44 protein-coding genes are annotated in these 49418 nt (G+C 57.3%); 9 read left to right on the top strand and 35 right to left on the bottom strand.

Going from position 1 to position 49418, the window contains the following annotated elements:
• From ISF27_RS11360 to ISF27_RS13360, 10 genes are all read right to left on the bottom strand, one after another.
• Positions 1-1829 (bottom strand): collagen-binding domain-containing protein (locus ISF27_RS11360; RefSeq protein ID WP_207727441.1); only part of this gene is annotated, 1829 nt, incomplete at its 3' end.
• A gap of 328 nt (positions 1830-2157) precedes the next feature.
• Positions 2158-2475, bottom strand: a complete 318-nt coding sequence (locus ISF27_RS11355) for a hypothetical protein (RefSeq protein ID WP_194611607.1) — start codon at positions 2473-2475, stop codon at positions 2158-2160.
• Between the two features lie 395 nt (positions 2476-2870).
• Positions 2871-3476: a bifunctional phosphoserine phosphatase/homoserine phosphotransferase ThrH gene (gene thrH / locus ISF27_RS11350; RefSeq protein WP_194611606.1), complete on the bottom strand. Its 606-nt coding sequence runs from the start codon at positions 3474-3476 to the stop codon at positions 2871-2873.
• Between the two features lie 215 nt (positions 3477-3691).
• Positions 3692-5314 carry a hypothetical protein gene (locus ISF27_RS11345; protein ID WP_207727440.1) on the bottom strand — a complete coding sequence of 541 codons (1623 nt, stop codon included), beginning with the start codon at positions 5312-5314 and terminating at the stop codon, positions 3692-3694.
• A complete protein-coding gene (locus ISF27_RS11340; RefSeq protein WP_194611604.1) occupies positions 5311-5964 on the bottom strand; it encodes a D-sedoheptulose-7-phosphate isomerase in 654 nt (217 codons plus the stop codon). The genes ISF27_RS11345 and ISF27_RS11340 overlap by 4 nt, the downstream gene beginning before the upstream one ends.
• 48 nt (positions 5965-6012) lie before the next feature.
• Positions 6013-8793: a potassium transporter KefB gene (locus tag ISF27_RS11335; protein WP_194611603.1), complete on the bottom strand. Its 2781-nt coding sequence runs from the start codon at positions 8791-8793 to the stop codon at positions 6013-6015.
• A gap of 114 nt (positions 8794-8907) precedes the next feature.
• Complete coding sequence (locus ISF27_RS11330; RefSeq protein ID WP_194611602.1) at positions 8908-10617, bottom strand: DUF6056 family protein; 1710 nt, start codon at positions 10615-10617, stop codon at positions 8908-8910.
• Positions 10618-10683: 66 nt separating this feature from the next.
• Positions 10684-11880, bottom strand: a complete 1197-nt coding sequence (locus tag ISF27_RS11325; RefSeq protein ID WP_235986364.1) for a cytidylate kinase-like family protein — start codon at positions 11878-11880, stop codon at positions 10684-10686.
• A 13-nt stretch (positions 11881-11893) separates the two neighbouring features.
• Positions 11894-13240, bottom strand: a complete 1347-nt coding sequence (locus ISF27_RS11320) for a sodium:proton antiporter (protein ID WP_194611601.1) — start codon at positions 13238-13240, stop codon at positions 11894-11896.
• 214 nt (positions 13241-13454) lie between these two features.
• Positions 13455-13655 carry a hypothetical protein gene (locus ISF27_RS13360; RefSeq protein WP_235986378.1) on the bottom strand — a complete coding sequence of 67 codons (201 nt, stop codon included), beginning with the start codon at positions 13653-13655 and terminating at the stop codon, positions 13455-13457.
• Between ISF27_RS13360 and ISF27_RS11315 the strand changes: the two genes are divergently transcribed.
• Positions 13615-14385 carry an MgtC/SapB family protein gene (locus ISF27_RS11315; protein ID WP_235986375.1) on the top strand — a complete coding sequence of 257 codons (771 nt, stop codon included), beginning with the start codon at positions 13615-13617 and terminating at the stop codon, positions 14383-14385. The genes ISF27_RS13360 and ISF27_RS11315 overlap by 41 nt on opposite strands.
• Here the strand turns inward: ISF27_RS11315 and ISF27_RS11310 are convergent.
• The 14 genes from ISF27_RS11310 to ISF27_RS11245 all read right to left on the bottom strand — a co-directional run bounded on the left by ISF27_RS11310 (position 14366) and on the right by ISF27_RS11245 (position 29294).
• Positions 14366-14866: a gamma carbonic anhydrase family protein gene (locus tag ISF27_RS11310; RefSeq protein WP_207727439.1), complete on the bottom strand. Its 501-nt coding sequence runs from the start codon at positions 14864-14866 to the stop codon at positions 14366-14368. The genes ISF27_RS11315 and ISF27_RS11310 overlap by 20 nt on opposite strands.
• A 105-nt stretch (positions 14867-14971) precedes the next feature.
• Positions 14972-16201: an ATP-binding protein gene (locus ISF27_RS11305; RefSeq protein ID WP_194611598.1), complete on the bottom strand. Its 1230-nt coding sequence runs from the start codon at positions 16199-16201 to the stop codon at positions 14972-14974.
• A 401-nt stretch (positions 16202-16602) separates the two neighbouring features.
• On the bottom strand, positions 16603-17964 hold the full coding sequence (locus ISF27_RS11300; RefSeq protein WP_194611597.1) for an NCS2 family permease: 1362 nt from the start codon (positions 17962-17964) through the stop codon (positions 16603-16605).
• Positions 17965-18091: 127 nt separating this feature from the next.
• Positions 18092-19372, bottom strand: a complete 1281-nt coding sequence (locus ISF27_RS11295; RefSeq protein WP_194611596.1) for a DUF1576 domain-containing protein — start codon at positions 19370-19372, stop codon at positions 18092-18094.
• Between the two features lie 18 nt (positions 19373-19390).
• On the bottom strand, positions 19391-19852 hold the full coding sequence (locus ISF27_RS11290) for a shikimate kinase (RefSeq protein ID WP_456236842.1): 462 nt from the start codon (positions 19850-19852) through the stop codon (positions 19391-19393).
• Positions 19755-20648 carry a flavin reductase family protein gene (locus ISF27_RS13660; protein WP_456236841.1) on the bottom strand — a complete coding sequence of 298 codons (894 nt, stop codon included), beginning with the start codon at positions 20646-20648 and terminating at the stop codon, positions 19755-19757. The genes ISF27_RS11290 and ISF27_RS13660 overlap by 98 nt, the downstream gene beginning before the upstream one ends.
• Before the next feature lie 14 nt (positions 20649-20662).
• On the bottom strand, positions 20663-20944 hold the full coding sequence (locus tag ISF27_RS11280) for a type II toxin-antitoxin system HicB family antitoxin (protein ID WP_194611594.1): 282 nt from the start codon (positions 20942-20944) through the stop codon (positions 20663-20665).
• Between the two features lie 75 nt (positions 20945-21019).
• Entirely contained in the window at positions 21020-22669 is a 1650-nt protein-coding gene (locus tag ISF27_RS11275; RefSeq protein WP_194611593.1) for a putative manganese-dependent inorganic diphosphatase, read from the bottom strand.
• A gap of 23 nt (positions 22670-22692) precedes the next feature.
• Positions 22693-23658 (bottom strand): ROK family glucokinase, encoded by a 966-nt coding sequence (locus ISF27_RS11270; RefSeq protein ID WP_194611592.1) that lies wholly within the window; start codon positions 23656-23658, stop codon positions 22693-22695.
• A 161-nt stretch (positions 23659-23819) separates the two neighbouring features.
• Positions 23820-25802, bottom strand: a complete 1983-nt coding sequence (gene tkt, locus ISF27_RS11265; RefSeq protein ID WP_194611591.1) for a transketolase — start codon at positions 25800-25802, stop codon at positions 23820-23822.
• Positions 25803-25840: 38 nt separating this feature from the next.
• Positions 25841-27133 carry a DUF5711 family protein gene (locus tag ISF27_RS11260; RefSeq protein ID WP_194611590.1) on the bottom strand — a complete coding sequence of 431 codons (1293 nt, stop codon included), beginning with the start codon at positions 27131-27133 and terminating at the stop codon, positions 25841-25843.
• 45 nt (positions 27134-27178) lie between these two features.
• Positions 27179-28276 (bottom strand): hypothetical protein, encoded by a 1098-nt coding sequence (locus tag ISF27_RS11255; RefSeq protein WP_194611589.1) that lies wholly within the window; start codon positions 28274-28276, stop codon positions 27179-27181.
• A gap of 32 nt (positions 28277-28308) precedes the next feature.
• Positions 28309-28587, bottom strand: a complete 279-nt coding sequence (locus ISF27_RS11250) for a hypothetical protein (protein WP_194611588.1) — start codon at positions 28585-28587, stop codon at positions 28309-28311.
• 2 nt (positions 28588-28589) lie between these two features.
• Positions 28590-29294, bottom strand: a complete 705-nt coding sequence (locus ISF27_RS11245) for a 5'-methylthioadenosine/adenosylhomocysteine nucleosidase (RefSeq protein ID WP_194611587.1) — start codon at positions 29292-29294, stop codon at positions 28590-28592.
• 219 nt (positions 29295-29513) lie between these two features.
• On the opposite strand from ISF27_RS11245, the gene ISF27_RS11240 reads away from it, so the two are divergent.
• Complete coding sequence (locus ISF27_RS11240; protein ID WP_194611586.1) at positions 29514-30584, top strand: undecaprenyldiphospho-muramoylpentapeptide beta-N-acetylglucosaminyltransferase; 1071 nt, start codon at positions 29514-29516, stop codon at positions 30582-30584.
• Positions 30585-30740: 156 nt separating this feature from the next.
• Here the strand turns inward: ISF27_RS11240 and ISF27_RS11235 are convergent, their stop codons facing one another.
• From ISF27_RS11235 to ISF27_RS11205, 7 genes are all read right to left on the bottom strand, one after another.
• Entirely contained in the window at positions 30741-31157 is a 417-nt protein-coding gene (locus ISF27_RS11235) for an HIT family protein (RefSeq protein ID WP_194611585.1), read from the bottom strand.
• A 305-nt stretch (positions 31158-31462) separates the two neighbouring features.
• Positions 31463-32980, bottom strand: coding sequence for a Spy0128 family protein (locus ISF27_RS11230; RefSeq protein WP_194611584.1), 1518 nt, complete (start codon positions 32978-32980; stop codon positions 31463-31465).
• A 162-nt stretch (positions 32981-33142) separates the two neighbouring features.
• Positions 33143-34189, bottom strand: a complete 1047-nt coding sequence (gene srtB, locus ISF27_RS11225) for a class B sortase (RefSeq protein ID WP_194611583.1) — start codon at positions 34187-34189, stop codon at positions 33143-33145.
• Positions 34190-34461: 272 nt separating this feature from the next.
• Positions 34462-35661, bottom strand: a complete 1200-nt coding sequence (locus ISF27_RS11220; protein WP_194611582.1) for a DUF7601 domain-containing protein — start codon at positions 35659-35661, stop codon at positions 34462-34464.
• Between the two features lie 82 nt (positions 35662-35743).
• Positions 35744-36376, bottom strand: a complete 633-nt coding sequence (lepB, locus tag ISF27_RS11215; RefSeq protein ID WP_194611581.1) for a signal peptidase I — start codon at positions 36374-36376, stop codon at positions 35744-35746.
• Positions 36376-36822: a signal peptidase I gene (lepB, locus tag ISF27_RS11210; RefSeq protein WP_268904267.1), complete on the bottom strand. Its 447-nt coding sequence runs from the start codon at positions 36820-36822 to the stop codon at positions 36376-36378. Before lepB (ISF27_RS11210) ends, lepB (ISF27_RS11215) begins: the two co-directional genes overlap by 1 nt.
• Positions 36823-37274: 452 nt before the next feature.
• Complete coding sequence (locus ISF27_RS11205; RefSeq protein WP_194611580.1) at positions 37275-42530, bottom strand: DUF7601 domain-containing protein; 5256 nt, start codon at positions 42528-42530, stop codon at positions 37275-37277.
• 678 nt (positions 42531-43208) lie between these two features.
• On the opposite strand from ISF27_RS11205, the gene ISF27_RS11200 reads away from it, so the two are divergent.
• Together ISF27_RS11200 and ISF27_RS11195 are read left to right on the top strand one after the other, a co-directional pair.
• A complete protein-coding gene (locus tag ISF27_RS11200) occupies positions 43209-43931 on the top strand; it encodes a LytR/AlgR family response regulator transcription factor (protein WP_194611579.1) in 723 nt (240 codons plus the stop codon).
• 3 nt (positions 43932-43934) lie between these two features.
• Positions 43935-45791 (top strand): sensor histidine kinase, encoded by a 1857-nt coding sequence (locus tag ISF27_RS11195; protein ID WP_194611578.1) that lies wholly within the window; start codon positions 43935-43937, stop codon positions 45789-45791.
• 97 nt (positions 45792-45888) lie between these two features.
• Here ISF27_RS11195 and ISF27_RS11190 read toward each other — a convergent pair whose 3' ends face one another.
• Both ISF27_RS11190 and ISF27_RS11185 read right to left on the bottom strand, forming a co-directional pair.
• Positions 45889-46356 (bottom strand): low molecular weight protein-tyrosine-phosphatase, encoded by a 468-nt coding sequence (locus tag ISF27_RS11190; RefSeq protein ID WP_194611577.1) that lies wholly within the window; start codon positions 46354-46356, stop codon positions 45889-45891.
• A 42-nt stretch (positions 46357-46398) separates the two neighbouring features.
• The gene (locus ISF27_RS11185) at positions 46399-46560 is read right to left on the bottom strand and encodes a hypothetical protein (RefSeq protein ID WP_194611576.1); all 162 of its coding nucleotides are present in this window, start codon (positions 46558-46560) and stop codon (positions 46399-46401) included.
• A gap of 391 nt (positions 46561-46951) precedes the next feature.
• Here ISF27_RS11185 and ISF27_RS11180 point away from each other — a divergent pair, with 391 nt between their 5' ends.
• Together ISF27_RS11180 and ISF27_RS11175 are read left to right on the top strand one after the other, a co-directional pair.
• Positions 46952-47194, top strand: coding sequence for a type II toxin-antitoxin system Phd/YefM family antitoxin (locus tag ISF27_RS11180; RefSeq protein ID WP_194611575.1), 243 nt, complete (start codon positions 46952-46954; stop codon positions 47192-47194).
• A complete protein-coding gene (locus ISF27_RS11175; RefSeq protein ID WP_194611574.1) occupies positions 47191-47568 on the top strand; it encodes a type II toxin-antitoxin system death-on-curing family toxin in 378 nt (125 codons plus the stop codon). Before ISF27_RS11180 ends, ISF27_RS11175 begins: the two co-directional genes overlap by 4 nt.
• A 13-nt stretch (positions 47569-47581) precedes the next feature.
• Here ISF27_RS11175 and ISF27_RS13555 read toward each other — a convergent pair whose 3' ends face one another.
• Positions 47582-47824 (bottom strand): HNH endonuclease signature motif containing protein, encoded by a 243-nt coding sequence (locus ISF27_RS13555; protein ID WP_328701608.1) that lies wholly within the window; start codon positions 47822-47824, stop codon positions 47582-47584.
• A gap of 280 nt (positions 47825-48104) precedes the next feature.
• Here ISF27_RS13555 and ISF27_RS11165 point away from each other — a divergent pair, with 280 nt between their 5' ends.
• From ISF27_RS11165 to ISF27_RS11155, 3 genes are all read left to right on the top strand, one after another.
• Positions 48105-48401 (top strand): type II toxin-antitoxin system RelB/DinJ family antitoxin, encoded by a 297-nt coding sequence (locus ISF27_RS11165; protein WP_194611573.1) that lies wholly within the window; start codon positions 48105-48107, stop codon positions 48399-48401.
• On the top strand, positions 48394-48666 hold the full coding sequence (locus tag ISF27_RS11160; protein ID WP_194611572.1) for a type II toxin-antitoxin system YafQ family toxin: 273 nt from the start codon (positions 48394-48396) through the stop codon (positions 48664-48666). The genes ISF27_RS11165 and ISF27_RS11160 overlap by 8 nt, the downstream gene beginning before the upstream one ends.
• A 114-nt stretch (positions 48667-48780) precedes the next feature.
• Entirely contained in the window at positions 48781-49086 is a 306-nt protein-coding gene (locus ISF27_RS11155; protein WP_194611571.1) for a helix-turn-helix domain-containing protein, read from the top strand.
• A gap of 6 nt (positions 49087-49092) precedes the next feature.
• Here ISF27_RS11155 and ISF27_RS11150 read toward each other — a convergent pair whose 3' ends face one another.
• Entirely contained in the window at positions 49093-49356 is a 264-nt protein-coding gene (locus ISF27_RS11150; RefSeq protein ID WP_207727442.1) for an HNH endonuclease, read from the bottom strand.
• Between the last annotated feature and the right edge of the window lie 62 nt (positions 49357-49418).

Raw genomic sequence — 49418 nt, 5'->3', positions numbered from 1 at the left:
TCTGTCGGCGCTCCCGGCGTTGCATCTGTCGGCGCTCCCGGCGTTGCATCTGTCGGCGCTCCCGGCGTTGCATCTGTCGGCGCTCCCGGCGTTGCATCTGTCGGCGCTCCCGGCGTTGGCTTTTCTTCAGGAGCGTTAGGCTTCTCCTGGTCAATGTTATGCCATTCGCCATCCATAATATTCACAATGTTGGCGACCAAATGGCCAGCACTAGTGCGATTAACGTTTACCGTTGCTTTCGGTGCAAGAACAGTTCCGACAATGCCTCCATCAATATTGACGGTTGTCGAATTCGGAAGACAGAAGAAGATTCCTTTAGCTACTGAATATCCATCTTTGTCAGTTAGGCTATCCGATCCCTTATCCATCACCTTGAACTTATGAAGTGTCACTGTTTCTGAAGAATCTACCAGTACCACCGCCTGATCATCATTTTTCGAGATAATCAGCTTCTCGTCTTCCCCCATTGGTTGAACTTGATAAGGTGCCGGGTTTTCGATAATAAGATTGACATAATATGTGCCGGCTGGCTTACTCCTCAAATCCAAGTGATATTTTTGATCATAAGGCCCGTATTCGAGTTTCTCATACTGCACATTATCGGTAGAAATTTGTTCTGACGCAGACGTAATCATCTGGTCAATCATACCATTGATTGTATTTTGGTCTTCATACTGAAAAGTGAACTCTACACTTTCCTTTGCCTGAAAATTATCCTTTTGATCTTTCGGACATTTTATTATAGTATTTTTCTTTCCTTTGATTAAAAATGTATTTTCCACGCAGCCAATCATAAACGTCTGTGCTTGGCCGTTTGTTTTCTCGGTATTTCCCGTCTGAGTTCCACATGTTCCTACTTTCGCAGCAACATTCGTTTCCGCATCTCTCCCCCCAAGAAGGTAAAATTTATTGGCGACAATCCCATAATTCATCGCTGTTCCGAGGACGCTCTGCGGTGTTAACATTTTGCTGCTTGAACCAGATGTTGCCTGCGATGCATTATTTTCTGCGGGCATCACACGAAGAGCATACACTGAAAACTCATCTGCTTTAAATTGTACGCTCGTCTCGGTCTGCGAGATGATTTTATCTTCCATCGGCTGAACAAGAATATCCTGAGCCGTGATCTCCGCGCCAGCGGTCATCCCGCCGTTCTTACTTTTGACCTCAGATTTCAGCGGAAGGTGAGTAACACTCAGTGCTTCTGCAGCCTGCGCAGAACTATTGCCAGGATGGATATCATCTTCCAGTTCTACGCCTTCCTGTTTCTCTGCCTTCTTTGCGAGGGTGACCGTTACCGTTACCGTTCCCTCCGCCGGTTCAACTTCGATTTCCTTTCCGGTCGGCTTACCGTCCGCACCAATCTCTTTTGTGAGGAACCGCATATCATAGAAAAACGCTTTGTCTTCATCCGTATTCGCCGCGTCATCTATATCTGTACCATCTCCGAAGCTCTCCTGGTAAGCGGTAAGATACGCATCGTAATTAAAATCCTTAGAGTTTTTGGTCACCGGAGTCACAACAAACTTCGCGTCATCCGGAAGGGCATTTTTCTCCGCAGTAACCCAAATCGATACTTCGTTATCTTCGTACCGGTATTCCGAAGACTTGGCCTGCCAGCTCTGCCCCTCGCGATTCTCCAATTCTGAGAGCGAAGCCGGAGTCGCAATTTCACCATTTTCATAAGCGTCCCCAAAAGATCTGATGGCCAGGCCATCCGGCAGAGAACATCCCAGTATCCACGATATCCCATCAGACGATACCAGCAATGTGGCTAATAGCAGTGCCACAAAACCCTTTTTCATTCTCCGCGCAAAATGTTTGTTCATGACATTTCCCCCTCTGCAAATCGTTCAAAAACGTTGGCTTCCACGATCCAAAGCCCCAATTAACGACCTCTCATGGCATAAAAACAGCCTTTTTCTTCCCCACTTTTCAGTCATAATTTGAACAGTAATCGCTATTATTCCCGAAAGTTTACAAAATAACTCATTCTGTTCGAAATATTATTATCTCGGTGTTGTGAATCAAAATTATGGATATTTTCACTTACATAATATTACATTCCTAATATCCCACTGTAAATAAACAAATTGCACAAATCATCACATAATTTTTCACGGATTTCATATAGCTTTTTGTTGAATTTTACATTTCTTACCATTTTGGAATTCTTCCAGAAACACCACCTCCTGACTTCAGAAGTTTATTGATTAGATTATATCCCGCAAACCCGCATGGTTTGCGGGAACCTGTAAAAGAACAATGGAGTTCAGCATCGGCCAGCTCTTCCGTCTTTTTCGGAAGATCATCATGAAGCACCCCAGCGAATGCAGCGTATTTCTGGGATATGTGTACACGCATTGTTTTCTCCGGATCGCTGTGCAAAACGATAAGCTCTTTAGAAAACGCCATGTGGGTCGGCATAGACTTTCCGTCCTTTTTAAGTTTTTCGATGAATGCCTGATGATTCATGCGTGCTTCCTTACTGAAGTTTATAGCAGTATAGCGTTATAATGGCAAGATGCTTTCCACTTTTCCAAAAGCAGCAAATTCGCATAGCTCGCGCCCCGCTTCGCGGATAGCCACTCCACTAAACTCGGACTGCGCTTTCGCTTGTCCTCGTTAAGTGGCTGGTTATTGTTAAGTGCTCTGCATAAGCAAATTTGCTAAGTTCGAACTGCGCTCACGCTTGTTCTCACTAAGCAAATTCGCATAGCTCGCACTAAACTCGCGCTTCGCCCGCTGGGCTCGCGCTTGTTAAGTGCTCTGCATAAAAAAGCGAGGCAGAAAACCCGGAACCTCCTCCGCGCTCTCTGCCTCGCCCATGGTGTTTCGTCACTGTCGGTATCTCCCCACTCCACCCCGGCTCAGTGTTCCGTGGCGTTCCGGATCGCCTCCAGGAATTCCGGAAAATCCTCGAATGCCGGGATATCCGGATTGTCCTTCTTGATCTGCTCCGTGCTCTTGAACAGGAAGCCATATCTGCTCGCGCGGATCATTTCCAGATCGTTGTAGCTGTCACCGGCGGCGATCGTGTCGAAGCCGATCGACTGGAGCGCCTTCACGGTGGAGAGCTTGGAGTGGTCCACACGCATCTTGAAATCCTTGATCATGCCGTCATCGCCCACAACCAGGGAATTGCAGAACAGCGTCGGCCAGCCCAGCTTCTTCATCAGCGGCTTCGCGAATTCCGTGAACGTGTCCGAGATGATGATGACCTGCGTGAATGTCCGGAGCTCGTCAAGGAATTCCCGCGCCCCCGGCATCGGATCGATGGTGGCGATGGTATCCTGGATTTCCTTAAGGCCGAGGCCGTGTTCCCGGAGAATGTCCAGCCGCCAGTGCATCAGCTTATTGTAATCCGGCTCATCCCGTGTGGTTCTCCGGAGCTCCGGGATCCCGCTGGCTTTGGAGAATGCAATCCAGATCTCCGGAACCAGCACGCCTTCCATATCAAGACAGGTCACATACATGGGTCAGTTCCTCCCGCATTAGTTCTGCACAAATGGTGATGTTATCCGTTGAAACATTTCCTGCCGATTTTATCACAGCGCCCGGGGCACTGTCCACCGCACCGCGCAATTTCTTCCGCCGCAAGGTGGGCTGCGCCTGCCGCATGGCCGCTCTCATCATGTTCCCCGGCGCCCGCGGGGATCCCGCCCCTGCCGGAATTTCCCTGATGCCGCGTTCAGCGCCCGCGGAACACATTCAGATGATTTTCCTCCAGAATCTCCATCGCCTGCCGCGAGTGCGCGGCGTCCTTCTGCAGGTATTCCTTGATCTCCGCATCCGGCGCAGACCGGTAATTCAGCGCCACTTCCCGGGATTTTTCCAGGAATTCCTTCCGGTAATGCCCGAACTGGTACTCCTGCACCGTCGTGTAAAGGCTTCCCGCCAGGATCAGGAGGCAGGCCGCCGCGCAGAACAGCCGGAGCAGGGTCATCCTCGCCGGGCGCGGCTCGGGCTTCCTCTTCCGGGATTTTCCCCGCTCCGTCCGTCTGCCCGCGAGCAGGAAGGCAAAGGTCAGGAGGATGCCGATGATGCCCATTTCGTACTGGATCGCATAGCGTGAGGACATGCCGTAATGGTCATCCAGGAAACGTGTCCGGGAGACCAGGATCAGCAGGTGGCTCAGCCCGCTGTAGAGGATCAGGGCGAGCGGCAGAACACTCTGCCGCCACAGGGCATGAGAAAGATTCATCCAAAGTGCCCAGAGATAAAGGAAGATCACCAGAACGCCCAGCGCCATCACCGCCTGCCCGCCATGAACCGCATGGCGGGAGACGAAGGCCTCCAGCCGCTCCCGGTCGACCACATCGGAGGCAAATGCCTTCACCAGGAACCGCACAAAGAACAGTGGATCCCGGACGAAAAGGCTGGTCACGCTCCCCTCATAGGCATCGGAATATTCCCAGACGGCAAAGTGGTTGCAGAGGACGAAGAGCCCCAGGGAAATGACCGCGATCACCGACCCGTTCCGCCAGGTGCGGATCCGGGCCCTGCTTGCGGGAAGAAGCTCCCGGGAATCCCCGGACATTCCCCGCCGGGATGCGGCCGAGCGCCGGGACGCGGCCGCCCCGCGCCCCTTCCGGAGCTCCTCCGCGATCAGGATCAGACAGATCAGCACGTAGACCGCGATGTAAGCCGCACAGTAGACACCGGTGACCGTGCAGGTGAGGATCAGCGGGAACCACGCCGCGAGGCGGCGGAGCCGCCTGCCGGGCGCCCCCGGAGGCTTCTGCGTTTCCACCACTCCTGCGAGCGCCTGCCGGGCGGTCCGGCCGGGCGTCCCGGGAGTCTTCTGCGTCTCCCCGGAAAGCGTGCGGCCGGCCTCCCCCGCGGGCGCCCGGCCAGTCATATCGAGCAGGGCATAGCTGAAGAGAAATCCGGACAGGGACAGGATGCAGACCCAGCCTGTCCCATTGTCCAGCATTTCCCACTTGTTCAGGCCAAACCAGACGAGCAGGACCGCCAGGTACCAGTGCGCCGGCAGGTCTCTTCGCCACGCCCACCAGGCAAACGCCAGGCCGCCGAGCGCGAGGCTCGCAACACAGAGGAAGACATCGAACTGTGTGTTGTAGCCGAACCATTTTACATTGACCAGCCGGAAAATGTAGGTCAGCGGCGCCCTGGTCAGGATGTCCGGCACGAAAAATTTCGCCGGGTTATCCACATCCGGAAGGTAGGCGATGATCAGCCGGATATAGTCTGACGTCGCCACGTTGAGCGTGGCGAGACTGACATATCGCAGGCAGAACAGGAAGCCCAGAAGGACCGGCAGAAACCAGAGCTTCTTTCTCCCCGTCATCATCGCGGATTCCCGAAGAAGTGGTCTTCCAGTTCAAGGCAGAGCGCATGGTACACCGGCAGGTGCAGCTCCTGGATCTTGAAGGTCTCCGTCTCCGGCACCACCACAGCGGCATCGCAGAGCGGGAGCATGGCACCGCCGTCCCGGCCGAGGAGCCCGATGACGCGGATGCCCATCGCCTTCGCCGTGACCGCCGCGGCAAGCACATTTTGGGAATTGCCCGAGGTCGTGATGCCGAGGAAGCAGTCCCCCCGCTTCCCGAACCCCAGCAGCTGCTGGGCGTAGACAAATTCCGGGTTGCAGTCGTTGGCGTAGGCGGTCGTCAGCCCGTTATGCCCCGTCAGGGCGATCGCCGGGAGGCCCTGCTGGAGCGCATTTCCCAGCGCCTCACCGAGCTTTGGGCTGATACGGCACAGCTTATCCCGAAGCTCCGGGGCGATCTTCCTCGGAAGGATAAAGCTCTTCATCAGCTCGCCGACGATGTGCTCCGAATCCGCGCAGCTCCCGCCGTTGCCGGCGATCATCAGCTTCCCGCCCTTCGCGTAGGTCTCCTCCAGCACCGTGTACACCTTCTCCACATCCGGGAGGACCGGCGCGAGCTTCAGATACCGCTCGCCCAGCATTTGAATGTAGTGATGTCCTTTTTCTGTCATTTGACACTCCTTTCTGCAAGCACACGGGGAAATGCCATTCCACTCCTGTCAGCGGAACTCCCCCTCATAATTCTCCATAACCGCGACCCAGGTCTTCTCGAGCCAGTCCGTCGTGTCCGTGCGGGCATAAACCTCGTCGAATTTCCGGAGATTTTCCCCCGCCTCCGCCGCCGGAACCGGCTCCCCCTCGGGGGTGAGGGAAAATAGCGCGTTGCCATTTTCCAGGAATTCCAGCTTGAGCGTGCCGTTCCGGATGAGATCGCGGAACAGGCCATAGCCCCAGGGATACTGGGTATTGCCCATAAAGGTCGCCTCCGCCCAGACATAGCGGATCTTCGCGTAACGCATGTATCTCGTCAGGGATTCCGGCGTCTCCGTGATGGCGTCGTCGCCCCAGGGATAGTAGAGCTCCTTGTAGGACTGGATGATGCACGGAATCTCCAGGCAGTGCGGGTGATAGGCGAAGGCGAGCACCCGGTTGTTCCGGTCCGACGCCAGCGTGTTGTAGACCGCCTCGCAGCCATAGTGGGTAAACCGTTCCCTGACCAGCGCGCGGTCATTGATCCTGCCCTTGTTGGCCGGGTGGATCCGGGAAAATCCGTCGCTGCCCGACCAGCTGGTGACGGTGACGAAAAGCACGTTCAGCAGGATGAGCGGGATCATGGTGAGCCTTGCCTGCCGGAAAATGCTCCCGCCCAGCCGGTCCAGCGCCCCGCAGAAGACGAGGATCACCGCCGTGATGAACAGAAGAAAATAGTTGCCGTCCACCTGGTACAGCAGCGCGAGGCTCACCAGGTTCACCAGGGCGAAGGGAAGCAGGATCGCCGCCGCGGCGGAGAATTTTGCGTCCCGCCGAACGGCCTGCCGCCGGGAGGTGCCAGCGCTTTGGCCGGCAGTTCCGGCCTGCCGCCGGGAGGTGCCAGCGCTTTGGCCGGCAGTTCCGGCCTGCCGCCGGGCATTCCCGGCGCTTCCCCGCAGCGCGGACCGCGCGGGAAAATACACCGCGAGAAAGACGATCGCGAGAAACATGAGCGAGGTTCCCCAGGCGATGCGCACATGAGCCATGTCCTTCCCGAGCGGCGCAAGAAGGATGCCGAAAAGCCGCCTGAGCAGCATCAGCACCGGATTTTCCTCCCGGTAATTCGTCGGCACCGCGGTGGAGATAAACGGATATTTTGTCTGGAATCCGAGCTTTTCAAATATTGTGGTAAATACCGACATTACCGGCATGCCCGTGAGCTTCCAGGTTCTCCCCCAGATGCCGGCCAGGGCGAGCAGGGGGAGCGCCAGCATATCCAGGCGGCTGAGCAGCGCGCGGAGCGGAAGACGCCTGGTGAAGATCAGCCAGAGCCCCATCATGCCGAAAACCGCCGTGGAGAAGACGAGCGCTGTCGGCTTGAGCGTCAGGGAGAAGAGGTAGGCGCCGATGGCCATGAGATAGAAGAAGCGCTGCCGGTGCCCGCAGGCCCTGCGGGCGTCGGGATTCGCGGGACGCCTTAAAGCCACGGGCGCGGCCGGCCGGTGCCCGCAGGCTTCCGCCTCGGACGCTTCAAGCCCCGCAAAGAAGAAGTCCGCCATCATCAGCTCCACCAGCCAGGTGATGGTGTCCGCCTTCGCCGTGATGCCCATGTTGACGATCGCCGGCACGGAGGCGCAGAGAATCCCCGCGAAGCAGGCGGCTGTCCTGCCCATGAAGCGGGCAGCAAGCCGGACCGCCATCAGAATCCCGAAAACCGTCAGCCACAGATTGAAGAAAAAGAGATACGCATAGGAAGACAGCCCCGCGAGCGGCAGGGTCAGCACCTCGAATCCCTTGGAATAGACATAGACCATCCCGATCATGCCGGGGTCGTCATAGATTCCGCCGCCGACCGTCAGGATGTAGGCAGAGCGCAGGCCGTACCAGAGGGAATCGTAATCCTGCCCCCGGTTCATCCGCGCCGCCTGGATGAGGAAGATCACCAGGCAAAACGCGATCCCGGCGAGGGCGCGGCGGCTGCTGCCGTCTGCGCGCCCGCGGCGCGGCGCGCCAGCAGAAACCTCCTGCGCCGGCGAGACAGAGGCAGCTCTGCGCCGGCCTGTCCGTACCGGCACCTCCAGCGCTTCCCGGATTCTCCGCCAGGTTCTCCGGAGCGTTCCTCCGGCCGCGGCCACCCACAGCCACCATACGCCGGAAATCCCCATCAGCACCGCGGCCGCCGCCTGCACCTTGCGGATCGTCCCGAGATGAAGCAGGGACATCACACAGACCACGATCACAAAAAGGCAGGAGCCGAGGAGAAAATCCGCCGCGGCCAGCTCCGGGGCATCCGTCCCTGACGCGGCCAGCTCCGGGGCATCCGTCCCTGACGAGACCGGTTCTGGGGCATCCGTCCCTGACGAGACCGGTTCCGGGGCGTCCGTATCCGACGGAGCATGTTCTCGGACAGCTGTGCCCGCCTCGGCCGTGCAGCGGAAGATTTTACGAACCATGCGCCCGATCAGCAGGATTCCCGCGAGATAAAGCGCGGAAACCGCCGCCGGGAGAAAGACGACGTGCAGCCAGAGCACGGCAAGCGCAAAAAACAGAAAAGCCAGAAGCTGGCGGCCGGGGCATTTTCCCAGGAAGATGATCCCGGCAAGGAGGATGACCCAGACGCCGATCTCGGCGAACATCGCGGGATTCCGCCCGTAGGCGAAGCGATCAGCGAGCGGCCCGGAACCGGTGAACAGCACGAGACAGGGAAGAATCACCGAAAAAAGGACGAGGACAGCCAGGAGGGCGGAAAATCCCCGTCCCCCGGCTGCCCTCGATCTTCGATTCTGCCGATTATCCCTATCTCTCATCATCGAATCAACATCCCCGCTCCGCACCGCCCGATCCTTCCTGCCGCGTGCCGGCGCACGCACCGAAACTCCGGCACCCGGCTGACGGCGCACGCCCCGAAATCTTCCGGCATCCGGTCACTCCAGCGTGTCCCGGTAATCCAGCAGGAAATCATCCGGAAGTTCATAGTACCAGCGGATATAATCCTGAATATACTTGTGTCCGTCCTCATAGGGCTGCGCCGTCGCGAATGCCCTGTCCGGAAGCCGGAGCAGGACCGCGCCGCCCACATTTTCGCCGGCCTTCACCCGGGCGGAAACCTCCCGGAGCACCGTGTCATTATAGGCATTGGCCACGCGGTTCCGATAATAGCCCGCCGTGATCCAGCCGAAGTTCCAGAGGCTCATGGCAGCGAAGGCGGCAAGCGCCGGCACGTAAAATCTCCTTCTCTGATCATACACATCCCGGAAGCAGGCCGCAATCAGGAAAAATACCGAAAAATCCCACGGGGTCAGGGACCTGTCGGGAAATACGGGCGAAACCACCATGCAGGCCTCGGACAGGATACCGCCCGCGAAGATACAGAAGCCGGCAAAGTCATTTTCCAGGAGAAGCGCCCAGAGCGCCTCGAAAATCATCCATGCGGCGCCAAGGACCGACAGCGCCAGCACCGGAACCGCGAGGGCCGTACCCTGCGCCTTCTGATAGAAATAGCCGCCCCCGGCATTTCCCACCGATGCGGTGAGCATGAGGACGAAAAGCGCCAGCGCGAGAGCCGCCCCGTGGAAGATTTTCCCGGAAAGGCGGCCGGAACGCCCGAGATTCCGCGCGGTCAGGAAGATGACCGAGAGGAAAAAGAGAAACGGGATCATGTCCCCGTCCCCGGGCACGAACATGCCGAGGAAAATCCGAGGCACATTCTGCGCAAGCTTCTCCCCGAGGCTCAGCGAATAGAAATCGGCGTTCATCGCCATCCGGGCGCTCTGGCCCGGCGCAAGCACCAGCACCAGGAAGCCAACAAATGCCGAGATGACCATCAGCACGTCGGTCAGGGCAAGCCGCCGGTTCCGCACCGCACGGATCAGGGCGTAGAGCCCGACCGCCGCCACGGTCATGACGCTGAGCTGCTCCTGGGACCACGCCGCAAGAAAAGCGAGGAGGCCGCAGGCAAGAAGGCCCGGCGCGGTGCGCCTTTCCTCCCCGGCGTAGAGCACAAAAAAGAGAAAAAGCGGCAGAAGCGGCCAGAGGTAGAGCACCGAAGCGGTGATCCAGAAGACCGAATCCCGCGTGACCCTGAGACCGATCATGCCATAAGAGAGGCAGATGAGCGCCGCGAGCCAGGGATTATCGCCCTCTGTGCGGGACTGCCACGCCGCGCCGGGAAGGTCACGCCTGCCCGCGGAAGCCCTGGCGGACCCGCCGGGAAGGTCACGCCTGCCCGCGGAAGCCCTGGCGGACCCGCCGGGGGCATCCCCGCGCGGGGATTTTCCCAAAGCCGGCACCCGAAGCGCAAGCTCGTACATGGACCAGAAGATCAGCAGGATCACCACGCACTGGGCAATCCGGTACGCCCTGATCCCCGCCCGGAGAAGCACAATCTCAAAGAAGAAATACAGGACCCGGCCGCCCCATTTGCAGTAATGCGCTGTCAGGAACTGGAGAACGTTCCGGAAGCTGGTATTGCTCATCCCCCAGGGGCCGCCGTAGCCGATATAGCTCAGCGAGGCGTAGCCGTAATCGTCGTGGCCGAGGTAGAGCGCCCGGTGTTCAAAAAGAAGGGCGGCGAAAAAGGCCAGGAAGATCAGAACCGTGATCCATTTTGCCCTTTTTCGTGCCGTCCCTTCCATAATTCCTCCTGAGGATATCCGCAATCCAGATCATCACGGTTCAGAATCCGTTATGCTGAACCGTTGTTAATTGTCCAGCTTGTGTGGCAGCTTCACGCCGTTGGCCACCAGCATATTGATGATGAAGTCGATCGACCCCTGGATGCCGTAGCTCGAGCTGTTGATGCAGAGATCATAGTGGCGCGCGTCGCCCCACTTGTTCCCGGTATAGTAATGATAATACGCGGCGTGCTCGTGATCTACCTCTTTCAGCTGCTTCTTCGCGGTCCGGTAGTCCACATGGTTAAATGCCATCATGCGGGCGATCCTCCGCTCCGGGGAAGCGGTGATGAAGATACTGATATGCGGGATGTTGTTGTTCTTGAGCACGACGTCGGCGCAGCGCCCCATGACGACGAAATCCCGCTCCTTCGCCATCTGGCAGATATAATCGCTCTGGTTGAAGTAGACCGCGTCCCTCGCCGGCAGCCCGTGGTAGCGGTTTAAGCGGTGCAGCCTCTCCCGGAGGCTGATCTTCTCCCGGTAGGATTCCATGCCGGGATTTCCCTTCGAGGCTTTCTCCGGATTTCTCGGAAGATCCGGCAGATCCGTCAGCGCAGGATCGGAGAACCCGGGAAATGCGCCCGAATCGGCGATTCCGTCCCGGTCGGCCTCCATCCGGCGGAGTACCTGGCGGAAGATCTCAGCGTCATAATAATTGATTTTCAGCCGGTCCGCAAGCCCGAAGCCGATATGGTTGCCCGCGGAGCCGTAGGAACGGCTGATGCAGATGATCAGGTGGCTGTTCTCGCCGAAGCGGTCTCCCATCGTCAGGGTGTTCAGCCGCGCCCTGCCGCGGTCCAGGATTCCCGCCCCCCAGAACTGGGGCAGCGACTGGAGCTTCTGCATGATGTCGTTGTACTCGGTCATGATCTGGCTGCGCTTGTCATGCTCCGGGATGGTGCGGGCCATGTTGCCGATCAGGGCAACCTCGCTGCGCACATGGTGTTCCTCCGGCATGGTCACCATGGAGTAGACCATCCGGTCAATGCAGCGCTGCCGGTCATCCGTGAACACGCGGCCGAGCGAGGATCCCAGGAGCTTGTAGGCCTTCTCATCCAGCGCATAGATCTCCTCGGCGAGCTGCTGGCATTCCTTGAGCCGCTCCGCCGGGGTTTTCCCACATTTCTTCGCCGAAGGGATCCCGCCCTCCGCTGCCTGTCCGGCCGGGGCTTTCTCCGCCTCCGGGGCGGCATTTTCCATTATCTTCTTATCCTTATCCATGACTTACCCCTCCTCAGCGGAAAAAGATCAGCGTGTCCAGCAGAAATACCGGGATCAGGATGCCGATCGACCACTTCATGTACCCGAAGAAGGAAGGCATGCGGATACCGTTCTCATCCGACAGCGCCTTGACCATAAAGTTCGGCGCGTTGCCGATGTAGGAATTCGCCCCCATGAACACGGCGCCGCAGGAGATCGCCATCAGCATCTGGACAGGCACCGTGCCGAGGCTGGTGACAATCCCGCTGGTGAAGCCGAGCGTGCCCGCGGTCGTCAGGAACACCAGGTAGGTCGGCGTGTTGTCCAGGAAGCTGGACAGGGCGCCGGCGGCCCAGAACATCTGCGCCGGGGTGTTGATGCCCATCTCCGGCCCCAGCTGCTTGAGCAGGCGGAGCGCCGGCTGCATGGTCAGGAAAATGCCGACGAACAGCATCGCGACTTCCTTGATCGCGCCCCAGGTAAAGTGGTTCTTCCGGCGGACTTCCTGCGGCGTGGTCTTGAAGGAGAGGAATGCCGCGAGAAGGATGATCACGCACTCGATCAGCGACGGCCAGGGGAAGACGACACCCGCCGGAAGCGGGATGCCGAGCGCATTTCCCTGTGCGTCCTGGAAAATGGACAGTTTCGGCAGCGTTCCGCTCAGGATCACGCCCGCGACGATCATCACGAGGAAGATCACGTTGTGCTTCCCGCCGACCTCCAGGGTCGTGTGCGGCACCCGGATGTTCGGCTCGCGCCCCTCGGCGATGTCCGCCCGGTACGCGCGCTTATCAATATGGTAGAAAAGCACGAGAAGCACCACCATGTTGAGGAGAAGCACCGGGAACAGGTGCAGGCTCCAGAAGAAGTTCACGCCCCGCATGAAGCCCATGAGCAGCGGCGGGTCGCCGACCGGGGTCAGGCAGCCGCCGATGTTGGACACCAGGAAAATGAAGAAGATCATGATGTGCGCTTTTCTTTTCCGCCAGGAGTTCATGCTGATCACCGGGCGAACCATCAGCATACTGGAGCCGGTGGTGCCGATGCAGCTGGAAAGAAGCGTTCCGACCGCGAGGAGGAAGACATTGACTCCCGGAGAACCGGCGAGATCACCCGCGAAGGTGATGTTGCCGGACACACAGTAAAGGCCGAACAGCAGCACGATGAACGTCAGATAATCATTGAAGATGCAGTCCAGAACCATCTCCGCCGACTTGCCCACGCCGAACTTCGCGGTAAAGAGGACGATCACAAGCAGCGACCAGAAGATCACCGCGTGCGGTTCGTGCTTGTCCCACCAGTCCGGTTTCAGGATCGGGAAGAGCGCCACAGAAAGTAAAAGCCCCACGAAGGGGATACATAGCCAGCCCGGTATAGTCATTCAGTAACCTCCAGAAATGTTTCGTGATTATTGCATTTTTTTGAGCACAATCTCCTTTATAACACATTGCCTCAAAAAAGCAATCCATTATCCGCTCTCCTGTACCTTTATGCCTAAGTTCTCCATTTTTGTGAATAATTTGTCGAATGGCGAGCTGAACTTCGGCAGATTTTGGGCGGCTGTGCATAGTTTTCCGAGCCGGTTGTTCAGCAATTCATGGTATAATTGAACAGAGAAATGCGATATTTTCAGGAGGATTTTCGACAATGTTACCAGCAGCTTCCCTTTCCCCGGCTTTTCTTTTTTCAGCTTCTCCCTCTCCGGTTTTCCTCACTCCGGCTTTACTCTCTCCGGCTTTCCTTACTCCGGCTTTTCTGTCTCCGGTTTCCCATTTTCCGGTATCCCTGCAGCTCATCTTCTGCTGCCGGATCCTGGGTGCTGCCGCCTGCGGCGCCATCATCGGAACCGAGCGCGAAAAGCTCGGGCGCACCGCCGGCCTCCGGACGCATATCCTGGTTGCCGTAACCAGCTGCCTGATCATGTGCATTTCCAAGTACGGCTTCGCGGATGTCGTCGGAGACTATATCCGCTCGGATCCCGGCCGCCTGGCGGCAGGAGTGATCAGCTCCATCGGCTTTCTCGGCACCGGCATCATCTTCGTCCAGCGCCGGGAAGTCATCGGCATGTCCACCGCCGCCGGCCTTCTCGCGACCGTCGCGGTTGGGCTTGCCATCGGCTGCGGGATGTATGCCGTCGGCATATTTTCCGCGGTGCTGGTCGTCATCATCGAGAAGCTGCTCTGCCATCCGCGCTATCTGACCAGGGAGCAGCGGGAAATCCGGAAGATCACCGTCCACATTGCGGGCGGCAACCTGGATCATCTCGTCCGGGAGCTGAAGGCGCGGGACATCAAGGTGGTGGGCATCCGGGCGGCGAAGGCCGGATGCAGCGCCGGGACGGCCGGCAGCGCGCCGAAGGCCACGGCCGGCCCGACACAGAAAGGTTCCAGCGCCAGCGCGCCGGAACCCGCGGAAACTCCCCCGATCGATGCCGTAATCACCGTCAAATATCCCCCGGATTACACCGCCGGGGATATCGTCCGCCTGCTCCGGGAGGTTCCGGAGATCACGGAAGCGGAGTACTGAGCTTCGCCTCCTCGGCGAGCTTCCGGTAGGTCTCCCCGTTATCCTTCAGATACGCCAGGTCTTTCTCCGTCATCACCCGGACAACCTTTGCCGGCCTTCCGAAGGCCAGCGAGTTGTCCGGGATTTTTGTCCCCTGGGTCACCAGCGAGCCGGCGCCGATCAGGCAGTTTTTCCCGATCTGCGCGCCGTTCAGGACTACCGACCCCATGCCGACCATCGAGCCGTCCCCGATCCTGCAGCCGTGAAGCACCGCCGAGTGGCCGACCGAGACATTGCTCCCGATCTCCACCGGATAGTCCGGATCGCCGTGGATCACGGCGAGATCCTGGATATTCGTATTTTCCCCAATCGTAATCGGGCAGAGATCGCCGCGGATGACCGCGTAATACCATATCCCGGAATGGGCGCCGATCACAACATCTCCGAGAATCCGGGCGCCGTCCGCCACATAGGCTGTCGGGTCAATTACCGTTTTTTTCATCATCATTCTCCTTTTCGAACCAGGGCGCAGGCTGAAGCCGCGCCGCGTCCCCGTTAATCTATCAGGCTCGCCGGGGCATTCGATTTGCCTCGCGCCAGTCCACGGTCAGAATATTTTTTCTGCCTTCATGAAGTCTATCAGATTCACGTGCTGAATGCCATTTCTCTTCTGAAGCAGATAATCTGTTGTTACAACATATTTCGGATAATTATCCCGGATCATCTCCAGGGGTTTATATTCCCTGTCTTCTGTTTCTTTGCTCATCGCAATCGTGTATGCAACTTGCACATAGGCATAATTCATTGCTGTATCGCGCATGATAAAGTCGCATTCCAGCTTGCCGATTCTGCCTACACTGACTTTGCTGTCCATACTTCTCGCGTACAAATACACGATATTTTCCAATACAGGTTCATAATTGATCCGATTATCTGTATTTAACGCAAAATAGAAACTCAGATCACTCAGATAATACTTTTTCTCGCCCGCAATAGATTTGCGGGACTTCATGTCAAAACGATCACACGCATACAAAACCTTTGCATCGACCAGTGCCCGGATGTACTTTGTCAGCGTCTGGCGGCTGATCTTCTGCCCATTTTTTTCAAGATCTCTCTGCAGATTGGTGACACTTGTCGTCGAGCCGAAATTATTGACAAGATACTGACGAATAGTTTCGAAGCTCTCCCGGTTTTTGATGATTACCCGGCGGCGTATATCCTTTTCAAAAATTTCCTGTACAACGCTTTCGGCGTACCGTCTCTTATCCTCGATGTTCTCTATCAAAACTGTCCTCGGGAATCCTCCCTCCAGAATGTAATTCTGAAGTTCAGCCAAGGGATTATTGTCGATCCGCAAATGATAGAACGCCTTCATCAGCTCATATTCCTCGAATGTCAGCGTATACATTTCAAATTCAATATATCTGCCAGTCAGTTTTGTCGCCAGCTCACCACTCAGGAGATAGGAATTGGAACCCGTAATAAAAATAGAGCAGTTGCCTTCCTCCCGAAAACCATTCACGACTTCTTCAAATCCATCGACATTCTGAACCTCATCGATAAAGATGTAATTCTGCTCCCCCTCATGAATTCCGGACGCAATAAGATCTTCCAGCTGATCCGCAGTTTTGATTTTTCTATATTTTCTCAGGTCCAAATCCAGATAAAGGATCCTCTCTTCATGCACTCCCTGTTCTTCCAGTTCATTGACGATCATCCGCATGAGTGTCGATTTGCCGCATCTGCGCACACCTGTGATCACCTTAATGAGATCATTACTTTTGTAGAAGCCCCTGATCTTTTTCAAGTATTTTTCCCGAATAAACAGGTCCATGATTGCCTCCTCTCCCTGTCGAAAGATCGTTGTCCACACAACACATCATATCATAATGTCCGTTTGTCGTATCAGATTTTTCTCTTTTTTCAAATTCTGATACGACAAATCCGTTTTTCTGCTCCAGGAACCTGTTTTTTTGTTACTTTTCAGTGCATGCTGGGGGATAACCCGCAAACTGGCCGCTTGCGGACGGTTTTGCGGACTATCCCCCAGCATGCAGCCAAGCGCCGCAGGCGCTCGGCCACCCCACATCGAGCGAAGCAAAGCTTCGTGAGATGCGGGGGCTGAACAGTTACGTTTTTTACTCTAGGCGGACAAAAAACGCCGGACCCCGGCCGCGTCCGGGCGGATATTCCCGCCCCGGAACGGCCATTTGCCCGGCGCACGATTCTGTATGCTCAGATCAGCAGGTACTTCAGCACGAACAGCACCGCAAGCACCGCCATGAGCGGGGTGACTTCCTTCGCCTTGCCGCAGGCCGCGTGGAGAACCACCCAGGAGATGATACCGAAGGAAATGCCCTCAGAGATCGAGGACATGAACGGCATCGCGCAGATGCAGATAAATGCCGGGATGGCGTCCAGCATGCTGTTCCACTCGATCTTGCTCACCTGCTGCATCATCATGAAGCCGACAAGCACCAGGGCCGGCGCCGTCGCGAAGGACGGGATGGCGAGAAAAACCGGGGAGAAGAACAGGGCAAGGAGAAACAGGATTCCCGAGGTGACCGAGGTAAGCCCCGTACGGCCACCCTGAGCAATGCCCGAGGAAGACTCCACAAATGTCGTGATCGTGGACGTGCCGAAAATCGCGCCGACGACGGTACCGACAGCGTCCGCGAGCAGCGCGCCCCGGATGCCCCGGAGCTTTCCGTCCTTATCCAGCATGTCCGCGCGGGAAGCGCAGCCGATCAGGGTGCCAATCGTGTCAAACATATCCACGAAGAGGAACGCGCAGATCACCACCACGAAATCCATAACGCGGACGCCGGAGAGGCTCATTTTCATAAAGGTTGGCGCCATGGACTGCGGCGCGGAGAAGACCGCCGTGGGGATCAGGCTGTAGAAACCGGCATCCGGATCCGGGACATAGAGCCCGAGAAGCTGGCAGAGGATCCCGAGGCCCCAGGTGATGAAAATCCCGAGGATGATATTCCCCCGGACGCCGCGGATCAGCAGGTAGCCGGTCACCAGGATGCCGATCAGGGCGAGGAGGACCGTGATGCCCTCGGAGCGGAACGTGCCATCTGCCACAGAGCCGCTGAAGGAAAATACGGTCACCAGCGTGGACGCCTCGCCGACGACAATGTGCGCATTTTTCAGGCCGACGATGCAGATAAAGAGGCCGATGCCGACGGAAACCGCGGTTTTCAGCGTCGCCGGGATCGCGTTAAAGATCGCCTCGCGGACACTGGTCAGGGAGAGGATGATGAAAATCAGCCCCTCGGTGAAGACCGCCGCCAGGGCGACCTGCCAGCTGTAGCCCATGCCGAGCACCACCGTGTAGGCGAAGTAGGCGTTGAGGCCCATACCCGCCGAGAGCACGAAGGGCAGGTTGGCAAAGAAGGCCATGCAGAAGCTCGCGAGCGCGGACGCCAGGGCTGTCGCGGTAAAGACCGCACCCTTGTCCATGCCGGCGGCGCCGAGGATATTCGGATTAACCGCCAGGATATAAGCCATCGTCATGAACGTGGTCAGGCCCGCCAGGAGCTCCGTGCGGGTATCCGTGCCATTTTCCTTGAGTTTAAAAAACTTTTCCATAAAACCTTACCATTCCTTTTCCAATAAGTATCAAACATGATGCGGCGCCGGAGCTGCCGGCGCCGCAAATTTATCCCCGGATCCCCGCGAGATGTTCCCCCGGATCACCGTGAGATACCCCCATAAATCACAGCGAGATGCTCCCCTTTGCCCTCGCCCTGCGGTCCCGGATCGACTGGATGACCGGGACGAGAAAGATCGCGACGATACCGCCGGCAAAACCGTTGTTGTAGAGGTTCATGCCGTCGTACAGGGCGCCGATCTGCATCACCGTGCAGGCATGGAGAAAGCCCGCGAGGATGCCCGGGAGAATACCGAAATCCCCGGCGATCGGCGCCAGCGTCGTGGAGAACAGGAGCGCCAGGCAGGCGCTCGGCGAATTGATTTTCCAGAAGCCGGTGACCGAAGCGAGGCAGACCCCGAGCATGATCGGCCAGATGTTGCGGATATGCTTGCCCGTCGCCGAAAAGCCGACCACCGTGAAGATCCCGCCGATCGTTGGGCCGTTCAGGTCGCCGCCGATCGCCAGAATAAACAGGGTGGAAAATATGCCATTTACCCCCATATTCAGCATCACGGGACAGCCGCCCTGGGTTTTCAGGTAGTCGATCCCGCCCCCGCCGGAGGTTTTGAGGATCTCCCGGTACTTCTCGAAGGCTTGCCGGCCGCCGACCCCGAGGGCAATGACGATCATCCCGAAAAAGAGCGTCATCAGGATGACCAGCATCACCCGGTTATTGCCCGTTGACCAGATCAGCCGGGATTTTGTCTCGTAGCCGAAGGACTTCATCACCGACACGATGACCGTCGCGACGATGCCCGCCGCAAATCCCACGTTATAGAGGGAATAGCCCTGATGGGCGTAGTGGACGTGCGTCGCCATCGGCGGCATCATGAAGCCGATGATCACGCCCACCGCCAGCGACAGCGGGATCCGGACAAGCGCCGGAAGGTGGATAATGTAGAGCAGCTGGGTGATGATCGGCGAGAGGCTGGTCGCGTAGAGGGCAATGTACACATAGCGCGAAAAGTGCGTCTTATGGTAGCGGGAGTAGAGCCAGACGCCCAGGATAATTGACCAAATATTCACGATATTCTTGCCAAAAAGGGAAAATCCGAACATCAGGCAGGACGCCGCGATCGTATGCCCGTCCTCCGTCAGCCCCAGACGGTAGCAGAAGAAAATGCTCGCCGCCATCAGGATCGCCGCGTTGGCAAAAGCCGCGCCGATGCCGCCGACCGCCATGTAGTCCGTGATCAGGAAGTCCGGCTCGACGACGATCTCCTTTAAGCCCCACGCGATGGCGGCCGGGCGCTGCAGGATAAAGGCGATGGCAATAAAATATAGCGGAATTGCGCCCAGAAGCAGATATCGCTGTGTTCGGGTAAATTTTCCGCCATAAGCCATAGCCCTGTTCCCCCTGGTTTACACCCCAGCCGGCCGGTGGCCGTCTTTCTTCTTCCTGAGTGAGTACCCCCGGCTCTCCAGGTAGTTCCTCAGCTCATCCACGACCTGCCCGAGGCTTTTCCCCTCCTCGTCGATCGTGTAGTCCGCGTATTTCTCAAAGTAGGGCCGCCTCTCCTCCATGAGATCCGCGAGCGTCATGCCATTTTTCAGGGCCACCCCCCGATCCTTCACATCGCCGATCCGCCTCTCCAGCTCCGGAAGGCTGATCTTCAGGAAAATGACGATGCCGAGCTCCTGCAGGTTCTCCATGGCTTCCCTGCCGTAGATGACGCTCCCGCCGGGGCAGATCACGGCGTTGTCCGCCCGGATCCCGGCATTGATCTCATTTTCGACGGCGAGAAACCCGTCCAGCCCCTTTTCCTCGATGATCTCCTTGAGGAGCTTTCCGGTCTTTTCCTGGATCACCAGATCGACGTCGATGAACTGATACCCGAGCCGCTTCGCCAGAAGCACCCCGACGGTGCTCTTGCCTGCCGACGGCATGCCGATCAGGGTCACATTTTTCCGCTTGATGTCCCGCATAGCCTGTCCTCTTTCCGCTGTCCTTCCTTATTCCGCCGGCCGTCTGCCCGGCGGCCGCCGCTTTTCCGGCACCGGCTCTTTTCCCGGCGCCGGCAGCCGTTTTCCCTGTCCCGGCCTGCTTCCCGGCGCCGCCCGGCTTCCTCACGCTGTATCCGAAGGTTCCCAGCAGCTCTCCCAGCCCGTAATATTCCCCGTGGGAATAGACGACCGGTTTTGCCCGGTCGAGGCATAACCTGCCCTTATCGTCGAGGAGCTTCTCCTCCACATCCACGGCGAGGACTTCCGCGAGAAACAGGTCGTGGGAACCGAGCGCCTCCTTCCGAACCACCCGGCACTCGATATTGACCGGGCTCTCCAGGACGCGCGGGGCGATGACCTTCGCGGATTTCTCCCGGGTTAAGCCCGACGCCTTCCACTTGTCCATGTCCCTGCCGGAGCGGACGCCGCAGAAATCCACTGCCCGCGCCATCGCCTCCGTCGTGAGGTTCACGACAAACTCGCCGCTGTCCTCAAGCATCCGGTAGGAGAAGCGCTCCGGGCGGACGGAGATCGAGAGCATCGGCGGGTTCGTGCAGACCGTCCCGGTCCACGCCACGGTAAACAGGTTGTCGCGGCCGCCACGGTCCGCCGTGCTGACGAGGACCGCCGGGACGGGATAAAGCATATTGCCGGGTTTCCAACTTACCTTTGCCATAAAGTGCCCAGCCGTCAGTCGCTGTCCGGAAGCATGTGGACGTGCACCATGACCTTGCGCACAACGCCATTTTCCGGAACTTCAATGTCTTCCTCGTGGGTCACGTCCGGAACACCGTTGTGGACGCGGAGTTCATCCTCAATCCAGCCCTCCGCGGCAAAGCGGGCATTGTCCACCGCGTCCTCAAGATCCTGCCCCCAGAGGGAGGCAATCTCCAGATCCGGGAAATATCCCTCGAATCCTTCCTTCCCGTCCTTGGTGGCCGGGGTAAATACTGCCGGATATACAAAAGTCATAAAATCAGGCTCCTTTCCCAATTTCCAGTAACCGTTCAGCCCCCGCATGTGCTGAACAGTGACATTTTTCAAAAGTTACTGGCTCATCGCCGAGATAAGCAGCGGCACCATCTGCTTTTTCCGGGACACCACGCCCGGAAGCTCGGCGACGCCATTTTCCGACTGTGTGTGGAACGCCATGGACACAATGTTCCCGGCGTCCTTCCCCACATAGAGCAGGGTCGTGGACTGCGTCAGGATGTTGGTCAGCATGAGGAACATCATGTCCACCTGCTCGCCGGCCATCGCGCCCTCCATATAGGCGGGCATCCGCTTTTTGAGCTCGCCCAGCTCCTTCGCGTTGAGGGAAGTGATCTGGCCGACGCTGAAATTGACCTTGCCCGCGGTGAAGCGCTTGTAATCCTGGTGCATGATCTGCTCGTCGGTCTTGCCCTTGAGCTCGCTCCCCGCGGAGAACATCGCCATCGCGAGCTCCTTCGGGTCCTCGCCGCAGATCTCCGACAGCGCCTTCGCCGCCGCCGTGTCCGCCGGCGTGCAGGTCGGCGAGCGGAAGAGCAGCGTATCCGAGAGGATCGCGGAGAGCAGGAGGCCTGCCGTCTTCCTGCTGATCTCGACGCCGCGCTCGGTATAGATCTGGTAGAGGATCGTCGCCGTGCAGCCGACCGGCTGGTTCCGGAACATCACCGGCGCCAGTGTCTCGATCGTACCCAGGCGGTGGTGGTCGATGATCTCCAGGATATTCGCGTTCTCTATGCCTTCGACCGCCTGCGTCCGCTCGTTGTGGTCCACGAGAATGACATTTTTCCCGCGGGCGCCCAGGAGGTTCCGGCGGGAAAGCATGCCGACGTAGCGGCCGTCCTTGTCCAGCACCGGGAAATCCCGGAACCGGCGGCTGGCCATGACATCCCGGATGTCGTCGATATAGTCGTCGATATCGAAGGTGATCAGGTTCTCCGTCCGCATGAAATAGCTGATCGGCATACTCTGGTTGATCAGGCGGGCTGCCGTGTAGGTGTCGTACGGCGTCGTGATGACGCTCGTCCCGTGCTCCTGCGCCAGCTTCTTGATGGTCAGCGACACGCCGGCGCCCTCGCAGACGATGATGCAGGCGGCCTCCATCTCAATCGCGCAGATCTGCGACTCATAGCGGTTGCCGAGAATGACGAGATCGCCCTTCTCGATATAATACTCCATGATGTCCGGATTCGCCGCGGCGACCAGCACCTTGCCGTGGTCAAAGTACGCCTCCGGGCTGCCGACAAGCATCGATCCCTCGAGCGTCTCGATGATGTTGGAATACTGGGTCTTCGCCTTGGACATGATCGCGCTGTCGTATACGTTCATGTAGGACCTGGTGATGTCGCCGACCGTGATCAGGCCCTCGAGCTCATTATCCGCCGTCACCGCCGGCAGCGTGACCACGTTATCCTCCTGCATGATCGTCCATGCCTTCTTCAGGGAAATGTTCCGGTCGACGCCCCTGGTCTCCCGGTATTCGATATCCCGGATCTGGGTCTTCACGTTGGTGACAAGCTCCGGCGGCTTCACCTGGAAATGGTCGAGCACAAACCGGGTCTCCGGGTTCAGGTTGCCTGCCCGCGCCGCGATGAACCGCTCGCCGGGCACGGTCTTCGTCTTAAACTCCGCATAGGCGATCGCCGAGCAGATGGAATCCGTATCCGGGTTCCGGTGGCCGATGACGGTCGTCTTCTTCACTTTTTCCATGCATTTCCTCCCTGCGGGGGTGCTCAGCTCTTTCCGAACCGGTTCAGCACCAGCTTCGCCGCGCCGTACATCCCGGCATCATTGCCGAGGGACGCCAGGACAATGTAAGATTTCTTCTTCGAGAGCGGAGAGTACCGGTGGTAGTACCGGGTCACGATATCGGTGAGAAATGCCCCTGCCCGCGATACCCCGCCGCCGATGATAAATGCCTCGGGGTCGACGACCATCGCGATGTTCGCGAGCGCCCGGCCGAGGTAGTTCGCCATCGTATCCACCGCCTGGCTTGCGAGCGCATCGCCGTCCTTCGCGCAGTCGATGATCCGGCGGCTGTCCAGCGCGTCGCCGGACTTGCGCATGGAAGATTCCGTGTCCGGATTCGCCGCAAGAACCCGCTTCGCCTCCCGGACCAGGCCGGTCGCCGACGCGGACTGCTCGACACAGCCCTGGCCGCCGCAGTTGCAGACATCCAGGTCATCATCCCGGATATGCATGTGGCCGATCTCGCCGCCCATGCCGTGGGCGCCGCAGATGATCTCGCCGTTAATGACGATGCCGCCGCCAACGCCGGTTCCGAGCGTCACCATGACCGCGCTGCTCCTGCCGACCCCGGCGCCCTTCCAGACCTCGCCGAGCGCCGCCACATTGGCGTCGTTGCCCGCCGTGACCGGGATCCCGCCGAGGAGCTTCCCCAGCGTGTCATCCAGATCCACCGTCTCCTTCCAGCCGAGGTTCACGCACCGCTCCACCGTGCCGTCCGGCAGCACCGGTCCCGGAACCCCGAGGCCAACGCCGAGGACATTTTCCGGGAGGATGTTTTGTTCCTTCATCTCCTGAAGGATGGACGCCGCCGTATCCGGAAGGATGTTCTTCCCCTCATCCTCCCGCCTCGTCGGGATCTCCCACTTGCGAAGAAGCGTGCCCTCCCGGTCAAAAAGGCCGATCTTCACGGTCGTCCCGCCGACATCCACGCCAAAAATCCGCTCATTCATATCCTTCTCCTCTATCTCCCGCAGGGTTCCGGCTGCGCCTCATCACCCAGCCCCCCGGCAGGCGACTGCCGGAATCCATCTGGGGCTTCCCCCATGCCGGAACCCGGCAGGCGCCCGGACGGCAGTTCCGCTCGGAAACCCAACTGGCTCCCCGATCAGCCTCAGAACAGCGACTTCACGGTCTCCGCCACATGCTCCGCGGTGAAGCCGAACCGCTCGAACAGCTCCCCGCCCGGGGCGCTCGCGCCGAAGCCGGTCATGCAGACGCATTTGCCGTCAAGGCCCACATATTTTTCCCAGCCGAAGCCGGACAGCGCCTCAACCGCCACCCTGCGGCGGACAGCGGACGGAAGCACCTTCTCCCGGTACTCCACCGGCTGCCGGTCGAAGAGCTCCTGGCAGGGCAGGGAAACCACGCGGATCTTCTTCCCCTCCGCCGTGAGAAGCTTCTTCGCCTCCACCGCGGTGTGTACCTCAGAACCGGTAGCAATCAGGATCGCGTCCGGCGTGCCCTCGCAGTCGTCGATGACATAGCCGCCCTTCAGGGCATCCCGGCTGCTTCCCGGCAGCTGCGGAAGCCCCTGGCGGGAGAGCACGAGCGCGGTCGGCGTCTTCTCCGACGTCATGGCGCTCATCCACGCCGCCTCTGTCTCCGTCGCGTCACACGGCCGGAAGACATGGAGATTCGGAACCGCCCGCAGCATGGCCAGCTGCTCGATCGGCTCGTGGGTCGGACCGTCCTCGCCGACGCCGATGCTGTCGTGCGTGAATACATAGGTCACCGGAAGCTTCATCAGCGCCGCCAGGCGGACCAGCGGCTTGCAGTAGTCGCTGAACACGAAGAAGGTCGCCTCATACGGGCGGAGACCGCCGTGCAGGGCGATGCCGTTCGTGATCGCGCTCATGGCCTGCTCACGGACACCGAAGTGGATATTCCGGCCATTTCTCGCCTCTTTCGAGAAGAAGGGCACGCCCTTGATCTCGGTCTTGTTCGACGGGCCGAGGTCCGCGGAACCGCCGATCATGTTCGGAACCTTTGCCGCGAGATAATTGAGCGTCCGGCCGCTGCTCGCGCGGGTCGCCTCCGCCTTCTCCGGAACCGTCCAGTACTCCGGGTCCTCGAAGATCTTCCCGTCCGTCCTGCCGGAGAAATACGTATCCCAGAGCTTTGCCATCTCCGGGTACTGCTCGCAGTAGGCGGCGAACATCACATTCCAGGCTGCCTCCGTCTCCTCGCCGGCCTTCGCCAGCTCCGCGCAGTTATCGTAAACCTCCTGCGGCACCGTAAACGGCTCGTCCACCGGCCAGCCGAGGTTCTCGCGCAGCGCCTTCACATTCTCCTCGCCGAGCGGCTCGCCGTGCGCGCTGGCCTTGCCCTGCTTTGCCGGGCAGCCGTAGCCGATGACCGTCTTCACCGTGATGAAGGACGGGTGCTCCGTGTCGGCCTTCGCCTCCTCGATCGCACGCCCGATAGCGTCGCAGTCATTGCCGTCCTCGACGGTCAGCGTCTGGAAACCGAACGCGCGCATGCGCTCCTCAACATTTTCCGTGAAGGTGATATCCGTATTGCCCTCAATGGAAATCTTATTTGAATCATAGAGGACGATCAGCTTGGAGAGGCCCATGCTGCCAGCGAAGGAAAATGCCTCCGAGCTGATGCCCTCCATCATGCAGCCGTCGCCGCCCAGAACATAGGTATAGTGGTCAACGACCGGGAAATTCTCCTTGTTGAACACGCTCGCGAGGTGCTCCTCGGCGAGCGCCATGCCGACCGCGTCCGCCATGCCGGTGCCCAGCGGCCCTGTCGTCGCCTCAACGCCCACGGTGTGCCCGTACTCCGGATGGCCCGGGGTCAGGGAGCCCCACTGGCGGAACTGCTTGATGTCGTCCATGGTGAGGCCGTAGCCGAAGAAATGGAGCAGCGAATAGAGCAGCATGGAGCCGTGTCCGCCGGAAAGGACGAAGCGGTCCCGGTTCGGCCACGACGGATCCGCCGGATTATGGTTCATGTGACGGGCAAAGAGCTCATAGCCGATCGCCGCGGTACCCAGGGGGAACCCCGGGTGGCCGGATTTGGCCTTCTGAATGGCGTCCGCGGAAATCACACGGATTGCGTTGACCGTCAGCTTATCAATTTCCTTCATTTTGTCCTCCTGTGGGTGTTTTTTTTTCATCTTCTGTTTTATTTCAGCCGGATTTCCCGGATTGTGCCCCCGCCGCTGACCAGCAGCGTATGATAATTCTTCTTGACGATCTTCGAGGCCGGGAAATCAAACCGGCCGTCGAACCGCTCTTTTCCGTCTGTCCCGTAGATCCGGCAGGAATCGTCGTTCCGGAAGATCACGAAATCGTCGTCGATGCTGATGTCCTGCCAGGAATAATCCACCCCGGTATTCGCGGTCTCCTTCCCGTCCGTGTTGTAGATGTGGAGGCGGAACGGCGCCTCGCCGGAGCTGTCGTCGGTGACCACCGCGACAGCATTCTCAGAATACGCGACCGCCTTCATCTCCTCATCCAGCGAGACCATCTGCAGCATCTCGGGGCTGGTCACATTTTCCAGCGAGTAGAATGCCACCTTGCCGGCCGCGAACGCGACCGCCCGCCGGTCGGACAAAAACTTCACCCGCGGGGCGAGGCTCGTGCCGAACTCTTCAAAGCCGGCGACCAGCCGGTCCGGGTAGCTCATGCCGTAATCGGAAAAATTGTAGAAGCTGATCCGATTCCCCAGCGTGCCCTCGCTCACATAGACGTCGGAGAGCATCAGCTGCGTGCCGTCCGGCGACAGCGAGGAATCCAGGATATAGCCGCTCTGGGACATCACCAGCTTGATCTTGACATCCAGCGCCGTGCCGTCCTTATTGTAGAAGAGAATATAGGAGGCGGTGCTGTCCTCCTCCTGGGCCGCCACCACGCCGTAGGCCGACACGCTGACATTCACGATCGGCAGATCCGCCGTCGCCTGCCCCAGGCTCCCGGACAGGTTAAAGATATAGATCCCTGTCCCCTGCCGGTCGCCGATCGCGGCGTAATCGCCGTTCACGCTCACCACCGGGTTCTTCATCTCGTAGCTCGTGGACCAGACGATCTTCCCGTGCCCGTCGATGTAGGACGCGCCGTCGCGGGTGTACTTGAGGACATTGCTCCCGAACTTCTCGTAGCCGGCATAGCCACCCTCGGTTGACGGGATTTCCTTCTCCCAGGCCGTGGTATAGGAGGAGTAAAAATGGCTTCTCCGATAGTACCGGACGGCCAGGACGCCCAGCAAGAGGAGCAGAAACACCACGGCAAAAAGGCCAAGGCGCCTTTTCCACTTCCGGCGCTTCCTCTCCCGGAGCTCGTCCTTGCCGCCCTCCGGAACCCCCGGCGCCCCCGCGGGCGCCGGACTTGCCGCCCCGGCGTCCTCCCCGGGCGTTATCACATTTCTCCGGAGGCGCTGCTTCGTCTCCTCACGCCCGTAAATCATCGTATCGCTCATTGTACTCTCCAGGAAAATGATGCAGGGAGACGATCTCCCTGCCAATCACTGCTTTTCCAGCCGGGAGCGGTAGACCTCCCTCGCCTCGGAGATATTCGCCGCGGCGCCCTGGCTAAGGATATCCTGGAGCGCCCGGAGCTTCTCCGGGTCGAGAAAGTCCCTGCCGATATAGCTCTCATACTGGTCCGCAATCTGTATCTTATTCTCTTTCCGCTTCTGCTCGATGTCCTCCAGCTCGTTCCGGAAGCCGGCGCAGGCAGCGGTCAGTTCCTGGATGCGCTTCTTCCCCGGCGCGCTGATCTCGTCGGTCAGGATTGTGCTCGTGACGCTGTCAAATGTGCTCACCGCGTCGCGCTTCTTCGCGTTGATGTCCGCAAGCTCCTGCTCGAGCTTCGCGATCTCGTCGTCGTACATCCCGAGATCGTAGGCGTCGTCGTCCCCCTCGCGGCGGATCGACGTGATAATCACCCGGATCTTCTTCCTGTTGGAACGGATCAGGCCGCGGCAGCGGACCGCGTCCTTAAGCGCTTCCGCGTGCTTACTTCTCGTCGCGTTGCCGATGAGGACATAGAGCCCGCCGAAGACGAAGATATCCGCGAGATAGATCAGGATCAGCCAGAGCGTCCGCTGCTGCGGGAGCAGGAGATAGATCCCGATCGGCACCACCGCAAAGCATACCGCAAAAAAGGCCAGAAGTGTGAGAAATTCGGAAAAGCACCTCGGAAAATACAATGCGTAGTAGAGATTCGCGCGGCAGATGACCGGGGCATGATCCTCCTTGAGGATCGAGCGGAATTTTTCCCGAAGTTCCGTGTTCTCCTCGCGGAGCTCCGCGGTCTCCTCGTGGATCCGGTCCCGGACGCCCTGGTTCTTCGCCTTCTCACGGCGTCCCCTCGCGTCCCTAAGGCGCTTCTCCGCCTTGCCGATCTCGCCGTCATAGCTCGATTCCAGCTCCGAGCGCCGCTTTTTCAGCGTGCTGTCCACCGTCTTCCGGAGAAGCTCCCGCTCCGCCGCGATCTTCTTCTCTTTCTCCGCGACCGCCTCCGCAAGCTCCTTCTCCCGGGCAGCCAGCTCGTCCCGCCGGGCGATCGCCGTCTGGGCGTCCGCAAGAAGCTTCTCGTAATTCTCAGTCCCCTGTGCCATGATCCCCTCCTCCCGGCTGCCGGCGGCAGCCGTCAGGGCATATTGATGTCTTCGAGCATCTGGATCTCCAGATAATCAAAGGAAATCGGATCGATAAAGCTGTCCGCCGCGAACCTCGTCCTGTGCCGCGCCGCGAATTCCTTCCGGTTCTTCGCGAGCCAGATCGGGTGGGAGAGGTCAAACCGGACGCACATCCGGTCGATCGCATCCCGCACCAGCTCCTCATCGGACAGCGCATAATTGCCATTTTCCACCGTCATATCGTCCAGGATATGATGATCCTTCACGATCTTTCCCCACAGTCTGAACATCGTCAGCTCCCTGTCCCGTATTCGCCGGCCAGGGCGGTGATCAGGCGAACCGAGTGCTCGATCGCCTTCTTCTCAAAGGTGGCGTAGTCCATCCCGGCGCTGTCGTCCGCCTTGTCCGAGATCGCGCGGATGATCAGGTACGGGAGCCCGTTGAGGTAGGCCGCCTGGGCGATCGCCGCGCCCTCCATCTCGCAGCAGATGCCGCCGAACTCCCGGATCAGCATCTCCTTCGTCCTCCGGTCGGAGATAAACTGGTCACCGCTGACCACCCGGCCGCGGAATACCTGGATATCCGGGTTCACCCGCCGGCAGCACGCCTCCGCGAGATCCCGGAGCTCCGGGTCCGCGGCGAAGGAAAAGGTATTCACCCTCGGGATCTGCCCCCTCTTATACCCGAAACCGGTGGCGTCCATATCGTGCTGCACCGCGTCCGTCGCGAGGACGATATCCCCGATATCAATCTCCGCGCTGAGCGAGCCGGCGATGCCGGAATTCACCACCGCGTCCACCGCGAACTTGTCCGCGAGGATCTGCGTGCACATGCCCGCGTTCACCTTCCCGATGCCGGAACGCACAACCACGGCATCCCGGCCCGAAAGCTTTCCTTTATAAAAGTCCATCCCGGCCGTCCTGGTCACCAGGGCGCCGGTCATCTGCTGACGGATGCCCTCAACTTCCTCATCCATCGCACCGATAATTCCCAGCATAATATCTCCTCCGTGCGGCCGGAATCAAGGATTTCAAAACCGCATCCCCGCGGCCGGAATCAAGAATTTCAAGGCCGCATCCTCAGGGAAATTATAGAGGATTTTGCGGAACTTGACAATATCTGAAAACCGACACTATACTCAGCCTGGAAAGGCTTTTTCTCTGCTCATTTTCAGGCACTACTGCCGGACAAATCCATCTTTCAGGAGGTTTCACCCGTGAAAACGATCATTCTCACCGGCGGCGGCACGGCAGGCCACGTGACGCCGAACCTGGCCCTCATCCCCTCTCTCCGGGCGCATGGCTACGACATCCGCTACATCGGCTCCTATAACGGCATGGAAAAGCGGCTGGTCACCCAGGCCGGCATCCCCTACGACGGCATTTCCTCCGGGAAGCTGCGCCGCTACTTCTCCGTCAAGAACTTCACTGACCCCTTCCGCGTCCTCAAGGGCTGCGCGGAGGCCAGGCACCTGCTGAAAAAATATCAGCCGAACATCGTCTTCTCGAAGGGCGGCTTCGTCGCTGTCCCGGTGGTCCTGGAAGCCCACCGCCTGGGCATCCCGGTCATCATCCACGAATCGGACATGACGCCCGGCCTCGCGAATAAAATCTGCATCCCCTCGGCGACCAAGGTCTGCTGCAACTTCCCGGAGACCATGAAATACCTCCCGGAAGGGAAGGCGGTGCTGACCGGCTCCCCCATCCGGGAGGAACTCCTCACCGGCGACCGGAAAACCGGCCTCGCCTACGCCCACATGACGGAGGATAAGCCCGTCATCCTGGTGATCGGCGGGAGCCTCGGCTCCGTCACCGTGAACAGCGAGGTCCGGAAGGTGCTTCCGAAGCTTCTCGAAAAATATCAGATCATCCATATCTGCGGCAAGGGGAACCTCGACGAATCCCTGATCGGCACCCCCGGCTACGCGGAATACGAGTACGTGGATAAGCCCCTCCGGCACCTCTTCGCCGCGGCGGACCTCATCATCTCCCGCGCCGGCGCGAATTCGATCTGCGAGATCCTGGCTCTCCGGAAGCCGAACATCCTGATCCCGCTCTCCGCCGCCGCGAGCCGCGGGGATCAGATCCTCAACGCGAACTCCTTCGCCGCACAGGGCTACTCCAGGGTCATCGAGGAGGAGAACCTGACCGACGAGGCCTTCCTCGACGCCGTGAACGATACCTGGGAAAACCGGCAGAAGTACATTGACGCGATGGCGAAGAGCCACCAGGCCAACGCCGTGGATGCGATCACCGGGCTGGTCGAGGAGTACGCGCGGAAAGACTGAGGCACAGCTGGAAAAGGGAACGGAATCCCCGCATCTTCCGCGGAGATTCCGTTCCCTTTGCTCTGTCTTACCTTCTTCTGCCTTTTCCCGGCGTCCGCTCAAAGCGCTTCCCGGATCCGGCGTCCGCTCAAAGCGCCTCCCGGATCCGGCGTCCGCTCAAAGCGCCTCCCGGATCCGGCTCCCGGTCTCCGCAAGCTCCTCCTTAGACGGGCTTCCCGGCGTCCAGGTCACGATCTTCGGCGCCCCGGCATACCGCGGAATGATGTGCACATGGAAGTGGAACACCGTCTGCCCGGCCTCCGTGCCATTATTCTGCACCACGTTGTAGCCGGCCGCCCCGAGCGCCTTCATCTGCGCCGCGCCGATCTTCGCCGCAAGCGGAAGCACCTTCGCCGCAACCGCCGGATCCAACGCATTCAGATCCCGGAAGTGCTCCTTCGGGAGAATCAGGGCATGCCCCTTCGAGCCAGGCCCGAGATCCAGAATCACGCGGAAGTCCTCATCCTCATAGAGTGTCGTGGAGGGAATCTCCCCATTTGCGATCTTGCAGAAGATACAGTCCTTATCTTTCATTGTTGTCTCCTTTCCTCTGCCCCTCAGGGGCTCTTCCTCCATTTTACCCGGCGGGGCAAAATTGTAAACCAAACAAATTTGCTAAGTTCGAACTGCGCTTTCGCTTGTCCTCACTAAGCAAATTTGCATAGCTCGCACTAAACTTGTGCTTCGCCTGACGGGCTCGCACTCGTTAAGTGCTCTGCGTAAATTCAGGGATGCAGCCTAAGCCGCACCCCTGAAATTTTTCAATCATATCGGTTCAAAGTTCCCTCCGCATCGAGCGCCTGCGGCGTCTGCCCACAGGCCGGGAAGAAACAGCCCCCTTATTCCGCCTTTTCGCTCTTTTTCCTCCGGATGTACACAATAAGCAGCAGGAGCGCCGCCGCGGCGATCATGCCGTACGCAAGCACATGGCTGGAATCTCCTGTCCGGACGATCCGCCGGACAATGTTCCGCGAATAGGTATTGACGAAGGTCATCGATTCCTGCGGTGCCCCGTCCTTCGTGATCTGCACACTGGCCGCCAGCGCGCCATTATTCTCCGTCACGGTCACCGTCATGTGGTAAATGCTCTTGTCATAGCGGTACGCCCAGTTCCCGGTATTCACCTCGCTGGCCGTGTAGCTGTACGTCCCCGGAACCGTGTACGTGATTGTCCCGAACTCGAAGGAGCCGGCGCCCACGATGGAGCCGTACTTGATTCCATTGGAAGAACCTTCCGGCATCGGATACGACGGGTCATCCGCCTTGAGGGCAAACCGGAATTCCTGCGCCGTCTTCGGCGTGTCGCCGTTCACGATCTTCGTCACCGGCGGATCAACCGATACCGGTGATGCCGGCGGAACATCCAGCGCAGGCGGCGCGGTCATCGGCTTCGGCTTCGTGCTCCGGTCGCTCCGGCCGCCGCCTCCGCCACCGCCGCCGGAGTGGCCGCCGCTGCTCTTTTGATACGTATTGGTGATCACCACCGGGTTATTCGCCGTGTAATTCGACTTCTCCACGGCCAGCTTCCCATCCTTCCTGGCCACGGTAACCGCAACCGTATAGACAGTGCTGTCATACTTCATCTCATCGTTTGTCCCGGCGGTCTCCCGGATGTTGTAATGATAGGTTCCTTCTTTTTCTAATACTACCGGTTCAAAGGTCACAGTTCCTGCGCCGTTCCGATAAGCCTGTACGGGTCCCGAGACATTGCCCGGAAGCGGGCCGTCCGCCGACTCCGCGGTAAAGTAGAACCGTTCATCCGTCGAATAGTTCCCGCCGCTCGAATTCTTCACATCCTTGCGCACCGGGAGCGTGAACACCGCGGGGTTGTACGCATCGATGAATTCCACCGCCTCCGTCTTCTGCCCGTTGTCCTTCTCCCCGGTCATCGTGGCGGTGAGCCCGCCATTTTCCGTATTCCGCACATAGAAGCGGAGCGTGAACCGCTTCGTCTGCTGCGACCATGCCGCCGCGAGATCGCCAGGCCCGGCCTGGGTAAGCGCCGCCTCATATACGCCGGCATGCGGGAAGGAAAAGACGAGATGCGTCATTTCCCCGTTCTTCGTCATGCGGAAGGACGGCTGGGATATTCCCGCGTCCCCGGAATCCCTGGACAGCTCCACAGCGTAGTCCCACGCCTGCTCCGGGATCGCCTCCGCGCCTGTCTCCGTGATAAAGCTCTGTTTGACCGGAAGCGTCACCTCAAGCTTCCCATTCCCATAGCTCTCTTCGATCCCGGCCGTCGTCACTCCCGCCGCTGTATTTTCCGCAGCGAACGCCGTCCCGGGGATCAGCGACGCCGCCGTCAGAATGACCGCCATCGCGATCGCCTTCCCTATTGCTGCAATCCTTCTCATCATTATTATCCTCCCCGCCAGCCCTAAAAACGGAACGTCCTCGCTGCTGCGCATGATTTATGTTCATCTGCCCGGCGTACCCTATTGTCCGGGGAAATGCCGGACAGCCATGATCCAAGTTAAGTTTCTTCCACGAATGCCGTACGCCCTGCCGCACCCGGTTCAGCGGGAATCCCCGTCCTCCGGGAGATCAGATTTCTCCCGTTTTCCGGCCCGCCGCGCCTGCACTGTCCTGATGATCCCATATATAAGCAGGAAAAGCACCAGCGCCACAAACAGGAACACTCCGTACAGCCACCAGGACGGAAGCGTATCCATGAAGGGAAGATTGATCCCCTGGACAAGCCGCTTCACCACCGGCTTTTCTTCCTTCGGGAACGGATTCGCGTACGTCTCCTCCATGACCTTGGCAAATACCACATACCGCCCGTTCGTCGCATCCGTTGCGCAGGTGCTGAGCATCAGGATATGGTCTCCGGGATTCACTCCCGATTCCGAGACATTGGACGCCCCCGACACCCCATCCGCATTCCGGATATAGGAACTGATACCGCTGATGTAGTTCAGATACGCCGCCTCATCCTCCGGTGTGGAGAGCGAGTAATTGTAGAGCGTGGAATCATAGGCATCCGCGTCCATCACGCAGAAGATCAGAAGCCCGCGGTTTTTCCCGCCATAGTAGAGATTTCCGTATTTGTGCGTGTCAAAAAAGGCCTGATCCCGGAACTTGTCCAGATCCCCGAACATCTCGCTCTGCTCCATGTGGTGCCCGTAGATGATCGTATTGAAATCCGAAAAATCCCGCGCGTTCTGCGATTCGAGAAAGATCGACCCGCTCAGCGCAAACTTTTTGTCAACCGTCGTGTTGATGTAGTCGTCATTTGTCCTGCCCTGAACCAGCGGATAATCGATCCCGGTGCCGTAGATGGTCATCCACCCGAGCACATCCGGATTGATCTCCTGCAGCTCCGCGAATGTCGGCGAATCGTCCGCCTCAGCCTCCGGCTTGTAGCTCTCATAAACCGTCGCGTCGGCATTTCCATAAATCTGCTGGTTATCCCAGATCGTGTAGGTCGCGAACACAAACAGCCCGAGGAAAAAGCTGATGATGCAGAGATCCAGGAAGGAATCCGCCGTGCGGATCAGGAAATCCGCCGCGCGCAGCCCCACCGATCCTCTGTCCTGCTTTTTGTCTCTTCCCGATGCCAATGCCCTATTGCTCCTTCGTCTGAAAATCAGCCTGAATTCTCAACAGAATTGCCTGCAAAATCCATTCATTCCTAACCAGCCATCCGGACTGCCAGGAGCATAAGAGAATCTCCTATGCTCCCGGCCTTCTTCCGAATGGCATTACTTCCGGGGATTTCGTTCCGCAGGTCTTTCCCGCAGGTGCGTCACATTATCCGCATCTTATCCGCATCGGTGCCGGTCATTACCCCAGCCACCGCGGAACTCCCCGGCAAAAGCGCAGATCCGTAAAATTACTTCGAAATCTTTCTCTTCAGGGCAACATAGCCAAAGATCGCAGCAGCCGCAGCAGCCATCATCACGATGAAGGGCATATTGCTCAGGAAAACGCCGGTCTGGCTGACAGATTTCGCGGTATTGTTGACGATCGCTTCGTTCACACCATCCGTGTCAACGGCGTGAGATGTACTGCCAGTTTCTTCCTCAAATTGAGTAGGATCACTTCCGCCAACCTTTACCGCCGTATTCTTATACTTATAGTTGTTCGCACGGCTCATCGCTGTCTCGGATACTTTATAGGTCGTACCAGAAGGAACATCGGTAAAGGTTACGCGTCCGTTTCTCTTGAGCTCGACCGTCACGGATTTAGTGTTCGCATCTATGCTAACACTCTCAAGCTGATTAGGTCCGCCATCGGTTACTGTTCCCAAAAATGACTTCTGATCTTCTGTTGCCGTATCAGGGAATGTGAAATCAATCTTTAGGGTGAACGTATCATTCAAGTCAGTAATTTGAGCTTCGTCTATAACATCCTTACCAATGACAAGGGAGCTACCGCCGTTCTTATTGCCCTTATCGGTATAGGTATTCTCGAAATCAGCTACTTCGAGCTTCGGATTCGAAGCGGAAACCGCTTTATTTTCTGCTGTCAGGTAATAATACAGCGTTCCGGATGTGTTCTTGATGACATGGGCGTAAAATGTTTTCGAATCAACTGATGTCCACCCAAATTCTCCCGTGGAAGCAGCTGGAGCTGTCTCCGTGATTGCAAAGGTGTACTCACCAGCTATAGCATTCGCAAGATCAACCGAAAGGGAAAATGTATCTACATTACCTACATTATCTACATTATCATAAACGCTCTTTCCATCCGTCTTGTAGCTCTTATCATCAAGATTTTCAGGATCAAGAACCACCGAATCGATTGTCTTCGTAAAAGTGATACCTGTTGTCGGACTCGTTATTCCATCCACGTTCTCAACCTGTGTAAAGGTAAACGTGTACGTATCAGCCTCATTAGAGATAGTCGTATGATCCGCAATATGCACGGTCTTTTTGATCGGAATACCTGCTGTATTCTCTGGCGTGGTGCTTGGTGCCTCCGTAACCCCAGTCGGATCCTCTGTCGCCGCCATCGCCATGATCGGAGTAACTGCCATTGCCGCTGCCAGCACAAATCCGGTAACCAAAGTCTTGATATTTCGCTTCTTCATCTGTTCCCCTCCTCGAAGGATAAGTGTAGTGAATTTCTTTATTTTCCCTGCGCTGCCCCGCCAGGAGACAGGCAGATAAAACTCAAAAATGTTCCTTCAGAACGCTGGCGATCTCTCCGAAGCCAACCAGCCTCCGGATCATCGTCACCACGCGCCCGTCCGTTTTCCTGATCTTCACCGGTCCGTAGATCCGGCTGTCCGACGCGCTCGTCCGGTCATCGCCGAGGACGAATACCTCCCCCTTGCCGACGCGCACCGGGAACTGTACTCCGCTTCCCCTGACGGGAAATGTCTCTGTGTGTACTTCTTTTTCTTCCTGCCGGAAGCCGTTGATCCGAAGCCCCTGATCGGCAGTGATATCGACGACATCGCCTTCTACGGCGAGCACCCGCCGGACCTCGGTCTCCCGCTTTTCTTCCCCGGTGGCCGGGTCGGTGTACGATACCCGCACAACGATCACGTCGTCCTTCTCATAGTCCTTGGCGAACTTATAGCAGAAGGCGATATCCCCTTCCCGGAATGACGGCGACATGGCGCCATCCGGGACAGTCACCACGCCGAACATCACCTTAAAGAAGATGAGTAGGAATACCGCGAACGCGAGCAGCTTCTGCGCGACCACTGCCAGGAACGCGAGCAAATGCCGCTGCCATGGCGTGCGGTAAGTATTTTCCCCTGCTGTCCCCGGAGGCGCGGGCGCTTTCCGGCCTCCCATCACATTCCTCTCCGGCGGATCAGGGTAATGACTTTTCCGTGTGTCCCGTCCACGGCAACCGCTCCGTAGAGCCGGGAATCCTCAGCATTCGGACGGCTGTCCGCAAGGACGAAGACCTGTCCCTCATCTACGGTCAGCGGAAAGGTAATTCCGCTGACATAGGGCTCCGTATCCGTGTAAATGTCCGATTCCTGCTGGATGTACCCGTTGATCACCAGGCCGTCTGCGGTGATGTCCACGGTGTCGCCCGCGACCGCGATCACCCGCCGTACCTGCTTTTCCCCATTATCGTCAAGGACGATCACATCGCCTTTCCGGTAATTCTTGTCCAGCCGGTAGTAGATCGCGAGGTCGCCCTCCTTCACCGCAGGCACCATCTGCTCATCCCGCACCTGCACGATCCCGAAAAGGAAGGTGAAAACCAGGGCAAAGAAAAGGAAAATCAGGGCGATTTTGACCAGCAGGAGAACGAGATCCGCCAGAACTGATCTCCGCGTCAGCTTCCTGCCGGCCGATGGAATATCCCCAAAATTCTCAGCTATATTTCCTCCCTCCTTCTCTCTCCCTTCTGCGTCACGGGAAGCTTATGACCGTTCCCGTTTTATGTCCCGGGAAGCCTGTTTCGCTTTCGCTTTACGCCCGAGAAACTCCGGCCGCTCCCGGTTTTCGTCCCGGGAAGCTCAGGGTCGCTCCCGGGGGCAGCCGGCTTTCCGTTGACTTTGATGCGGCCCGCTTCCCACCATGCCTCGCGGAACTTCGCCGCTCTCCCTCCCGCGGGATTGGGCACTGTCCCGGTCAGCCTCATGAAAGAACTTTTTCATAAACCCTCCACGATTTTTCACGCGCCCCTTCGGCGATCCGCAAAAGGGGCATCCGCTGTCCAATAAGCTTCCGCCGATCAGTATCTGCTCCGCGAAAAGTAGAACAGGCCTGCCAGCGCGAACAGCACGACCGGGATAAATGCGAGGTTTACATGCTCACGGACACCGGTGAGCGGGGCATCGAGCTTATTCGTGAATTTAAGTTTTGTGTTGCCCGCCGGGGTATCGCTGTAACCGGTCTCTGTTGCCTTTCCAGCGGCAGTGTTCCCCGTTGGGGTTACCGTCAGTTGATAATCCCCCTTCTCCTCGTTCACGGTGTAATTCACGCCCTTCGGCACCCGAATCTTAATGCTCTCGTTGTGCTTAAGCGTAAACGTATACTCGCCAGCAGTTTCTGCCTTCTTCAGCGTCTTCTCTTCTGGCAGAGATGCTGCTTTTTCGCCTCCATCGATCGCCAGTTTGAAGGTAAAGTTCTTGTTTTTATCAGCCACATTGCCGGTGACTACCTTGGAAATCGTAAGTTCAACGACTGCTCTCTTATTCTTGAATACAACGCTGTCCTTGGTATCCGCAGCCACTGTTGCCGTGATGGTCGGATTTCCATGGCTATCTCTGGTAACGACTGCCTCGGTGTCGTTGCGCTCAGCGGAATCATACGTGAAATTGCTATTTGTTGCCTTCTCGGTGATCGTGTACGTCGTGTTCAGCGGGACAAAGGGAAGATCAAATTTTTCGCCAGGCTTCAGGGTCACCGTGAAGGTAACCGTCGTGTTCTTTTCCGCGTTAACTGTGCGTCTATAGTCCGAGATCTTGTCCGCGACGATCTTGTCCGGGTTATTCAGTTGCCCTCTCGCGCTCGCCTCAGGGTTCTCCGCACCAATCTGTGACTGGTCATAGAAGGCATATTGATAATCATCGTTACTGCGTTCCTTCGGAGAAACCAGGGTCACATTAAAGGTGAAAGCTTCGCCCGCAATCGCCGTATTAACCGTCTGGGAAGTTCCTTCGCCAACCGTGGTGATGTCGGTTCCCGCTGTGTCGAGCACCCGCTTCTCCAGCGACAGGGAACCCTTTAATTCGTTCTCGGCGACGAACTGCGTAATCTTCGTGCTCACATCAGAGGAATCTGTCTTGCTCTCCCAATCGTAAATCTCTGTGCTGGAATTAATCAGCATCGGATGGTAGGTCTTCGTGACCAGCTCGTAACGGGAATCCGTGTCCTTCTCAACAATGTCGTAGGTGTGACCGGGTTCCTTCACAGCATCCCCCACTTTCAGCCCCGGGGCGATATACACCGTCGTCGTCCAGCCGTTATCCTTACTCAGCTCGCAGTCGGAAACTACCGTCTGCGGTTTATCCGTTCCTTTATCCTGCACCAGGTCAAACTTGATGCTCCCCGGACGAGAATCCGGATCGACGTGGTCCTTCCACTGCTTCTCCACCTTGAACTTCGTCGCCGCAAGGCTGATCCCGGATGGATTCTTAATTTCAGCGGTTCCCTCATCTCCCACGATCTTGTCCACTGTTCCGCTGCTGCTCGTCGTTTCGGTGACCGGCCGGTACTTCACATTTGTCCCATCCGTATTCGTCTTGAGAGAATATGTCGTCTGGCCGTTCTCATCCGTGTTTTTGCTGATCTGCGCCTTCTGATCATCTTTCAAGTTGTCATACAAGATCGTACCGTTCATCAGCCCTGCCGCAAGGTCATACGCTTCCTGCTTCGGCCAGACGGTAAAGGTTACTTTGTAAGTGTATCCGCCGTCCAGAACGAAAGGTGTGCTGCTGTTAACATCCATGCTCCAGGTGACCGTTCCGTTTGTATATGTTGCACCGCGGAAGGTCTTTGTCGCCCCTGCGCTGTTCTTATAACTAAAGGTTTCGTTTTTGTTGTCTTTCACGGCCACGGTTTTTCCACCCGCGTCCGTCACGGTATAAGTGAATCCAGCCGCTTTGCCATTCACCAGGGTGGACGAAGTCATTGCCGTCAGGCCGTCCGTGAAAGTCACCGCCTGATAACCGAGGTTGTGGGTGATCTGGTCGATAATGTTCTTAAACGCTTCAACCAGAGCCGTCTGATCCGACGCCGTCTGGTAATGCCCGGACGGATAGGATCCATTATCAGTTCCCGAATACGCGTAAGCGGTCAAGCTCTGCATCCGGGATACATCGCCGAAGACCCCAATGGTGTAGAAATTAAAACCGTTTTTAACCAGCGTGTAGGCATCGTCTCTGGCAAACCGATAACTCCAATTCACATTATTCGTATTTTCCTCGCCGGTGCCTCCGCCCACATAGAAGGTTGGATTACCATCCGAGACGAAGATAACGTACTTTTCCGCGCCATCCCTTGTTTTAATGGTATTGGCTTTCCTCAGCGCCGCCTCCCAGTTAGTGCCGACATTTGTCTGTTCTCGCAGGCTGTCCACAGTATCGTTAAAGGTCTTCGCTTTGTTCGTCCAGTTCTGCGTTATATTCGCATCATTTCCAAACGTAATCAGCGCCATCCGGACAGCATCCGGATTCTGCTCAGTATTATTAGCCATCAGGCTGTCCGTTAATTTTTCAATCGCCTCCTTGGCAGCCTTCAGACGGGTTTTTCCGCCTGTGCGATTCTCGGTCATACTCCCCGACCGATCCAGGATCACGACCACATCCGCCTTGGACGATTCCGAAGAACTCTTAGACTTTCCTGTGATGTTCAGGGAGAGGTCATAAGTTCCATTCCCCTTGTCCACCAGTTCCTTCGCCGCTACCGGCGCGTCCAGACTCGGCTGATCGCCCGGATCCGGATTTGGTGAAGGCTGATCAGCACCTGATCTCAACTGGTTCACAAAGGATAGTGAAGCTGCCTCATAATAACTGTCACTGGCTGTCACGGATCTGCTATTTTCGTCAACAGTAAGATAATAATAATAATATTGCTGCCATGTTCTGTACAGCGCTCCTCCGTACAGCTCAAGCCCCGACGCACTCCACCCCCGGCCACTTCCTGCCTTTGGAGCGTTCAGGGAGATGCATCTATGGTCAGCATATGCAAATGGATCGATATATACCTTATCGCCACCTGTTCCATTACTCAGAGTGACATCCTCTGCCGTCCATGTCCACAGATAATCTTTCAGGGCGTCCACTTGTGTAATGGTGCTGCCAAAATCCACCGTGTTATCATTGACAGAAACCTGCAGAAGGCTGCCATCATTCTTCATCGCGTAAGACTTATTATTATAGGAAAGCAGGACGACATACTCCCCTTTTTCCGCCGGCCATCCCTTCTCTGTCTTCTTCGTCACGACAACACCGGTGACCGAGAAGCTGTCCTGGATGAAGCTGACCTCCGAGACGGTTCCGCCGTCCGCTTCCGCGTCGACGTCCAGCAGTTCCGGTGTCTCGGCGTCTGCCGTCCCCGTGCCGTCCGCGGAACTCCCGTCCGCCCCGGCTTCCCCGGTTCCCGTCAGGAACTCGGTGACCGTGCCCGCTGCCTCGGAAAGCAGCCCGGAGATCGTCTCCGCGATCGTCTCCGGCTCGGCCTCCTCCTCGCCGGCTGACGCATTTCCCTTGGCGAAATGAACCGCCTTCACCTCGGCGCCGTCGGGAACGGCGAGGCCGTCCTTCATGGTGATCGTTATGCCAACTCTGCTCTTCGGCTCAATCTCTTTCCCGTTCCGGACAAAGCTGATATCGAAGAACCGCGCGGCGGAAATGCCCGCGTCCGCCATCTGCTCTTCCGAGCGGCTGAGGTAGGACGTGTAATCCTCGGTTCCGGAGAGGATCTCCTTCGCCACGAGCTGCGTCCCGGCAGGGATCTCCGCCTCCGGCCCGAAGGTCGCCGTGATCGTGTAACTGCCGCCGCTGGTCTCGAGGGTCGTCGTGAGGACGCCGACCTCCGCGTAGAGGGAGAAACTGTCCGTCCGGAAGGAGATCGTCGAGAATTTCTTCTTCCCACTTACCCCGGAAGCGGTGTCCGCCCTGCCGCTGTCAAGACTGGCGGAGGTGGCTGCCGGCCTCCGGAGTGCGCTCATCAGCCGTCTCACGGGGGAGAGCACCGCGCGCTCATTGGTCTCAGCATTCAGCTTGTCGATCGTGCCGTCGTCCCCGAGATGGAGAATCTGCATCTCGGCACCGGCGGATACCGTCTGGTCGTCCTTGTGGACAATCTTCACGGTAACCTTATCCGCGGGCTCGATCTCTTCGCCGTCTTTTCTTATCGAAATGTCATAAAGCTGGAAATACTCGATGCCGCCGAGAAGCTCCCCGGTGATCCGCTCCCTGGTATCGCTGTACCGCTCATCACCGCTCACGATGGGCTCAACCAGAAGCTCCGCGCCGTCCGGAATGCCCGTCCGCTCCGTGTAATCCAAGGAAATCCGGAGGTCGTCATTTTCAAACTGGAGCGTGTGGAGGTCGAGGGTCTCCGTGGAGACCACGCCGAAGGTATCGCTGCCGTGCACCACAGCCGTCACCGCGTGCAGGCTGCCATCACTTCTCTCCACGGCCGCTTCGAGAACGGTGGCTTTCTTATCCCGGAAAGAGAATCCGCGGACCGTGTCTGTGTCCGCGACCGCCGCGGAATTGTCCGGATATTCTACCGTGACCGTGTAGTCAAAATCCTCCGGCTTCACCGTGACTTCCTCACCATTTTCATCGGTGTAGGACAGGTAGACCGCGTAGAACTCCGCGAAGTTGATCGCGCTGTTCTCCTCGAGTTTTTTCGCCGTGCTGTCCGCGAGGGCGTAATAGTCCTTATAGGACGGGGAATCATGCCCGCAGGTCTCCACCGTGAGCTCCGTGTCCGCCGGAAGCCCGGCATCCTCGCCGTAGCTGATCGTGAAGATCGCATCGCCGTCCTCATAGGAGAGCGTATTCGCGACCCCGATCGGCCCTGCCTGGGTTTCCGCAACGGTAAGATCATCAACAAGCGGAATGTCGGCATCGGTCGCCTTCTCCCCGGATTCCTCTGCGGCCTGAGCAGATTCCTCCTCTGCCTGGGCAGATTCCTCCCCGGCAGGCGTCCCCGCGGTTTCTTCCTTCGTAAGGTCCGCGTCGGAAGCCTTCTTCTCCGCTGCGACGCCATCTGCCGTTTCACCGTCCGCGGCGCTCAGGGCTGCCTCATCTCCCGCCGCCTCGATGCTTCCCTCAAGGGAAGCACTCTCCGCTGCGGCATTTTCCGCATCTGCCGATTCCTCTCCGGCTGTCTCTTCCCTCATCAGCTGCGCAGACGATGCGGGCATGCTGGTATCCGCCAGAAGAGACATGCCCTGGCACAAAATCAGGGCACCGGATAAAGCGAGCGACGCAAACCGTTTCGTTCTCTTTCCATTAAAAAATTTCTTCATAGCTATCCCCTCTGTCTTTATCTCCCCCCGCCTGCCGATCGCCTGCCGGCGGAGCGCATTTCCCTGAGAAAAACTTCCCATTTGGCAATATGGCTCAAAATTTCTACCATAGCGATTGCTTACATTTATTAAATCATAAGGCGTGGGTTCCTTCTATCACGAAAAATGTCTCCAATTATTGCATAATTCGTACTTGACTTTTCTATCGTTTTGTGTATTTTGTAGAAAACGGTAAATTATTCCCGCGATTTCCGACGGCCACGCACAGCTGGGGATCCGCTGCGGCATAATAGCAGAATTTATTGTGTTTTCTCTGCTATATTTAGATATCTTGTCGTGTTTTAGAAGAGATTTTGTAATTTTAATTTTAACATTTTTAAAATCTGTGCAACTATTTTGTTTATTTTTTCGTAATTTTAATTATTGACTGACAATTCTGCTGCTGTTCCGCACATGCGAGGGGGTTCGCAGAACGGGCGCCTGCGGATGTCTTCACCGGCTCTCCCCCGCATGGGGGACAAGCGTCTCAGGTGCGCGGAACCCCACATCCCGCGAAACAAAGCTTCACGGGATGTGGGGTTCCGGACAGAAATACGATTTCCCCCTCTGCCGCCGCGGTGCCCTTGACAAATCCCCGCTCCTGTGAAAAAGTTGAGGCAGAGAGAGGAGGCGGGAGGCATGGAAAACCTGCGGATTGCCGTCTGCGAGGACTGCGCGGACGACCAGAAAAAGCTCGGGGAGATCCTCCGGGAGCTGCAGAGGGAGAATCTCGCGCTCTCGTTCTTCTCACGCGGTGAGGACCTGCTCCGAAGCTTTACCCCGCGTGGCTATGACCTGATTTTTTTGGATATCTATATGGCCGGAATGACCGGCGTGGCAACCTGCGAAAAGATCCGCGAGCGGGATCCGGATGTCCCTGTCGCTTTCATCACGACCAGCCGGGATCATGCCCTGGACGGCTACCGCCTCTCCGCGATCGGCTACATCGAGAAGCCCTGCAAGCCGGACGACATCGCAAAGATCCTGAAGATCGTCGAGAAGATCCGGGCAAACCGCCCCGCCCTGGTGATTCAGAAGAGGAATGAGATCCTCCGGATCCCGATCGACGATATCGAGTATCTGGAGCAGAAGCTCCACCAGGTGATGATCGTCTGCCGCGACGGGCGGACGGTCATCCTCTACGGGAAGATCGCCGACCTCCTGCCGAAGCTGGACGCCAGGATGTTCTGCCAGCCCCTGAAAAGCTTCTGCGTGAACCTGGAGTACGTCTGCTCCATCAACCGCGACCTCCGCAGCTTTATCATGCAGAACGGCACGGCGATCCCGATCCGGCGCGAGGATTTCGCCCGGATCAAGCGCACCTACGAACAGTACATTTTCCGCAAGGTAAGGGAACTGTGATCTATGCAGAACAAAAAGCTTCTTCTCCTGAATATCCCGCTGGCGATCTTCGCGTTTATCCTCCTGGTGAGCCTTGTTGTAACCGCCATCCCGCAGAAAAATTACTCCTCCTACCCCAGGGATGCCGCGGCGGAAATCCAAGAGGCGGACATCACCGTAAACGGCAGAACATTTACCGCCAAGCTTCCCTGCCGCGTTCCCACCCCGGAGGCGAGAACGCCGGTTCGCGTGTCCTTCCGGCTTGAGGACAGCTCTGCGGATTTCCTCTATGTCAAGACGGTCTACTGCCCGCTGACGATCTCCATCGACCGGAATACCCTCGCCTCCATCGGCATGCTCGTCCATTACCCTTCCTTTATGAAGGATCCCGCGACGGAGGTCCGCTTTGTCCCCCTGCCGGCTGCCTCGGCGGGAAAGACCATCTCTCTCACCTACTATTCGCCGCACGGGCGCAATTCGGTCACCGTCAGCGCGCCCCTGGTGGGGAAAGTCGGCGCAATCACCGCGGCGCTCTCCCGGAGACTCCTGCCGCCTTTCCTCCTCGCGCTGTTCATGCTTTTCATCGGCCTCCTGCTCATCCTGGTCAGCACGATGTCTTCGCTGCGCCGGCGGGAAATCCGGACGTTCTTCCACCTGGGCATGTTCTCCTTCATCACCGGCGTCTGGAGTATCTGCGAGAACAACATGACCCAGTGGTTCATCGATTATCCGTGCATCCTGTATATCCTGAGCTTCATGGCCCTGGAATGCCTGATTATCCCATTTATCCGGCTGTTCCGGAACTTCGCGCAGAAAAAGTATCAGACAACCCTGACCGTGCTGGGCATTGCCACGGAGACCGCCCCTCTGGTTTCCCTCCTCCTGCAGCTCCTCGGCAAGGTTCCGCTCTACGTCAGCATCCAGTACTTTCACATCACGCTGCCGGCGTTCTTCTCTGTCCTGGTGTTCCTGTCCCTGCTGGAATTTCGGAAATACCATACCTCCCGAATGCTGAAACTCCTGTCCCAGGTTGTGATCCTCCTCGCCGCCGCGCTCGTCGAGGTGGCCAACTATTACTTTCATTTTTTTTCGCAGAACAGCCTGTTTTTTGAAATCGGCATCACGCTCTTTATCCTTTACAGCGCCTTCCTCTATGTCCGCTATGTCTACCACCTGATGCTGTCCCAGCGGAAAATGGAAACGGAAATCCGCTTGCTGACGATCGAATCCCGCGAGCAGGAGAAGCGTACCATGATGATGATGGAGAACAGCCGGGTGACGCGGCAGCAGCGCCACGATATCCGGCACCAGCTGCTCGTCATCCGGTCGATGGCGTCGGAAAATCGTGACACCCGGCTCATGGACTATATCGACACCCTGATCGAGAGCATTCCCTCCGCAGTGCAGTCTTTCTGTGAGAACCCCCCGGTCAACGCGATCGTCTCCTACTACGCCGGCGCCTGCGCGCAGGACGGGATTACCTTCAACGCGATTCTTGACCTTCCTGCCGACCTCCCGGGGATCTCCGCGATGGAGCTCTGCTCGGTTTTCGGCAACCTCCTGGAAAATGCCCACGAGGCTTGCATGCGGATGGGCTTAGACGGCTCGCGCTATATCCATCTCCGCAGCCGGATCCACCTGGGCACGCTGACGATCGCCATGGACAACAGCTTTGACGGAAATGTTGTCCGCTCCGGCGACATCTTCCGCTCAAGCAAGGATACGTCCCTCGGTGGCAGACTCCCCTCGCCCCACGGGATTGGCATCTCCTCCATCCAGGCCACCGCCCGGATGCACGGCGGCGACGCCCTGTTCGAGGCTGAGGATAAGGTATTCCACTCTTCGGTGTATATGGCGCTCGGCGGGGAGAAGGAAAAATGAGCTGAGGGAACAGGCGTGAATCATGTTGATCGCCGCCGTCCGGGGAATGCGCTGAGGGAACAGGCGTGGATCATGTTGATCGCCGCCGTCCGGGATTTCAACTGCCGGGCATCTCCGTCACCGTTCGGAGCAGCCCCCGGCATCCTGCCAGGATCTCCGAAGCGCAGAGGTCAAATCTGCGGGTGTACCAGGGATCCTCAATCACTGCCTTCGGCTGATCCGTGTACTCCATGAGAAAATGTATTTTCCTCCCCGGGTCATCGCCAAGGATCCGGCGCATGTAATACGCATTTTCCTCATCCATGCCGATGATCAGGTCAAACCGGTCGTAGTCCGCCTGCCGCAGCTGCCTCGCGCGGTGCGTCCCGATCGGCACGGCAATGCGCCGCAGCGCCTGCTCCATCGGCGGATAGATGGGATTGCCGATCTCCTCGGTGGACGTCGCCGCGGAATCGGCGAAAAACCTCTGTTGCAGTCCCTCTTTCCGCACAAGCTCCTGGAAAATGTACTGCGCCGATACACTTCGGCAGATATTGCCGTGGCAAACAAAAAGAATTCTTATCATAGAAAATATCCTTTCTCAGATGCCGCACACCAAAGGCGTCCGTTAGGAAAGTGCCGTATTCTGCGCTCCTTTGCGGGGTTTCTTCTCTTTCAAATATACACCATGCGCCGGAAATTCCGGTAGTAATGCCTCAGGCGGCAGTGTGCGGCAGGCTTCAGAACCGATACCGGAAGCACCTTCAATTCTGCTGTCTTCATCAAACATCTCCTTATGATTCTGCCTGTACTTATCAAACGACCATCTGCAGCGATTTGAGCAGAACTTGCGTGGTCATCCGAAGCCGCTTTAAACATACCGTTTCCGATGTCATTCCGCAGGACAGCCGGCGCATAAAATACCGCAGGAAGTGCCAAAACACGGCATTTCTGCGGTAAATTTCATATTTTTCTTATGTACAGTTGCCCTACAGACCCCTTCCTTTGAATTTTGCGGTTTTGCACGCGAGAGGGGGCGGCGGTCTCCTGTAGAAACGTCTTTCAGGATCATGACCTCCCCCGCCTCGTTATTCGCCTCGTTTTTCTTTTAAGCTTTTAAACAATCTATTGAATTTATCCTAGAATTTATCTATAATCAAAACATCAAGGAGGTACTCATTATGATTATTGACACTGATAAAACTGTTTCGATGACGGAAGCTAATCAGAACTTCTCCAAGGTTGCCCGTATGGCAATGGAATATGGTGACGTTACTATTCTGAAAAACAACAAAGTTTTTCTGACTGTCCACTATGCTCCACAAGATGATTCTGTAAAAGCAGCATCTGATGCAGATGTGCTTGCTTCCTCAGCAAAGCTATTAAAACGAAACAAACACGTTTATGAGGAACTTGCGAAATGAATATACTGACAAAACAGCAGATTCTTCTGTTGCACTCACAACTGATCAGACAATCGGGAGGATCTGATGGCGTTCGTGATAAAAAAATGCTGGATTCCGCAATCAGCCAACCTTTCCAGACCTTTGACAATATGGAGCTTTATCCTGGTATTGTTGACAAAGCCGTCCGCCTTGGGTACGGACTGATTACAAATCACCCATTTGTTGATGGCAACAAGCGTATCGGAACACATGCCATGCTGGTGACGTTGGATATCAATGGTATTGAGCTCCAATATCAGGACGAAGATCTGATCCAGCTAATCCTGAAAATTGCATCAGGAAAAGCAGACGATCGCGTCCTTCGAACTTGGGTTCTTGCACACCTCGTATAATGAGTGCATTGACTTAACTTTCCCTTCCGTACCGATACGTCGGATTGCGATCCTCTCTTCCTGTCTTCTGATCGTGGCACCGCTTGCACAACGCCTGCCAGTTGCTCCTGTCCCAGAATAGCTTCGGATCACCACGGTGCGGAACGATATGATCCACAACCGTCGCTTTCGCATATCTCCCGCGCTTTAAGCACTCCTCGCAGAGAGATTGTGAAGCAAGGAACGCTTTTGATGCCTTCTGCCACCTGCGTCCCATATCCACGTGCTGAAGCCGACCGCGCTTCCTCAGGATGCATCTTCTTATGTTTCTCACAATACTTCTGTCCCGTGGGCACAAGCTCCGGTCGCGGTTTTGTACGCGAGAGGGGGCGGCGGTCTCCGGGCCGTTGCCCACAAGGATTCATACCCGCCCCCGGGCCGCTGAATTCCATTTCACTCTTTGAAGATCCCTGTCTTACATCATATTTTTCTCCTTTGTCTAAAAACGTTTGCATTTGTTTAACATTTGCAATACAATCTGTTCAGGAGGTGATCTTATGCCTAAGACCGCAAATATAAATGTTCGCATTGATCCCGATCTCAAGGCCCGTGTCGAGAAGCTTTATGGAAGTTTCGGACTTTCCGTAACTGATGCCATCAATATCTTTCTGCATGTTTCCCTGATGGAGGGCGGCCTTCCATTTGAAGTCCGTCAACCCAGATACAATGCGGAAACAGAAGCTGCCATTGAGGAGACCCGCAAGATTATGGACGGTTCAATACCAGCCAAACGCTATACTTCCGTCGATGACATGTTTAACGATGCTCTTGCGGAGGATCCTGTGCATGCTTGATCTTGTAATGACCACCCAATTCAGAAAAGATCTGAAGCATATCAATAAGCGGGGCAAAGATCTGTCCCTGCTTAAAGATGTCCTTCAGACTCTCCGGGAAGAACAAGCACTGGAAGAAAAGTACCGTGACCACGCCCTGACCGGTAACTATATCGGATTCAGGGAATGCCACATACAGCCGGACTGGCTCCTTGTATATGCAATTAATAAAGAAGAACTGATTCTTACTGCTTCCAGGACAGGAAGCCATTCGGATCTGTTCTAATGTTCTGCTACTCCAGTTCCGTAAGAAATCCCAGAAAACTCCCCAATGTGAGATAAATCAGACCCTTGCCGAAAGAGGCGACTGGAAATCACGGCACGAAAAGAGGTGAATGCTATGGCAACATGGAACGATTATAAAAACCACGTACGTGAATCAAATCCTGAAATTGGCAGGGATTTTGATGAAGTCGAAGAAAGAGCTAAGATTATCAGCACCATGATTGACCAGCGACATAATCTAAACCTTTCTCAGCGTGACCTTGCAGAGATGTGTGGTCTTCCACACTCATCCGTTGCCAGGATTGAATCAGGAAAATCTTCGCCAAACCTGACAACGCTGCTTAAAATATTTGATACGCTCGGTCTTACACTCACTGTCCAGACTGATCCGCACAGAAGAATGTCATCAATTGCAAAATAACAAATTTCAGTACCTGTACCCCGGATGGGAATCCTCCCGTCCGGTTTTTTTATCGTGGCACCGCTTGCACAACGCCTGCCAGTTGTTTCTGTCCCAGAACAGTTTCGGATCACCACGGTGCGGAACGATATGATCCACAACCGTCGCTTTCGCATATCTCCCGCGCTTTAAGCACTCCTCGCAGAGAGGTTGTGAAGCAAGGAACGCTTTTGATGCCTTCTGCCACCTGCGTCCATATCCGCGTGCAGCCGGTAAAGACTGATCATCCAGCCGGACTATTCATCCCCGATATCCAGCTCATGATCGATCCGCTTCTCGATCTTCTCTCTGAA

This window comes from Clostridium vitabionis (assembly GCF_015351765.1).
Taxonomy (GTDB): domain Bacteria; phylum Bacillota; class Clostridia; order Lachnospirales; family Lachnospiraceae; genus Clostridium_R; species Clostridium_R vitabionis.
Note: the sequence above shows the minus strand (reverse complement) of the source record. Positions and strands in the feature narration are given on the sequence as shown.

Excerpts from the sequence above, each read along its gene's own strand:
- ISF27_RS11275 (WP_194611593.1), bottom strand. The coding sequence starts at position 22,669 with ATGGAAAAAGTGAAGAAGACGACCGTCATCGGCCACCGGAACCCGGAT.
- ISF27_RS11230 (WP_194611584.1), bottom strand. The coding sequence starts at position 32,980 with ATGAGAAGGATTGCAGCAATAGGGAAGGCGATCGCGATGGCGGTCATT.
- ISF27_RS11320 (WP_194611601.1), bottom strand. The coding sequence starts at position 13,240 with ATGACTATACCGGGCTGGCTATGTATCCCCTTCGTGGGGCTTTTACTT.
- ISF27_RS13660 (WP_456236841.1), bottom strand. The coding sequence starts at position 20,648 with ATGGCAAAGGTAAGTTGGAAACCCGGCAATATGCTTTATCCCGTCCCG.
- ISF27_RS11190 (WP_194611577.1), bottom strand. The coding sequence starts at position 46,356 with ATGATAAGAATTCTTTTTGTTTGCCACGGCAATATCTGCCGAAGTGTA.
- ISF27_RS11340 (WP_194611604.1), bottom strand. The coding sequence starts at position 5,964 with ATGACAGAAAAAGGACATCACTACATTCAAATGCTGGGCGAGCGGTAT.
- ISF27_RS11260 (WP_194611590.1), bottom strand. The coding sequence starts at position 27,133 with ATGAGCGATACGATGATTTACGGGCGTGAGGAGACGAAGCAGCGCCTC.
- ISF27_RS11160 (WP_194611572.1), top strand. The coding sequence starts at position 48,394 with ATGCTTGATCTTGTAATGACCACCCAATTCAGAAAAGATCTGAAGCAT.
- ISF27_RS11235 (WP_194611585.1), bottom strand. The coding sequence starts at position 31,157 with ATGAAAGATAAGGACTGTATCTTCTGCAAGATCGCAAATGGGGAGATT.
- ISF27_RS11335 (WP_194611603.1), bottom strand. The coding sequence starts at position 8,793 with ATGATGAGAGATAGGGATAATCGGCAGAATCGAAGATCGAGGGCAGCC.
- ISF27_RS11245 (WP_194611587.1), bottom strand. The coding sequence starts at position 29,294 with ATGCTGGGAATTATCGGTGCGATGGATGAGGAAGTTGAGGGCATCCGT.
- ISF27_RS11280 (WP_194611594.1), bottom strand. The coding sequence starts at position 20,944 with ATGACTTTTGTATATCCGGCAGTATTTACCCCGGCCACCAAGGACGGG.
- lepB (WP_194611581.1), bottom strand. The coding sequence starts at position 36,376 with ATGGGAGGCCGGAAAGCGCCCGCGCCTCCGGGGACAGCAGGGGAAAAT.
- ISF27_RS11250 (WP_194611588.1), bottom strand. The coding sequence starts at position 28,587 with ATGTTCAGACTGTGGGGAAAGATCGTGAAGGATCATCATATCCTGGAC.
- ISF27_RS11325 (WP_235986364.1), bottom strand. The coding sequence starts at position 11,880 with ATGGATAAGGATAAGAAGATAATGGAAAATGCCGCCCCGGAGGCGGAG.
- ISF27_RS11255 (WP_194611589.1), bottom strand. The coding sequence starts at position 28,276 with ATGGCACAGGGGACTGAGAATTACGAGAAGCTTCTTGCGGACGCCCAG.
- ISF27_RS11270 (WP_194611592.1), bottom strand. The coding sequence starts at position 23,658 with ATGAATGAGCGGATTTTTGGCGTGGATGTCGGCGGGACGACCGTGAAG.
- ISF27_RS11175 (WP_194611574.1), top strand. The coding sequence starts at position 47,191 with ATGAATATACTGACAAAACAGCAGATTCTTCTGTTGCACTCACAACTG.
- ISF27_RS11295 (WP_194611596.1), bottom strand. The coding sequence starts at position 19,372 with ATGGCTTATGGCGGAAAATTTACCCGAACACAGCGATATCTGCTTCTG.
- ISF27_RS13360 (WP_235986378.1), bottom strand. The coding sequence starts at position 13,655 with ATGAGCTGCAGGGATACCGGAAAATGGGAAACCGGAGACAGAAAAGCC.
- tkt (WP_194611591.1), bottom strand. The coding sequence starts at position 25,802 with ATGAAGGAAATTGATAAGCTGACGGTCAACGCAATCCGTGTGATTTCC.
- ISF27_RS11185 (WP_194611576.1), bottom strand. The coding sequence starts at position 46,560 with ATGTTTGATGAAGACAGCAGAATTGAAGGTGCTTCCGGTATCGGTTCT.
- ISF27_RS11310 (WP_207727439.1), bottom strand. The coding sequence starts at position 14,866 with ATGAAAAAAACGGTAATTGACCCGACAGCCTATGTGGCGGACGGCGCC.
- ISF27_RS11345 (WP_207727440.1), bottom strand. The coding sequence starts at position 5,314 with ATGATGACGGGGAGAAAGAAGCTCTGGTTTCTGCCGGTCCTTCTGGGC.
- ISF27_RS11300 (WP_194611597.1), bottom strand. The coding sequence starts at position 17,964 with ATGGAAAAGTTTTTTAAACTCAAGGAAAATGGCACGGATACCCGCACG.
- ISF27_RS11220 (WP_194611582.1), bottom strand. The coding sequence starts at position 35,661 with ATGAAGAAGCGAAATATCAAGACTTTGGTTACCGGATTTGTGCTGGCA.
- thrH (WP_194611606.1), bottom strand. The coding sequence starts at position 3,476 with ATGTATGTGACCTGTCTTGATATGGAAGGCGTGCTGGTTCCGGAGATC.
- ISF27_RS11155 (WP_194611571.1), top strand. The coding sequence starts at position 48,781 with ATGGCAACATGGAACGATTATAAAAACCACGTACGTGAATCAAATCCT.
- ISF27_RS11205 (WP_194611580.1), bottom strand. The coding sequence starts at position 42,530 with ATGAAGAAATTTTTTAATGGAAAGAGAACGAAACGGTTTGCGTCGCTC.
- ISF27_RS11165 (WP_194611573.1), top strand. The coding sequence starts at position 48,105 with ATGCCTAAGACCGCAAATATAAATGTTCGCATTGATCCCGATCTCAAG.
- ISF27_RS11330 (WP_194611602.1), bottom strand. The coding sequence starts at position 10,617 with ATGGAAGGGACGGCACGAAAAAGGGCAAAATGGATCACGGTTCTGATC.
- ISF27_RS11180 (WP_194611575.1), top strand. The coding sequence starts at position 46,952 with ATGATTATTGACACTGATAAAACTGTTTCGATGACGGAAGCTAATCAG.
- ISF27_RS11200 (WP_194611579.1), top strand. The coding sequence starts at position 43,209 with ATGGAAAACCTGCGGATTGCCGTCTGCGAGGACTGCGCGGACGACCAG.
- ISF27_RS13555 (WP_328701608.1), bottom strand. The coding sequence starts at position 47,824 with ATGGGACGCAGGTGGCAGAAGGCATCAAAAGCGTTCCTTGCTTCACAA.
- ISF27_RS11305 (WP_194611598.1), bottom strand. The coding sequence starts at position 16,201 with ATGGACCTGTTTATTCGGGAAAAATACTTGAAAAAGATCAGGGGCTTC.
- ISF27_RS11355 (WP_194611607.1), bottom strand. The coding sequence starts at position 2,475 with ATGAATCATCAGGCATTCATCGAAAAACTTAAAAAGGACGGAAAGTCT.
- ISF27_RS11195 (WP_194611578.1), top strand. The coding sequence starts at position 43,935 with ATGCAGAACAAAAAGCTTCTTCTCCTGAATATCCCGCTGGCGATCTTC.